The 57,671-nt window shown below is 64.4% G+C and carries 43 protein-coding genes (1 of these 43 cut by a window edge); 14 read left to right on the top strand and 29 right to left on the bottom strand.

The annotated features are described in order from the left end of the window. From siaD to AC1DB0_RS10395, 9 genes are all read right to left on the bottom strand, one after another. On the bottom strand, positions 1-617 hold the 5' portion of the coding sequence (gene siaD, locus AC1DB0_RS10435) for a biofilm regulation diguanylate cyclase SiaD (RefSeq protein WP_054421329.1). It extends 181 nt beyond the left edge of the window; the window shows 617 of its 798 coding nt (coding positions 1-617); the start codon lies at positions 615-617; its stop codon lies beyond the left edge, outside the window. Continuing rightward, positions 614-991, bottom strand: a complete 378-nt coding sequence (gene siaC / locus AC1DB0_RS10430) for a biofilm regulation phosphoprotein SiaC (protein WP_054421328.1) — start codon at positions 989-991, stop codon at positions 614-616. The genes siaD and siaC overlap by 4 nt, the downstream gene beginning before the upstream one ends. Before the next feature lie 41 nt (positions 992-1,032). Next, entirely contained in the window at positions 1,033-1,572 is a 540-nt protein-coding gene (gene siaB / locus AC1DB0_RS10425) for a biofilm regulation protein kinase SiaB (protein WP_054421327.1), read from the bottom strand. Between the two features lie 23 nt (positions 1,573-1,595). Further along, entirely contained in the window at positions 1,596-3,584 is a 1,989-nt protein-coding gene (gene siaA / locus AC1DB0_RS10420) for a biofilm regulation protein phosphatase SiaA (RefSeq protein WP_206543661.1), read from the bottom strand. A gap of 232 nt (positions 3,585-3,816) precedes the next feature. Beyond that, entirely contained in the window at positions 3,817-4,521 is a 705-nt protein-coding gene (locus tag AC1DB0_RS10415; protein WP_054421326.1) for an ABC transporter ATP-binding protein, read from the bottom strand. Next, positions 4,521-5,324 (bottom strand): ABC transporter ATP-binding protein, encoded by an 804-nt coding sequence (locus AC1DB0_RS10410; RefSeq protein WP_420865302.1) that lies wholly within the window; start codon positions 5,322-5,324, stop codon positions 4,521-4,523. The genes AC1DB0_RS10415 and AC1DB0_RS10410 overlap by 1 nt, the downstream gene beginning before the upstream one ends. Next, the gene (locus AC1DB0_RS10405) at positions 5,321-6,280 is read right to left on the bottom strand and encodes a branched-chain amino acid ABC transporter permease (RefSeq protein ID WP_054421324.1); all 960 of its coding nucleotides are present in this window, start codon (positions 6,278-6,280) and stop codon (positions 5,321-5,323) included. The genes AC1DB0_RS10410 and AC1DB0_RS10405 overlap by 4 nt, the downstream gene beginning before the upstream one ends. After that, on the bottom strand, positions 6,280-7,200 hold the full coding sequence (locus AC1DB0_RS10400) for a branched-chain amino acid ABC transporter permease (protein WP_046807392.1): 921 nt from the start codon (positions 7,198-7,200) through the stop codon (positions 6,280-6,282). The genes AC1DB0_RS10405 and AC1DB0_RS10400 overlap by 1 nt, the downstream gene beginning before the upstream one ends. 126 nt (positions 7,201-7,326) lie before the next feature. Beyond that, positions 7,327-8,490, bottom strand: a complete 1,164-nt coding sequence (locus AC1DB0_RS10395; RefSeq protein WP_054421323.1) for an ABC transporter substrate-binding protein — start codon at positions 8,488-8,490, stop codon at positions 7,327-7,329. 328 nt (positions 8,491-8,818) lie between these two features. Here AC1DB0_RS10395 and AC1DB0_RS10390 point away from each other — a divergent pair, with 328 nt between their 5' ends. The 6 genes from AC1DB0_RS10390 (at position 8,819) to AC1DB0_RS10365 (ending at position 14,481) form a co-directional block, all read left to right on the top strand. Continuing rightward, positions 8,819-9,313, top strand: coding sequence for a MarR family winged helix-turn-helix transcriptional regulator (locus AC1DB0_RS10390; RefSeq protein ID WP_054421322.1), 495 nt, complete (start codon positions 8,819-8,821; stop codon positions 9,311-9,313). Positions 9,314-9,375: 62 nt separating this feature from the next. Further along, entirely contained in the window at positions 9,376-10,464 is a 1,089-nt protein-coding gene (locus AC1DB0_RS10385) for a hypothetical protein (RefSeq protein ID WP_476758519.1), read from the top strand. Between the two features lie 155 nt (positions 10,465-10,619). Then, complete coding sequence (gene argJ / locus AC1DB0_RS10380; RefSeq protein ID WP_175172032.1) at positions 10,620-11,846, top strand: bifunctional glutamate N-acetyltransferase/amino-acid acetyltransferase ArgJ; 1,227 nt, start codon at positions 10,620-10,622, stop codon at positions 11,844-11,846. Positions 11,847-11,852: 6 nt separating this feature from the next. Continuing rightward, positions 11,853-12,719, top strand: coding sequence for an ATP-binding protein (locus AC1DB0_RS10375; RefSeq protein WP_054421319.1), 867 nt, complete (start codon positions 11,853-11,855; stop codon positions 12,717-12,719). Continuing rightward, complete coding sequence (locus AC1DB0_RS10370) at positions 12,712-13,674, top strand: Nudix family hydrolase (RefSeq protein ID WP_175172034.1); 963 nt, start codon at positions 12,712-12,714, stop codon at positions 13,672-13,674. Before AC1DB0_RS10375 ends, AC1DB0_RS10370 begins: the two co-directional genes overlap by 8 nt. A gap of 141 nt (positions 13,675-13,815) precedes the next feature. Beyond that, positions 13,816-14,481, top strand: coding sequence for a TetR/AcrR family transcriptional regulator (locus AC1DB0_RS10365; protein ID WP_476758520.1), 666 nt, complete (start codon positions 13,816-13,818; stop codon positions 14,479-14,481). 12 nt (positions 14,482-14,493) lie between these two features. Here AC1DB0_RS10365 and AC1DB0_RS10360 read toward each other — a convergent pair whose 3' ends face one another. The 7 genes from AC1DB0_RS10360 to AC1DB0_RS10330 all read right to left on the bottom strand — a co-directional run bounded on the left by AC1DB0_RS10360 (position 14,494) and on the right by AC1DB0_RS10330 (position 26,106). Beyond that, positions 14,494-16,008, bottom strand: coding sequence for an efflux transporter outer membrane subunit (locus AC1DB0_RS10360; RefSeq protein ID WP_476758521.1), 1,515 nt, complete (start codon positions 16,006-16,008; stop codon positions 14,494-14,496). After that, positions 16,005-19,118 (bottom strand): multidrug efflux RND transporter permease subunit, encoded by a 3,114-nt coding sequence (locus AC1DB0_RS10355; protein ID WP_054421315.1) that lies wholly within the window; start codon positions 19,116-19,118, stop codon positions 16,005-16,007. The genes AC1DB0_RS10360 and AC1DB0_RS10355 overlap by 4 nt, the downstream gene beginning before the upstream one ends. Then, positions 19,115-22,216: an MdtB/MuxB family multidrug efflux RND transporter permease subunit gene (locus tag AC1DB0_RS10350; protein WP_476758654.1), complete on the bottom strand. Its 3,102-nt coding sequence runs from the start codon at positions 22,214-22,216 to the stop codon at positions 19,115-19,117. Before AC1DB0_RS10350 ends, AC1DB0_RS10355 begins: the two co-directional genes overlap by 4 nt. 9 nt (positions 22,217-22,225) lie before the next feature. Beyond that, positions 22,226-23,503 (bottom strand): MdtA/MuxA family multidrug efflux RND transporter periplasmic adaptor subunit, encoded by a 1,278-nt coding sequence (locus AC1DB0_RS10345; RefSeq protein ID WP_054421313.1) that lies wholly within the window; start codon positions 23,501-23,503, stop codon positions 22,226-22,228. Between the two features lie 140 nt (positions 23,504-23,643). Further along, entirely contained in the window at positions 23,644-24,396 is a 753-nt protein-coding gene (zapD, locus tag AC1DB0_RS10340) for a cell division protein ZapD (RefSeq protein WP_054421418.1), read from the bottom strand. 71 nt (positions 24,397-24,467) lie between these two features. Further along, positions 24,468-25,085, bottom strand: coding sequence for a dephospho-CoA kinase (gene coaE / locus AC1DB0_RS10335; RefSeq protein ID WP_476758522.1), 618 nt, complete (start codon positions 25,083-25,085; stop codon positions 24,468-24,470). A gap of 163 nt (positions 25,086-25,248) precedes the next feature. Continuing rightward, positions 25,249-26,106 (bottom strand): prepilin peptidase, encoded by an 858-nt coding sequence (locus tag AC1DB0_RS10330; RefSeq protein WP_476758523.1) that lies wholly within the window; start codon positions 26,104-26,106, stop codon positions 25,249-25,251. A 193-nt stretch (positions 26,107-26,299) separates the two neighbouring features. Between AC1DB0_RS10330 and AC1DB0_RS10325 the strand changes: the two genes are divergently transcribed. Further along, a complete protein-coding gene (locus AC1DB0_RS10325) occupies positions 26,300-27,067 on the top strand; it encodes a copper resistance protein NlpE N-terminal domain-containing protein (RefSeq protein ID WP_427947096.1) in 768 nt (255 codons plus the stop codon). Between the two features lie 124 nt (positions 27,068-27,191). Here the strand turns inward: AC1DB0_RS10325 and AC1DB0_RS10320 are convergent, their stop codons facing one another. The 4 genes from AC1DB0_RS10320 to AC1DB0_RS10305 form a co-directional block, all read right to left on the bottom strand. Beyond that, on the bottom strand, positions 27,192-27,746 hold the full coding sequence (locus AC1DB0_RS10320) for a response regulator transcription factor (protein ID WP_476758524.1): 555 nt from the start codon (positions 27,744-27,746) through the stop codon (positions 27,192-27,194). 136 nt (positions 27,747-27,882) lie between these two features. Next, on the bottom strand, positions 27,883-28,737 hold the full coding sequence (panC, locus tag AC1DB0_RS10315) for a pantoate--beta-alanine ligase (RefSeq protein ID WP_054421309.1): 855 nt from the start codon (positions 28,735-28,737) through the stop codon (positions 27,883-27,885). A gap of 36 nt (positions 28,738-28,773) precedes the next feature. Further along, positions 28,774-29,664 (bottom strand): segregation and condensation protein A, encoded by an 891-nt coding sequence (locus AC1DB0_RS10310; protein ID WP_054421308.1) that lies wholly within the window; start codon positions 29,662-29,664, stop codon positions 28,774-28,776. Positions 29,665-29,680: 16 nt separating this feature from the next. Beyond that, positions 29,681-29,869: a DUF3460 family protein gene (locus AC1DB0_RS10305; RefSeq protein ID WP_050447026.1), complete on the bottom strand. Its 189-nt coding sequence runs from the start codon at positions 29,867-29,869 to the stop codon at positions 29,681-29,683. Positions 29,870-29,968: 99 nt separating this feature from the next. On the opposite strand from AC1DB0_RS10305, the gene AC1DB0_RS10300 reads away from it, so the two are divergent. Both AC1DB0_RS10300 and glpK read left to right on the top strand, forming a co-directional pair. After that, positions 29,969-31,423 carry a DHA2 family efflux MFS transporter permease subunit gene (locus AC1DB0_RS10300; RefSeq protein ID WP_175172045.1) on the top strand — a complete coding sequence of 485 codons (1,455 nt, stop codon included), beginning with the start codon at positions 29,969-29,971 and terminating at the stop codon, positions 31,421-31,423. Next, on the top strand, positions 31,410-32,939 hold the full coding sequence (gene glpK / locus AC1DB0_RS10295) for a glycerol kinase GlpK (protein ID WP_476758652.1): 1,530 nt from the start codon (positions 31,410-31,412) through the stop codon (positions 32,937-32,939). Before AC1DB0_RS10300 ends, glpK begins: the two co-directional genes overlap by 14 nt. 1,096 nt (positions 32,940-34,035) lie before the next feature. On the opposite strand, the gene AC1DB0_RS10290 is transcribed toward glpK, so the two are convergent. Continuing rightward, the gene (locus tag AC1DB0_RS10290; RefSeq protein ID WP_441371442.1) at positions 34,036-37,647 is read right to left on the bottom strand and encodes an indolepyruvate ferredoxin oxidoreductase family protein; all 3,612 of its coding nucleotides are present in this window, start codon (positions 37,645-37,647) and stop codon (positions 34,036-34,038) included. A 158-nt stretch (positions 37,648-37,805) separates the two neighbouring features. Here AC1DB0_RS10290 and mutY point away from each other — a divergent pair, with 158 nt between their 5' ends. Then, positions 37,806-38,894 (top strand): A/G-specific adenine glycosylase, encoded by a 1,089-nt coding sequence (mutY, locus tag AC1DB0_RS10285; protein WP_454668223.1) that lies wholly within the window; start codon positions 37,806-37,808, stop codon positions 38,892-38,894. Between the two features lie 23 nt (positions 38,895-38,917). On the opposite strand, the gene AC1DB0_RS10280 is transcribed toward mutY, so the two are convergent. Further along, positions 38,918-39,748: a helix-turn-helix transcriptional regulator gene (locus tag AC1DB0_RS10280; RefSeq protein ID WP_054421302.1), complete on the bottom strand. Its 831-nt coding sequence runs from the start codon at positions 39,746-39,748 to the stop codon at positions 38,918-38,920. A 93-nt stretch (positions 39,749-39,841) separates the two neighbouring features. On the opposite strand from AC1DB0_RS10280, the gene AC1DB0_RS10275 reads away from it, so the two are divergent. Beyond that, entirely contained in the window at positions 39,842-40,612 is a 771-nt protein-coding gene (locus AC1DB0_RS10275) for a class I SAM-dependent methyltransferase (RefSeq protein WP_054421301.1), read from the top strand. Position 40,613: 1 nt separating this feature from the next. Here AC1DB0_RS10275 and AC1DB0_RS10270 read toward each other — a convergent pair whose 3' ends face one another. Genes AC1DB0_RS10270 through AC1DB0_RS10255 form a run of 4 tightly spaced genes read right to left on the bottom strand, consistent with a single transcriptional unit; the run spans position 40,614 to position 45,356 of the window. Then, a complete protein-coding gene (locus AC1DB0_RS10270; RefSeq protein WP_476757447.1) occupies positions 40,614-42,335 on the bottom strand; it encodes a mannitol dehydrogenase family protein in 1,722 nt (573 codons plus the stop codon). Beyond that, on the bottom strand, positions 42,323-43,534 hold the full coding sequence (gene manD / locus AC1DB0_RS10265; RefSeq protein ID WP_054421299.1) for a D-mannonate dehydratase ManD: 1,212 nt from the start codon (positions 43,532-43,534) through the stop codon (positions 42,323-42,325). The genes AC1DB0_RS10270 and manD overlap by 13 nt, the downstream gene beginning before the upstream one ends. A gap of 16 nt (positions 43,535-43,550) precedes the next feature. Continuing rightward, positions 43,551-44,588, bottom strand: coding sequence for an L-idonate 5-dehydrogenase (locus tag AC1DB0_RS10260; RefSeq protein ID WP_054421298.1), 1,038 nt, complete (start codon positions 44,586-44,588; stop codon positions 43,551-43,553). A gap of 30 nt (positions 44,589-44,618) precedes the next feature. Further along, complete coding sequence (locus tag AC1DB0_RS10255; RefSeq protein ID WP_427947791.1) at positions 44,619-45,356, bottom strand: FadR/GntR family transcriptional regulator; 738 nt, start codon at positions 45,354-45,356, stop codon at positions 44,619-44,621. A 186-nt stretch (positions 45,357-45,542) separates the two neighbouring features. Between AC1DB0_RS10255 and iaaH the strand changes: the two genes are divergently transcribed. Next, a complete protein-coding gene (iaaH, locus tag AC1DB0_RS10250) occupies positions 45,543-46,997 on the top strand; it encodes an indoleacetamide hydrolase (protein WP_476757446.1) in 1,455 nt (484 codons plus the stop codon). A gap of 67 nt (positions 46,998-47,064) precedes the next feature. Here the strand turns inward: iaaH and AC1DB0_RS10245 are convergent, their stop codons facing one another. The 3 genes from AC1DB0_RS10245 to metH all read right to left on the bottom strand — a co-directional run bounded on the left by AC1DB0_RS10245 (position 47,065) and on the right by metH (position 54,124). Next, on the bottom strand, positions 47,065-49,404 hold the full coding sequence (locus tag AC1DB0_RS10245; RefSeq protein WP_476757445.1) for a cyanase: 2,340 nt from the start codon (positions 49,402-49,404) through the stop codon (positions 47,065-47,067). A 119-nt stretch (positions 49,405-49,523) separates the two neighbouring features. Beyond that, on the bottom strand, positions 49,524-49,964 hold the full coding sequence (locus AC1DB0_RS10240; RefSeq protein ID WP_476757444.1) for a cyanase: 441 nt from the start codon (positions 49,962-49,964) through the stop codon (positions 49,524-49,526). A 386-nt stretch (positions 49,965-50,350) separates the two neighbouring features. After that, positions 50,351-54,124 carry a methionine synthase gene (metH, locus tag AC1DB0_RS10235; protein ID WP_175170533.1) on the bottom strand — a complete coding sequence of 1,258 codons (3,774 nt, stop codon included), beginning with the start codon at positions 54,122-54,124 and terminating at the stop codon, positions 50,351-50,353. A 455-nt stretch (positions 54,125-54,579) separates the two neighbouring features. Here metH and AC1DB0_RS10230 point away from each other — a divergent pair, with 455 nt between their 5' ends. Next, on the top strand, positions 54,580-56,625 hold the full coding sequence (locus tag AC1DB0_RS10230) for a TonB-dependent receptor (RefSeq protein ID WP_175170534.1): 2,046 nt from the start codon (positions 54,580-54,582) through the stop codon (positions 56,623-56,625). A gap of 52 nt (positions 56,626-56,677) precedes the next feature. After that, positions 56,678-57,646, top strand: a complete 969-nt coding sequence (locus AC1DB0_RS10225; protein WP_476757442.1) for a cobalamin-binding protein — start codon at positions 56,678-56,680, stop codon at positions 57,644-57,646. The last annotated feature ends 25 nt before the right edge of the window (positions 57,647-57,671 follow it).

The raw sequence follows: 57,671 nt of genomic DNA, 5'->3' as shown, positions 1-57,671 counted from the left end.
GCGCCGACCAGCCGGTCCATGACGCCTTGCGCGGCTTCGGGCCGCGTGTTGGGAAGCAGCACCAGAAATTCCTCCCCGCCCCAACGGCCGCACAAATCATATTCACGCAGGCTCTTGACCAGCACGCCGGCCAGCTCAACCAGCGCGCGGTCGCCCGCTTCATGGCCGAAGCGGTCATTGACCGCTTTGAAGTGGTCCACATCCAGCATCGCCACGACAAAGCTCTCGCCGCTGCGTGCCACCCGCCCGACTTCCTGCTTGATCATTTCCATCAAGGCGCGCCGGTTCAGCAAACTGGTCAGCGGATCGCGGTTGGACGTTTCTTCCAGCGCCACATTCAGGTCGCGCATCATGCTCTGGTAGTGATCGGAAATGCGTGCAATGCGCGTCAAGCGCCGCAACTGGCGGTCAAACTTGTCGTACAGGCCCAGCTCGCGCTCATGCGCCATGGTCTGATAGGCGTCCGACAGCTGGGTCACGCGTTCGATACGCGCCATCTGCTCGGCGGTGTGCTGCCACAGCGACTCCAGGGCTTCCCGCAAGGGATGGCCGGCATAGGCCGGGTCCGCCAGCAGCGCGACGATGCGGCGATCCAGTTCGGCGGCGCCCGGTTTCATTCTCGGCCAACCACCGAGAACGGAAACGTGCAGTCTTCCTTGAATTCTTCGGCCAGTTCGCCGACGCGTTCATTGCGGCTGTCATAGAACCAGGTCACGCTGACCTGGCGGCCCTTGCCGTGGGCGGCTTCGAGCAGATCGAAAATGTCCATGACGGACTTGATGCTGCTGGTGTTCAGGTACAGCAGCTCCAATTCCAGGCTCAGCGGGCCGGCCGAACCCAGCAGGTAGGCCTCGACCCATTCGATCACCGGGCCAAACAATTCAAAGGAATTCTCGGGGTAGGAGTCGCCGCGCATCACCAGCACGCCGGCGTCGGCGTCGGCGGTGATGGCAGGCGTGGACTGCGTCCCGGGAATGTTCAACTCTTTCATCAGATACTCCGAAAATGATTCTGGAATGCGCGCGGGCGCCCTCAGATCACGACGCTCAGGCTGAAGAACGCCCGGCCCTCGCCCGCGGCGGGCGTCAGGCTGGCTTCCAGCGGAGCGCCGGCGCGGCGCGCGATGTCGATCAGCCCAAGGCCCGCGCCCGAAGCCACGCCCTGGGTGCGCGGCTTGTGCAGCTGCATCTTGTATTCGGCCTTCAGCGCCGCCTTGTCCAGCGCGGCCAGCTCGCGAATCCGGGCGACCAGCGCATGGCCGTCCTCGGTCTTCACCAGGTTGCCCGCCGACACCACGTAGCGGCTTTCATCGCGGCGGCCGATCACCACCGTGGCCGAGGCTTCAGCGTCGCCATTGGCGGCGGCGTATTGGCGGATGTTCTGGATCATTTCGATATAGACCGAAAAAACGTCCATGGCCTCCGCCGGCCGTGCGTGTTCCGCGTTCAGGTAATTTTTGAGCGCATTGCCGATTTCCTCGATCAGGCTGCGGGAGATCGGCCCGTTGAAGCACAGCAAGGTGCGGTTCTGGTTGAACCGTTCACCCAGCGCGTAGAGATCGGAGGCATTCATAGGGGTTATCACCCGGAAAACGTTTAATCGAAACGGAAAGACAGCAGGGTGATGTCGTCACGCTGGGGACGGCCACCCTGGTACTCGGCCAGCGCTTGCGTAAATGCGGCGGCCTGTTCAGTTAACGGCTGCCGGGCGTGTCTCTTGAGCATTCCTGCAAAACGCGTGTTGCCGAACCCGAATCCGTGCTCGCCGCCTGCCTGGTCCAGGAAGCCGTCCGTGGCCAGGTAATACGTCCAGCCCGGTTCCATCTGCAAATCAATATTTTCGTAAGCGCCCGTGCGTTTGTCGCCCAATGCCCGCTTACCGCCGGGAATCTCGCGCAGCGTCTCGCCATCGCTGGCGTACAGGCTGATCTTGGCGCCCGCGTAGCGCAGGCGCCCGGACTGCCGGTCAATATATACCAGGCCCGCGTCGGTATTCGTGGCCAGTGCGCGGGGCAGTTGCGCATCCGCAAGCATGGCGCGGATGGCGGTGTCGGTGCGGGTCAGAATGCCGGCCGGATCGGCGGGGCCGGCCTCGGTAATGGCCAGATCGATGGCGGCGCGCGCCAGCATCGTCATCAATGCGCCCGGCACGCCGTGACCCGCGCAGTCCATGATGCCCAACAGGCAATTGGCGCCGTCAGAACGGAACACATAGAAGTCACCCCCCACCACATCACGCGGCTTCCACAGCACGAAGTGATGCGCACCGAGCGACTGCGTCAACTGGCGGTCCGGCAGGATGGCGCGCTGGATCAGGCTGGCGTAGTCGATCGAGTCGCCGATCTTCTTGTGCGCGGCGGCCATGGCGCGGTTGGCGTCTTCCAGTTCCGACGTGCGTTCGCGCACCTTGCTTTCGAGTTCGGCGGTGTGTTGGCGAACCTTGTCGGCCATCACGCCAAAGGCGCGGCTCAGGTCGCCGATTTCGTCCTGCCCGCCCGGCGGCAGGCGCACGTCGTAGCTGCCGTCGGCGATGGCGCGGGCTGACTGCTGCAAGCGGCGCAAGGGGCGCAGCATCAAGCGTTCGATGGCGAAGCCGAAGCACAGCAGCATGGCGGCGAACAACAACACCAGGCCGATCGCGGCAGGCCACAGCCAGCCCGTGTCCAGCACGCGGGCCGCCCCCAGGTCCACCAACGTGAGCACGTGCCAGTGCAGTTCGGGCATGTAGGCGACCGACACCAATTGGCGCGTGCCGTCCATATTGACCCAGGCGGTCTGCACCGATTGCGGGTCGGCCTGGGCCGCGTGCATGGCGGCACGCAGTTCGTCGCGGCTGGGGCCAGCGTCCAACAGGTTGAACACCTGGCCGCGCGTGCCTGCGCCACCGCCCGCGCCCGAGTTGTAGGCGATCAGCGACGCGTCCATATGCGCCTGGATCGCGCCGTCCTCGTCAACGATGATTGGTGTCACGCCCGGCTGGCCGCTGTTGACGAATTCGCGCAGGAAGCCGCCCACGTCCAGACCGGCGCCGGTCAGGCCCACGACCTTGTCGCCGTCGCGCACCTGGGCGTTGATCCACACCTTGGTGGTCTGGAGCTTCAGATCGGGATTGACGTTGATGTTGTATTTGGCCGGCGACTTCAGCGTGGCGTAGAACCAGCCGTCGTCGGCGGCGCTGCGGCTCAGCGTGTAGCGCGGCGTCTCGGACAGCGGCTTGTCGTCGTTGAAGTAGTAGTGGCCGGACTCGGCGCTGGCAATGAAATATGCGCGGCCCAGCAGGTCACGGCGGTAGCCGTCGGCCTCGCGAAAGAACAGTTCACGCGCGGCCGGGTCGTCTTCGTTGCGCAACCAGCGCCGCGTGACTTCGCTGTCGGCCAGCCGCAAGGACAAGGCCAGCTCGCGCGACACCGGCGCCAGAATGCGTTGACGGTTCAACTGCGTGAAGTTGTCGGCGAAGGCGCGCCCGAAGTGGTCGCGGACCCCGTCCAGCACCAGCCAGCCGATCACGGCAGCGGGCGCTAAAGCGACCACGCACGCCAACAACAGCGCCATCAATGATTTTTTGCGCAAACCCCATTTCGCCATGCGAAGTCTTCCCTGACAGCTTGATAAGACGTGACGTGCGTGCCCACCTTGGTAGGCACGCGATGGGCCCGGCGCTGCAAGTGTAGAGAACAGTGGGGGCAATTGAAACAGGTGCAAACGTCTGGATGCGTTCTAGACACCTTAAGTTTCAACGCAGCAATGTAAATGCCGCTTTATTGCGATTTATATCGTGCTTTTTACGTGCTGGCCCACGCTTCTTGCGGCTTTATTACTACACGCCCAGATAGCGTTCCCATAGGGCGCGGTCGGCATCCAGCGACGGGGAGTCGCCCGTCCAGACCACTTTGCCGCGTTCCAGAATGACGTGCTGATCCGCGAGGCTCAGCAACCTTTCGACATATTTGTCGATGACGAGAATGGTCTGCCCCGCTTCGCGCAGCCGCGCCAGGCAGTTCCAGATTTCTTCGCGGATCTTGGGCGCCAGGCCTTCGGTGGCCTCGTCCAGAATCAGCAGGCGCGGGTTGGTGACCAGCGCCCGGCCGATGGCCAGCATCTGCTGCTCGCCGCCGGACAGTTGATTGCCCATGTTGCGAGCGCGCTCGCGCAGCCGGGGGAACAGATCGAACACGCGGTCGGGCGTCCAGGGGTCGCCGATGTCGGGGTTGCGCGCGGCGACGAACGCCGTCAGGTGCTCACGCACCGTCAGGTTGGGAAAGCACTGCCGCCCTTCAGGCACGATGGCCACACCCAGCCGCGCGATGCGGTCAGAGCTCCAGCCGCTGATGTCCTGCCCTGCGAAATGGATCTTGCCGCCGCGCAGCGGCAACTGGCCGAACAGCGTGCGCAGCAGCGTCGTCTTGCCCATGCCATTGCGGCCCAGCAAGGTCACGACCTGGCCAGCGCCAATCTGCAAATCCACGCCGAACAGCACCTGACTGGCGCCGTAGCCGCTTTTGGCCGATTCGATGGTGAGCATCACGCGGTCTCCTCGTCGCCCAGATAGGCTTGCCGCACTTCCGGATTGGCGCGGATTTCGTCGGGCGTGCCGGTCGCGATCACGCGGCCATACACCAGCACCGACAGGCGATCAGCCAAGCGGAACACCGCCTGCATATCGTGTTCAACCAGCAGCATGGCGGCGCGGCCCCGCAGCGTTTCAATCAGTTCGGTCAGGCGGACGGTTTCGTCCGGCCCCATGCCGGCCATGGGTTCGTCCAGCAGCAGCACGCTGGGCCTTGCGGCCAGCGCCAGCGCGAATTCCACCTTGCGCTGCTCGCCATGCGGCAGCGTGCCGGCCGGGCGTTCGAGCAAGCTGGCGTCGATGGCGCATTCACGCGCGAGTTCGCGCGCCTGTTCATACAGCGCGGATTCGGCCGCGCGCGGCTTCCAGAAGCGGAAGCTTGAGCCCGCGTGCGCCTGCACCGCCAGCACCAGGTTGTCCAACACGCTGGACTGCTTGAAGATATTGGTGATCTGATACGAGCGCGACAGCCCTGCCGCCACGCGCTGGTGTGCGTTCATGCTGGTCACGTCGCGCCCGCCCACGGTGAGCGTGCCGGAATCGGCCGCCAGCGTGCCGGACAACAGGTGGATCAGCGTCGACTTGCCTGCGCCGTTGGGGCCGATCAAGGCGTGGATCTCGCCCGGGTTCAAAGACAGCGACACATTGTCGGTGGCGACCAGCGCGCCGAAGCGGCGCACCAGGCCCGTCGCCTGCAAGACCGGGCTAGCCGTGGAATTGCCGTTCATGGTGGAACTGCCATTCATCACTGCGCTCATGATCCCACCTTGCCCGATGCGGCACGGCCGCCAAACCACGGGCCAAACAACCCGACCAAACCGCGCGGTGCGCCAAACACTACGCACAGCAGCAGCACGCCCAGCGGTAGATGCCAGTATTCCGTCCACAGACGCAGCACTTCTTCCAGGGTCAGCATCACAACCGCGCCGGCCACACCGCCCCAGCGCAGGCCGATGCCGCCCACCAGCACCATGATCAGCAGGTTGGCCGACTGCGTCCAATGCATCAGGCTGGGCGAGATGAAGAGGTTATGGTTGGCCAGCAGCGCGCCCGCCAAACCCGCCGCCGCCCCGCTTAGCGTGAAGGCCACGAGCTTGATGCGGTAGACCGGGTAACCCATGGACTCCATGCGCGATTCGTTTTCGCGAATACCCTGCAAAGCCGTGCCAAAGCGCGAAGACACCACGCGGCTGAACACCCACATCAGCAGCGCAAACAGCACCAGCACCAGGTAATAGAAGCTGACGTCATTGGCCAGATCGATGCCCGGCAGCGTGGAATAGCCGGGCAGGTTCAGCCCGTCTTCCCCGCCGTACTGGCGCAACGAAATGAAGATGTAGAACAGCATCTGCGCGAACGCCAGCGTGATCATGATGAAGTACACGCCACGGGTGCGCAGCGAGATCGCCCCGGTGATGGCCGCCAGCACGCCCGCCAGCAGCATCGCCACCGGCCAGACGATCAGCGCCGACGTGATGCCCGACATCGCGAGAATGCCCACGGCGTAGGCGCCCGCGCCGAAGAAGGCCGCGTGCCCCAGCGCCACCATGCCGCCGTAGCCCAGAATCAAATTCAGGCTGGTCGCGGCCAGCGCGTAGATAAGCACGCGGCGCACGAACGAAATGTAGAAGTCCAGGCCCAGTGCAGGCGCCACCAGCGGGAACGCCGCCAAGGCCGCCAGCAGGACCACCGTCCAGAGTGTGGTTCTCATCATCAACCCCGCGCCGGAAACAGGCCAGAGGGCCGGAACACCAGCACAGCCGCCATCAAGACATAAATGGCGATGGCGGCCAGCGTCGGGCCGACGCTGGATGCCACGGCCGGCGAAAAGACCTGGCGCAACAGCATCGGCAGAAACGCGCGCCCGGCCGTGTCCACCATGCCCACCAGCAAGGCGCCAACGAACGCACCGCGGATCGAACCGATGCCGCCGATGACGATGCACACCAGCACCAGAATCAGGATTTCTTCACCCATGCCCACCTGCACCGAGGTGATCGGCCCCAGCAGCGCGCCGGCCACGGCGGCCAGCATGGCGCCCAGCACGAACACACCCAGGAACAGCAGCGGCACGCGCACGCCCATCAGCGTGGCCATCTGGCGGTTGGACGCGCCGGCCCGTACCAGAACGCCCGCGCGGGTGCGCGTCACGAACCAATACAGCCCGGCGGCGGCGGCCACGCCGAAGACGATGATCATCAGGCGGTAAGCGGGGTACAGCAGATCGGGCAACAGACGCACCGGGCCGGACAGCACGGCGGGCATGTTGAGCATGACGGGCGCGGGGCCCCAGATCATCTTGACCAGATCATTGGCGATAAGGATGACGGCATAGGTGCCCAGCACCTGAGCCAGGTGGTCGCGCAGCGCCAGGCGGCGGATGAGCGTCAGTTCCAACACCACGCCAACCAGGCCGGTGGCGACGGCCGCCACCAGAACAGCGGCGGTGAATGAACCTGTGCGCTGCATGGTTTCGGCGGCGACATAGGCGCCGGCCATGTAGAGCGAGCCGTGAGCCAGATTCATGATGTCCATGATGCCGAAGACCAGGGTCAGCCCGGCCGCGATCAGAAACAACATCAACCCAAACTGCAGACCGTTCAGCAATTGCTCGACGATCAGCGTAAACGTCATGAACACTTCCCCCTGCCGCGGACCTTGCGAGCGGTGCGCGTGCGATTCGAACCTGCGATGGCTGGCGGCGCGGGGCGGGTCAGTCCGGCATGGCCGGACGCCCCCACGCACGCGTAGCGTCTTACCTTAGAGCTTGCACTCGCCGACGTAGACGTCCTGGTACTTGTCAAACACCTTGCCCACCAGCTTGTTGGTGATGCGGCCGTTGCCGTCCTTGTCGACCACGCGCAGGTAGTAGGCCTGGATCGGATAGTGGTTCTTGCCGTAGGTGAAGCTGCCGCGCACCGACGGGTAGTCGGCCTTCTCAAGCGCCTTGATGATGGCGTCGCGGTCAGAGGCCTTGCCGCCTGCCTGCTTGACGGCGGCGTCCATGGCCATGATCACGTCGTAGGCCTGGGCGGCGTACACGGACGGGTAGCGGCCGTTGTATTCCTTGCGGAAGGCGTCAACGAAGATCTTGTTCTGCGGCACGTCCAGGTCATGCGCCCATTGCGCCGTGTTGTACATGCCCAGCATGGGGTCGCCCACGGCCTGGATCACGTCTTCGTCAGCCGAGAAGCCCGGGCCGATCAGCTTGACGTTTTGCGACAGGCCGGCGGACACGAACTGCTTGACGAAGTTGATGCCCATGCCGCCCGGCAGGAAGATGTAGACGGCGTCCGGCTTGGCGGCGCGGATCTGGGCGATTTCCGCCGCGTAGTCGATCTGGCCGAGCTTGGTGTAGACCTCGTCGCCCGGGGCGGTCTTGTAGCCGCGCTTGAAGCCCGTCAGCGCATCTTTGCCGGCCGGGTAGTCCGGGGCCATGATGAACATTTTCTTGAAGCCACGGTCAGCTGCGACCTTGCCGGCGGCTTCGTGGAAGGCGTCGTTCTGGTAGGACGTGCCGAACCAGTAGTTATTGCACTGGGCGCCAGCGAACTGGCTGGGGCCGGGGTTGTTCGACAGGTACGGCACCTTGGCGGCGAACAGTGCGGGGCCGACGGCCAGCGCCACGTTGGAACCAATGGGGCCAGTGAAGAAATCAATCTTGTCGCGCTGGATGTAGCGCGTGACCAGTTGGCGGGCCTGGTCGGGGTTGCCGCCCATGTCGGTCTGCACGAATTCGGCGGGCTGTCCGCCGAGCTTGCTGCCCAGTTGCTTGATGGCCAGGTTGAAACCGTCGCGGGCTTCAGCGCCCAAGGCCGAGAACGGGCCGGAAATATCGTTGGCGATGCCGACCTTAACGGCGTCGGCCAGGGCCACGGCCGGAACCAGTGCGGCGGCGGCGATAAGGGAAGTGATCAAACGCATGGTGGTGTGCTCCGTGCGCGAGCCCGCGCAGAGGGTGTTCTTTTTGAGGGTGCGATTCGAAAGACTTCTATGCCCGGCCTGCCGGCGCCATTGCGCCGCCGTCAAACGCGTGCGGCAAGATATTGCTTGCCACACCACAATCCCCTTGTGCAGCATAGGGAAAACTGGCGTGGTTCATAGTTTAGGTTTAAAGTATTCTTCAAAACAAGACTAGGGTTTTTACCGAAGGGTTTTCCCTCCACCTCAACGATGACCGCGTCGGATGGGTCGCCCGGTGCAACGCACGCGACAGTACCCGACATCCCGCCGAACCTCAAGAAAACCGACGATGACTGACGCTCCCGATCTGGAATCCCGCGCCGCGCCCGATGACCACCACGCGTTGCGTCTGTGGCTGCGCATGCTCACCTGCGCCAATCTCGTCGAAAGCGAGATCCGCAGCCGGTTGCGCAATGAGTTCGACACCACGCTGCCGCGCTTTGACCTGATGGCGCAATTGCAGCGCGCGCCCAAGGGCATGAAGATGGGCGAATTGTCGCGCCACATGATGGTCACCAACGGCAATATCACCGGCATCACCGACCAGCTCGAAAAAGAAGGCCTGGTCGTGCGCACCAAAGTGGAGTCCGACCGCCGCAGCTCGCTGATCAAGCTCACGCCCCAGGGCAAGAAGAGCTTTGCCCGCATGGCGCGCGCGCATGAAACCTGGGTCAAGTCCATGTTCGGCGACTTGCCCGAATCCACCCGCAACGCGCTGTTCCAGGCGCTGGGCGAACTCAAGCTCCAGGTGGTCGCCACCCGGTCGGAATCGGCCAAGGGCTGACGCTTGTGAAGAGACGCCCCGGGCGCTGAAATCCGCGCCCGGTTTGGCGCATAATTGCCGCCATGATTCCGGTATCTCTTCCTGGCGGTAATTTCTATGTGCTGATGGCGGCCTCGCTGGCCTGCCTGGCCACGTTGCTGACTTGGCTGGCGGTGTTGGCCACCACCCGCAGCGCCCGGCTCTGGCTGGGCGACCACCGCCGCGTCGGCACCACGCTGATGACCTTCCTGGCGCTTATCGGCGCCATCTTTCCCTATCAGCAGTTCAGCCTGTGGTTTGCCGCCCAGCGCGATGCCCAGGCCGACGCCGACCGCAAGACGACCTTGCCGCACGCGACCCGGCTGGCGGGCGTGGACATGCCGGCTGGCACTGTGCTCAGCCTGACGCGCGCAGGCGAGCTGGCGTCGTTCGATCGCGCCGTCTTCCCCGAGACCCATCCTGCGCCCGTGCTCGGGGTCAACGCCACGCAGCTCTTCCGCTACGCCGCCACGCCCAAGCAGCCCGAAACCCTGTCCGTTGAAATCGCCCGCGACCAGGCGCAGGAAGGCTGGCTGTGCGCCCATGGCCATCGGCTTGAATTCGTGATGCAGGGCGGCCAGCCCCGCTTTTCCAGCTGCCATCTGGCGATTGGCAACACGCTGGACAAGCAGCCCGTACCGGCCGGCGCCTGGCTGAAAGTTGACGAAGCGGCGCGCGGCACGCCGCTGGATACCAACGCCAACACCAATACCAACACCAATACCAACGCCAACACCGACACCACCGCCATGTCGCCGCGCTGGCTGCTGCGCACCGAGGGCAGCGACGCGTTGAGCCTGCACCAGATGCCGCTATTGAAAGTCGACATGCGGCTGGACGCCCAGCGCCGGATGTTGAATTTCGAAGGCCTGCTGGCGCGCGAAGCGATCCTGGGCAGCATGACCTACCCGCCCGGCACCCGCGTGCTGTCCGCGCCCCCTCGCCTGCCCGGCGCGCAGCCAGGCGACCTGCTGTTTTCCCCGTCTCGGGGCCGCACGGCCCGCCGCGAGGGTGGTGAAGAAGTCTCAGCAGGCAATTCGGTGCTGCAAGCGCCGGACGGCACCGTGCGCAGCGTGTTGAGCAACCGCGAAGCGGGCGTCCTGGACGTGGCCGCCATGCGAATGGCCCCCTGATTACCGATGATGGCCGCGGATGCCCCCAGGGCATGCCCCTGGCCGCCCCCCTGACAAACCCCTGCCGCAAAGCGGTGGGATAATACGAAGCTTTCCCCCACCCGCCGCCTATTTTCGGGCGGCGATTCCGTCCTGCCTACTCAAGAGACGAAGTCATGGCCGTTAATTTGCAGATCCCCTCCGAGTCCGAAATTTTTCCTGTTGCCGGCGTTGAAATCGGCGTCACCGAGGCCGGCATCCGCAAAGCCAACCGACGTGACCTGACCGTCTTCCGTCTAGCCGAAGGCACGAGCGTGGCGGGCGTGTTCACGCGCAACCGCTTCTGCGCCGCCCCGGTGCAGGTCTGCCAGGCCCATCTGGCCGCTGGCGGCCCCATCAGCGCGCTGGTCATCAACACCGGCAACGCCAACGCTGGCACCGGCGAAGAAGGCCTGAAGAAAGCCAAAGATACCTGCGACGCGCTGGGCAAATTGCTGGGCGTGCCCGCCAGCCAGATCCTGCCGTTCTCAACCGGCGTCATCCTGGAGCCGCTGCCGCTTGACCGCCTGGTCGCCGGCCTACCGGGCGCCATCGCCAACCTGGCGGCCGACCACTGGTCCAGCGCCGCCCACGGCATCATGACGACCGACACGCTGCCGAAGATCTCGTCGGCCAAGGTGCAGATCGACGGCAAGACCGTCACCTTCACCGGCATCAGCAAGGGCGCGGGCATGATCCGCCCGAACATGGCGACGATGCTCAGCTTCCTGGCCACCGATGCCGGCATCGCCCAGCCGCTGCTGCGCAAGCTGGCCGTCGAAATCGCTGACGCGTCGTTCAACCGCATCACCGTTGACGGCGACACGTCCACGAATGACTCGTTCATCATCGCCGCCACCGGCAAGTCGGGCGTGACCGTCAACAGCGAATCCGACGCCGCCTACGCCGCCGTGCGCGATGCGCTGACCGCCGCCGCGCTGGAACTGGCTACGAAGATCGTGCGCGACGCCGAAGGCGCCACCAAGTTCATGACCATCCGCGTCGAAGAAGCCGGCACCACCGAAGAAGCGCTGAAGGTGGCTTATGCCGTGGCCCACTCGCCGCTGGTCAAGACCGCCTTCTTCGCGTCCGATCCCAACCTGGGCCGCATCCTGGCCGCCGTCGGCTACGCCGGCATCGACGATCTGGACGTGTCCAACATCCGCCTGTGGCTGGACGATGTGCTGGTGGCCAAGAACGGCGGCCGCAACCCCGACTACCAGGAAGCCGATGGCCAACGCGTGATGAAGCAGGCCGAGATTTCGGTGCGCATTGCGCTGGGCCGCGGCCAGGTGTCGGACACGGTCTACACCTGCGACTTCTCGCACGAGTACGTGTCGATCAACGCCGACTACCGTTCTTGATCCGCCATGAGCGCTAGCGAGTTCACCACCCTTATCCAGCGCGCCGAGCGCGTGCTGGCGCAGCTTGAAGCCTTTCTGCCGCCCGCCACGCCCGAGATCGACTGGAGCGCGCATGCGTTCCGCTGGCGCAAGCGGGGCGCGCGCGGCTGGCTGGATGCGGTGCGCCACGTGGCGCGCATCGACATGGAAGACCTTCAGCACATCGAGCGCCAGAAGGCCACCATCGACCGCAACACGGTCCAGTTCCTGGAACACAAACCGGCCAACAACGTGCTGATGACTGGCGCGCGCGGCACCGGCAAGAGTTCGCTGGTGAAGGCCATGCTGGCCGCCTACGGCGAGCGCGGCTTGCGTTTGATCGAAGTCGACAAGTCTGACCTGGGCGACCTGGCCGACATCGTCGAACTCGTCGCCGCGCGCCCCGAACGCTTCATCGTCTTCTGCGACGACCTGTCGTTCGAAGAAGGCGAACCCGGCTACAAGGCGCTGAAGTCGGTGCTGGATGGTTCGGTGTCGGCCTCGGGCGACAACGTGCTGATCTACGCCACGTCCAACCGGCGCCACCTGATGCCGGAATACATGAGCGAGAACTTGCAGGCCAAGCATCAGCCCGATGGCGAAATCCATCCGGGCGAGACGGTCGAAGAGAAGATCTCGCTGTCCGAGCGCTTCGGCCTGTGGCTGTCGTTCTACCCCTTCAAGCAAGACGACTATCTGGACATCGTCTACCACTGGCTGCGCGAGCTGGGTTGCCCGGAGGCGCACATCGCGCCGTCGCGCACCGAAGCGCTGCAATGGACGATCGAACGCGGTTCGCGTTCCGGCCGCGTGGCGTATCAGTTCGCACGCGATTGGGCGGCCCGCCATGTCTGAAAAAATCGTCGACGTTGCCGCCGGCTTGATCCTGCGCCCCGATGGCATGCTGCTGCTGGGCCAACGCCCCGAAGGCAAGCCGTGGTCGGGCTGGTGGGAATTGCCGGGCGGCAAGCTGGAGCCGGGCGAGACCGTGCTGGAAGCGCTGGCGCGCGAGTTGCAGGAAGAACTGGGCATCCGCGTCACGCAATCGCGTCCGTGGGTGACCTATGTGCACGTCTATCCGCACACCACCGTGCGCCTGGCGTTCTGCCATGTCACGGCGTGGGAAGGCGAACCGCAAGGGCTGGAAAACCAGCGCCTGGAATGGGTCAACCCCGCCAACGCGGCATCGGTCGGCGACCTGCTTCCCGCCACCCTGCCCCCGCTGCGCTGGCTGCAACTGCCCACCACTTATGGCATCAGCTCGATCGGCTCGCGTGCCGGCGTGGCCGCGTTCCTGGGCCGGCTGGACGCGGCGCTTGCGCGTGGCGTGAAGCTCGTGCAACTGCGTGAACCGCAATGGCCCGATGGCGCCGGCGCAGCATCGCTGCATGAAGTTTTTCAGCAAGTGATCAAGCGCTGCCACGCTGCCGGCGCGCGTGTGCTGGTCAACAGCGCGCACCCCGCGGCATGGTGGAAAGAAGCCGACGGCGTGCACCTGCGCACGGCCGACGCCGCCCGCTTGCACGCACGGCCCGAATTGCCGGCCGGCGCGCTGGTTGGCGTGTCCGCGCACGACAACGCGCAAGTCGTCCACGCCCGTGAAATCGGCGCAGACTTTGCCGTGCTTGGCCCCGTGCTGGACACGCCCAGCCACCCTGGCGCCGCAACGCTCGGCTGGGAAGGCTTTGTCGCGGGCAATCGCGATGCGGGCATTCCCGTCTTCGCGTTGGGCGGCCAGTCCACCACCACCGTGTCGCACGCACTACGTCATGGTGCGCACGGCATCGCGGGTATACGTGGCGTGATCTAACTACCCTGCGGGGCCGGAAGTCTGGCAAGATGTAAGTCTTATCGGCCCCGCCGCCGGCTCCTCCGGCGCCGCTCCGGTCCTGATAGCCGGGTGTCCCGCGTGACGGGCCACGACAGCTCTCTCGTCATGAAGGAACCTGTCATGTCCCGCCGTGCGAATACCGAGCGCCAAATACTCCAAGCCCTTGAAGCCCAGATCCTGGAAACAGGCATGGGCGGAGTCGGCATCAACGCCATCGCCAAACGCGCAGGCGTCAGCAAAGAACTCATCTACCGCTATTTCGACGGCATGCCGGGCCTGCTGCTGGCGTGGATGAAAGAACAAGATTTCTGGACACGCAACCCCGGCTTGTTGGCCGCAGAGGAATCCAGCCAGCGCACGCCGGCCGATCTGATTCTGACGATGCTGCGCGCGCAGATCGAAACGCTATTAGGCAATGAAACCCTGCGCGAAGTGCGGCGCTGGGAACTGATCGAACAGAACGACGTCACCGCAACGCTTGCCGAACGCCGCGAAAATGCCGCGCGCGGATTCATCGAGCGCGTTGACGAACTTGCGCCTGACGTAGACGTGCCTGCTGTGGCGGGCGTGATACTGGCCGGGGCGGTGTACCTGACATTGCGCGCCAAAACCGCCACGCATTTTTTAGGCTTGCCGCTGCATGAGCCGGAAGGCTGGGCGCGCATCGACAAAGCGCTGGAATACCTGGTTGCGCAAAGCTTTCCGGATGAGCTCAATGCCGAAGCGTTATCGGCATTAGAAGCGCGCCGCCAAAGCAGCGCGGCGTCCGGCGAACCCGTCGTGTGACCGGATGCGCGTTCAGTTCACAGGGGCTGTCGTCGAGGCAGGCGCAGGCGCTGAATCGGCCTGCTGCACCGCCGGCAGGCCATCCCAACCCCCGCCCAACGCCACAATCAAATTCACGCTGGCCACCAGACGCGTACCCAACAGGCTCAGCGCGTTGCGCTCGCTGTTGAGCGCGGTGGCGTCCACCACCGCCACACTCAGGTAATCCACCAGCCCGGCCTGGTACTGGTTCTGGATCAAGCGCAGCGATTCGCGTGCAGATTCCAGCGCGCGGCGTTGCACGACCTGTTCGTTTTCCATGACCCGCAGCTGGATCAGATAGTCCTCAACTTCACGCAAGCCCACCAATGCGGCTTGGCGGTAAGCGGCGGCCTGCGAGTCATAGGACGCGCGTGCCTGTTCGACTTGCGCCGCGCGCGCGCCGCCGTCGAAGATCGTCATGGCCAGCGCTGGCCCCAAGGACCAGAAGCGCGCGGGCGCGGTCAGCAGCTCGGCAAACTGCCCGTTGCGAAAACCGCCATCGGCCGACAAAGTCAGCGACGGGAACCACGCGGCCTCGGCCACGCCGATCTGCGCATTGGCGGCCGCCGCACGGCGTTCGGCTGCCGCCACATCAGGACGGCGCTCCAGCAGTTCAGACGGCAGGCCCACCGGAATCTGCGGCAGTTGCAGCGCGAAGACGGCGGGCGGCAGGCTGAAGTGCGAAGGCGCCTGGCCCATCAGAACCGCAATCGCGTGCTCGTACTGGCCGCGTTGCCAATCCAGGTCGATCGATTGGGCGCGCGTGCTTTCCACCTGCGTGCGCGCCACGGCCACATCGGCCTGCCCTGCCACACCGACGGCATAGCGGTTCTGCGTCAGCTGCAATGACTTCTCGTACGCCGCCACCGTGGCGTCCAGCAAGCGTTTCTGTTCATCCAGCACGCGCAGTTGCAGATAGGTCTGCACCAGCGCCGCCTGCGCGCTCAAGCGCGTGGCGGCCAGGTCGGCCAGGCTTGCGGCCGCGCTGGCTTCAGACGATTCGGTGCTGCGCCGCACGCGGCCCCACACGTCCAATTCCCAACTGACGCTGCCGGTCACCGTGTACTGGTTCGACACGTTGCTGCCGTTGGACACCGACGATGAGCCGTTGCCACTGCCGGCGCCCGCGCGCGACATGCCGGCGCTTGCGCCCACCGTGGGGTAGAAGCCAGCGCGCGCGGCGCGCACCAAACCCAGCGCCTGACGGTAATTCGCTTCGGCTTGGGCGATGGTCTGGTTCGACGTATTCAAGCGGTCGACCAGCCCATTCAACGTGGCGTCGTCATAGACGAGCCACCAGGCGCCACGGTCTGCGTCATCGCGCGGTTGCGCGCGCTTCCAGCCTTCCACCTGATCCTGGCCTTGCGCTTCTTTATAGGACGCGCCCACATCAAGCTCGGGGCGTTGGTAGTCGGGGCCAACCGCGCAGGCGCCCAACAGCGCGCACAGCGCGATCGTGGCGGCGCTGCGAGGAAAGAAGGCGTGCAAAGGCGTGATGCGGATCATGTGTGTTCTATGGAATCAGGGGCGGCGTTCCGCGTGCCGCGCCCGCGCGCGGCCCAGAGACGGAAACGGTCCAGGTAAAGATAGACCACAGGTGTGGTGTACAGCGTGAGGATCTGGCTCAGCACCAGGCCGCCCACGATGGTAATGCCCAGGGGCTGGCGCATTTCAACGCCTGCGCCGGTGGCAAGCACCAGCGGCAGCGCGCCGAAAATAGCGGCCATGGTCGTCATCATGATGGGGCGAAAGCGTGTCAGGCACGCCTGAAAGATGGCGTCGCGCGGCGCCATGCCCTGGTTGCGCTCGGCATCCAGCGCAAAGTCCACCATCATGATGGCGTTCTTCTTCACGATGCCGATCAGCAGGAACACCCCGATCAGCGCGATCAGTGTGAAGTCATATCGCACCAGCAGCAGCGCCAGCAACGCGCCCAACCCCGCGGACGGCAGAGTCGACAGAATCGTCAGCGGATGCACGAAGCTTTCATAGAGGATGCCCAGCACGATATACATCGTGACCAGCGCGGCCAGAATCAGCCAGGGCTGCTGCGCCAAGGTCTGCTGCAAGGCGGCGGCGGTGCCTTGGAAGCCCGCCTGGATCTGATCCGACGGCAAGCCGATGCGCGCCACCGCGGCATCAATGGCGGCGGTGGCCTGGCCCAGCGAGACGCCGGGCGCCAGGCTGAAAGACACGGTGTCGGCCACGAACAAGCCCTGGTGTTGCACGCTGAGCGGCGCGTTACCGTTTTCAAGCGTGGCGAATGACAGCAAGGGCACGCGCGCGCCCGTCGACGTAATCACCTCGACCTGCTTCAGCGATTCAATGTCTTCCGCAAACTTCGGCGCCAGCCCCAGCACCACGTGGTACTGGTTCAGCGGGCCGTACATCACCGACACCTGACGCTGACTGAACGAGTTGTTCAACACCGTCGAAATCGTGGACATGCTGACGCCCAGGCGTGTCGCGGCCTCGCGGTCGATCACCAGATTGATCTGGCGGCCCTTGTCCTCGACGTCGGTATCCACGTCGGTGATTTCGGGAATCTTGGCCATGGCCTGCTGCACCTTCGGCATCCACGTGCGCAGCAATTGCAGGTCGCCCGACATCAGCGTGTAGTCATACGAGCCCTGGCTTTGCCGCCCGCCGATGCGAATATCTTGCTGCGACACCAGGAACATGCGCGCGCCCGGCATGTTTTGCAGCTTGCCGCGCAGGCGGTTGATGACGACATCGGCCGACACCTTGCGTTCTTCCAAGGGCTTCAACTGAATCTGCATGAAGCTGCTGTTGCTGCCGCCCCGCCCGCCCGCGTACCCCGTCATGCTCTGCACCGCCGGGTCCGCCAGCACGATCTTGCGCAAGGCGTTCAGTTTCGGCACCGTGGCCTGGAACGACGTGCCCTGATCCACGCGGAAAAAGCCCAGCAACTGGCCCGTGTCCTGCTGCGGGAAAAAGCCCTTGGGCACCACCATGTACAGGTAAACGTTCAAGCCCACGGCCACGGCCAGAATCACCATCATCAGCCGGCCGTGCGCCAGCGCCCAGCGCAGGCTGCGGCGGTAGCCATCCAGCATGGCGTCGAAGCCGCGTTCGGACCAGCGCGACAGCCGTCCGGGCGGCTTCTGCTCCTTGGGTTCGGGCCGCAGCAGACGCGCGCACATCATCGGCGTCAAGGTCAGCGACACAACCAAAGACACCATGATGGCGGCCGACAAGGTCACGGCAAATTCGCGGAACAAGCGGCCGACGACGCCGCCCATCAACAGGATGGGAATGAACACCGCCACCAGCGACAAGCTCATCGACAGCACCGTGAAGCCGACTTCGCGCGAGCCGCGCAAGGCCGCGCGCATCGGCGACATGCCGTTCTCAACGTGCCGCATGATGTTCTCAAGCACCACGATGGCGTCGTCCACGACAAAGCCCGTGGCCACGATCAGGGCCATCAGCGAGATCGTATTCAGCGTGAAACCGCACAGGTACATGATGCAGAACGTGCCGATCAGCGACACAGGCACAGCCACGCTGGGAATGATGGCCGCGCGCCACCGCCGCAAGAACAGCAGCACCACCAGCACCACCAGCCCCACAGCGATGATCAGCGTGAGTTCGGCCTCGTGCAGCGACGCCCGGATGCTGGGCGTGCGGTCTTGCGCCACGGTCATGTTCACATCCGCCGGCATCAGCGCTTGCAACACGGGCAGCTGCGCGCGCACGGCGTCCACGGCTTCGATGATGTTGGCGTCGGCCTGCCGGCGCACGATCATCAGGATGGCGTTGCGGTCGTTGTAGAAGCCGGTCTGGTACAGGTCTTCGACGGAATCTTCCACGGTAGCCACGTCCGACACGCGCACCGGCGCGCCGTCGTTCCACGCCACAATCAGCGGCCGGTATTGCTCGGCGCGGCTCAACTGATCACTGACCATGATCTGCCAGTGGTAGCGGTCGTTCTCCAGCACGCCCTTGGGCCGGTTCGCGTTGGCGTTGGCAAGCGTGGCGCGCAGCTGGTCCAGCGATACGCCGCGGTTGGCCAGCGCCCCTGGCAGCACGGTCACGCGCACGGCTGGCAGCGAGCTGCCGCCCACGGTGACTTCGCCCACGCCATCCACTTGCGCCAGTTTCTGCGCCACGATGGTGGACGCGATGTCGTACAGCTGGCCCTGGCTGAGCGTGTCAGACGTCAGCGCCAGCGTCATGATGGGCGCGTCGGACGGGTTGGACTTGTGATACGTGGGGTTGCTGCGCAAGCCGCTGGGCAACAGCGAACGCGCGGCATTGATGGCGGCCTGCACGTCGCGCGCCGCACCGTTGATGTCGCGCGACAAATCGAATTGCAGCGTGACTCGGGTGGACCCCTGCGAGCTGCTGGACGTCATTTCCGTCACGCCCGCAATGCTGCCCAACGACCGCTCCAGCGGCGTGGCCACGCTGGAGGCCATGGTTTCAGGGCTGGCGCCCGGCAGGCTGGCCGACACCGAGATCGTGGGGATGTCCACCTGCGGCAACGGCGCCACCGGCAACAGGAAAAACGCCAGCATTCCCGCCATCACAACCGCCACGCTCAGCAGCGTGGTCGCCACTGGCCGGACGATGAAGGGCGCCGACAGGATCATGACGCGTCCCCGGCGGCCGGTTCGCGCACGCCACGCCAGCGGCGCGACATGCGGTCGAACATCAGATAGATGACCGGCGTGGTGAACAGCGTGAGCACCTGGCTGAGCAGCAAGCCGCCCACCATCACCAGGCCCAGCGGCTGGCGCAGCTCAGCGCCCGTGCCGGTGGACAGCATCAGCGGCAAGGCGCCGAACAGCGCAGCCAGCGTCGTCATCAGAATCGGGCGAAAGCGCAGCAACGCCGCTTCGTGGATGGCCGCGCGCGGGCTCAAGCCCCGCTTGCGCTCGGCGTCCAGCGCGAAGTCGATCATCATGATGGCGTTTTTCTTCACGATGCCGATCAGCAGAATGATCCCGATGATGCCGATCATGTCGAGCTCGGTACCGCTGATCAACAGCGCCAGCAACGCGCCCACGCCGGCCGACGGCAAGGTGGACAGGATCGTGATCGGGTGGATATAGCTTTCGTACAGCACGCCCAGCACGATGTACATGGTGACGACAGCCGCCAGGATCAGCCACAACGTGCTGGTCAGCGAATTCTGGAACGCCAGCGCCGCGCCCTGGAAGCGCGTTTCCACACCGGCCGGCATGCCGATTTCGGCTTCCGCCGCGGTGATGGCTTCAACCGCATTCGACAAGGACGCACCCGGCGCCAGGTTGAACGACACCGTCACCATGGGGAATTGATCCAGCCGGTTCACGGCCAGTACGGTGCGGCCTTCGCTGATGTGCGCCACCGACGACAACGGCACTTGCCCGCCAGACGACGTCGGCACATGAATCTGGCCGAGTGACGACGGGTTCATCTGAAACTGCGGCTGCACTTCCAGCACCACGCGGTACTGGTTGGACTGCGTGAAGATGGTGGAGATCAGCCGCTGGCCGAAGGCGTCGTACAGCGCCTCGTCGATCACCGCAGCCGTAATGCCCAGGCGGGACGCCGCATCGCGGTCGATTTCAACCCAGGTCTGCAAGCCGTCGTCTTGCAAATCGTCGGTCACGTCTTTCAAGCCCGGCACCTGGCGCAACCGGTCCACCAGCTTGGGCGTCCATTCGCTCAGCACTTTCAGGTCGGGGTTGGACAGCGTCATCTGGTATTGCGTGCGGCTGACGCGGTCTTCGATCGTCAAATCCTGCACGGGCTGCATGTAGACGGTCAGCCCGTCTTGCTTAGCCAGCGATTCCTGCAAGCGCGCCATCACCGCGCGCAAGTTGCCGCTGCGTTCGGCTTGGGGTTTCAGCGAAATCTGCATGCGGCCGGCGCTGAGCGTGGCGTTGCTGCCATCCACCCCGATAAACGAGGACACGGCCTGCACGTCTGGGTCTTCCAGCACCAATCGCGCTGCAGCCTGCTGGCGTTCGGCCATGGCGGGGAACGAGATGGACTGCGGCGCCTGGGTAATGGCCTGGATCAAGCCGGTATCCTGCTGCGGGAAGAAGCCCTTGGGCACGACCATATACAGCACCACCGTCAACGCGAACGTGCCCAACGCCACCAGCAGCGTCAGCGGCTGATGGCGCAGCACCACTTGCAGCATGCGGTCATAGCCGGCGATGACGCGGTCGATGAAATTGCCCGTGGCCGTATGAAAGCGGCCGTGCTTCTGTTCCGATTCGGCGCGCAGCAAACGGGCGCACATCATTGGCGTGAGCGTCAGTGATACGACCAGCGAAATCAGAATCGACACCGCCAGCGTAATGGCGAACTCGCGGAACAATCGGCCTACCACTTCCGTCATGAAGAGCAGCGGAATCAGCACGGCAATCAGCGAGAACGTCAGCGAGATCAGCGTGAAGCCGATCTGGGAGGCGCCTTTCAGCGCGGCCTGCAACGGCTTTTCGCCCTCTTCGATGTGGCGGGCGATGTTCTCGATCATGACGATGGCGTCGTCCACGACGAAGCCGGTGGCGATCGTCAGCGCCATCAGCGTCAGGTTGTTGATCGAGAAACCCGCCAAATACATGATGCCGAACGTGCCCACCAGCGACAGCGGCACCACCACACTGGGGATCAGCGTGGCGGTCAGGCTGCGCAGGAACACAAACGTCACCATGACCACCAGCGCCACGGCCAGCAGCATTTCGAACTTCACGTCTTCGACCGAATCGCGGATGGTTTGCGTGCGGTCAGACACCACGGTCACGTCCAGCGTGGCCGGCAGGGCTGCGCGCAGCTGGGGCAGCAGCGTCTGGATGCGGTTGACCACGTCAATGACGTTGGCGCCCGGCTGGCGCTGGATGTTCAGCAGAATGGCGGGCTTGTCGCCGGCCCACGCCGCCTGGCGCGTGTCTTCGGCGCCTTCGACCGCGCGCGCCACGTCAGACAAGCGCAGCGGCGCGTTGTTCTTGTAAGCGATGATCAGGTCGTTGTAGTCGGTGGGCGACTTCAGCTGATCATTGGCGTTGATGGTGGTGGAGCGCTGCGGGCCGTCAAGATTGCCCTTGGGCTGGTTGACGTTGGCGCCCACGATGGCGGTGCGCAGGTCAGACAAGGCCAGCCCGTTGGCCGCCAACGCTTGCGGATTCACCTGCACCCGCACTGCCGGCCGCTGCCCGCCCGCCACACTGACCAGGCCCACGCCCGGAATCTGCGACAACTTCTGCGCCACCCGCGTATCGACCAGATCGCGCACCTGCGGCAAGGGCATGGTGGGCGAGGTGATGGCCAGCGTCAGGACAGCCGCATCAGCCGGGTTCACCTTGTTGTAGGTGGGCGGCACGGGCAGGTCGCTGGGCAGCAGGTTCGATGCCGCGTTGATGGCGGCCTGCACCTGCTGCTCGGCCACATCCAGTGGCAGCGTCAGGTTGAACTGCATCGTGATGACCGACGCGCCGCCCGAACTGGTGGACGACATCTGGTTCAAGCCCGGCATCTGCCCGAACTGGCGTTCAAGCGGTGAGGTGACCAGCGAGGTCATGACGTCGGGGCTCGCCCCCGGGTACAGCGTCACGACCTGAATCGTCGGGTAGTCCACCTCGGGCAGCGCCGACACGGGCAGCATCCGGTACGCGATGAAGCCAGCGATCAGGATGGCCACCATCGCAAGGGTGGTGGCCACGGGGCGGAGGATGAACAGACGCGACGGGCTMACGATGGTCTCGGCTTACTTGGTGGCGGGCGTGGTGCCGGCCGGCGCACCCGCGCCCAGCGTCTTGTCACGCGTGGCGGGAATGACTTCGGCGCCGCCCACGATTTCCACCTTGGCGCCTGCGCGCAGGCGGTCGGTGCCTTCGGTGACAACCCGGTCGCCCGGCTGCAAACCTTCGTTGACCGCCACCATGCCGTTGTTGATGGCGCCCAGCTTCACCTGCCGCACCACGATCGTGTTGTCAGGCTGCACCAGGAATACGAACGCGCCGGCCGAGCCCTGCTGAATGGCGGCGGTGGGAATGGCGGTGACGTCTTTGCGCGTCAGCACATGCAGGCGCACGTTGACGAACTGGTTCGGAAAGAGCGCGTCGTCGGCGTTGTCGAACTTGGCTTTGAGCTTCAACGTGCCAGTCGTGACGTCGATCTGGTTGTCCAGCGTTTCCAGCACGCCGGTCGCGATGCGGCGGGTGTCGGCACGGTCATAGGCGTCAACCTTCAGGGTCTGGCCGGCCGCGATTTCGCCGCGCACTTCAGGCAACTGGGTTTCGGGCAGCGTGAACACCACGGAAATGGGTTGCGTCTGCGTAATCACGACCAGGCCATTGGTGTCGGCGCTGGACACGAGGTTGCCACGGTCAACTTGACGCAGGCCCAGCCGGCCGCTGATCGGCGCGGTGATGCGCGCGTAGTCCAGTTGCAGCTTGGCGTTGTCCACGTTGGCCTGATCGCTCTTGACGGTGCCTTCGTACTGGCGCACCAGCGCGGCTTGCGTATCGACCTGCTGCTTGGCGATGGAGTCCTGCTTGAACAGGGCCTGATAGCGTTGCAAATCGCGGCGCGCGTTTTCCAGCTGCGCCAAATTCTGCATCTGCGTGCCGCGCGCCTGATCCAGCGCCACCTGGAACGCGCGCGGGTCGACTTGGGCGAGCAGGTCGCCTGCTTTGACTTGCTGGCCTTCCTGGAACGCCACGTCGACCAATTCGCCGCTGACGCGGCTGCGCACGGTAACGGTGTTGTAGGCAGTGACGGTGCCCAGGGACTTCAGGTAGATGTCGATGTCCTGCGTGGACGCGGTCGCAATCCGAACCGGCACCGGCAGATTGGCCATGGCAGCCATCGGGGGCCGCCCGCCCGCAGCGCGCCCGCCTGGGCCGGCCGGGCCGCCTTGCTTGGCTGAGGGCCGCAGCACCAGCCAGGCAATGCCCGCCACGACAAGCAGCAACACCACACACACCACGATGCGGCGGCGGGTCCAGCGGGAGGGCGGGGAAACAGGACGACTTTCGGACATGGAACGGTTCCGGGCACTGACGGAGGAAAGCCGTATTGTCTACTAGTCGGTCGGGATTTCTACCATTGCGAGGCCGAGTTGAAACTGGCCGCAACAGGAATCGGTCTCAAGAACTGGGGGGATAAGCGCTGGGACCCACCCTACGAACTACACAGCGTCATTTGAAACGCCACATCACGGGCGACTTGCTGGGGTTTGAATTCGCCGTCTTGCGTGGAAAAACGTATCCAGATCATGTACTTATTGGCGCTGATCTCGGGAAATACGCCTTCGGTGGGGTCAACCCACACCCGCAACAGGTGGAACTGCTTGCCACCCATCATCTGCTGGTAGGCCCCCTGCTCGGCGACGATATCGGTTTTGCGGCCGGACTCGCGCAACAGACGCAAGGCCAGGGTCAGGCCGTCGTAGAGGGCGGTGAAGGGCGAGAGCCAGGCCTGCAAGTCCGCGCAGCGGGCGGCTTCGGATTTGTTCTGCCAGGCGAAATAGGACGGCATGTCCACTTGGGTGGCGCTGCCTGGCACCGACAGGCGGCCGCGCAAGCTGGTCAACCATTCGTTTTCGCGCAAAGACTGGCCGGTCTTGCCGGGTGCGGCCAACGCGCTGGCCACTCTCTCCAGTTCGCGCAACATGCCTTCCAATGCGTCTTGCGCCACGCCGGGGTGGTCGCGCAACCCAACAAGCGCCATGCGCTGGCGCTCAAGGTCTTGCAGCACGGCGCCTTTGACGTCGGTGCGTTCACACGCGTCGAGCAGATCGAACAGGGATGTGACGGCAACCTGATGTTGGCGTGAGTCTCCCTCGCGAGCAAAGAAGAACAACCTGTCGAACAGGTATTCCAATCGCAGATAAGCGCGGATGCGCTCATTGAAGGGATATTCGTAAACGATCACGCTTTTTGACAGGCCCATCAGTGGTCGGCCAAGCGGCCGAGAGATTCAGGGGTGCCGGCCAAGCTTGTCGCTTACCGGCCCGTTGTGGTCGCCAGCAACAGCCAGCGGTCATGCAAGGTCTTCGCCTGCGCGCGCAATTGCTCTGGAGTCGTTGCGCCGTCGTTCGTGATGACGTCGTCTGCAGCCTCCAGGCGGCTTGCCCGCGCAGCCTGTGCCGCCATAATACGCCTGATGGCTGGCTCCGTCAGCCCGCTACGCGACTGCACGCGCGCGACCTGTGTGTCGGGGTCGCAGTCCACCACGCAGATGCGATCCACACGCTCTCGCCAACGCGGCAAGGACTCCACCAAAAGCGGCACAACAAACACCAGATACGATCCGGTTGCAGCCGCTGCCTGACGCTTGGTTTCTTCAGTAATGGCAGGATGCAAAACCGCTTCCAAACGCAACCGGACTTGCGGGTCAGCGAACGCGCGCTCGCGCATCCATTCGCGGTTCAAGGCGCCATCGGGCGTCAAGGCATCGGGGCCGAATTCACGTTCAATCGCGGGCATGGCCGCGCCGCGCGCAGCGGTCAACGTCCGCGCGATTTCGTCGGTGTCGACCAGCGTCGCGCCCCATTCGCCCAGCATGTCCGCCACGCGGGACTTGCCCGAGCCGATGCCCCCCGTCAGACCAATCTTGAACATGCCATTCATCCCTTTCTTGGTATCCGTCTTGCTATCAGTCTTGCTATCCGTTGTCGCCAGCCGTTACTGCCGGCCGTTCTTGCCAGCCGTTCTTGCCAGCCGTTCTTGCCAGCCGTTATTGCTGCCCGTTATTGCTGCCCGTTCTTGGCGATGCCGCGTTTGCCTAGCGCAGGAATTGCCATATGCCTTGATCGCCGCCCAGCAGCAGCATCACGATACCGGCCAACGCCAGATAAGGCCCGAACGGTAAAGGCTGCCCCCGGCTGGCGCGGCCGCTTAACGTCAAGGCGCCCCCGATCACCACGCCCACCAGCGATGCGGCCAACAACAACATGGGCAAGGACTCAACGCCAAACCATGCGCCCAGCGCCGCCAACAGTTTGAAGTCGCCATAGCCCATGCCCTCGCGCCCCGTCAGCAGGCGGAACACATGGAAGATAACCCACAAGAAAACATAGCCCGCGACCGCACCGATGACGGCTAGCGGCAGCGTGGTGAACGTGTCGAACAGATTGATCAGCAGGCCCGCCCACACCAGCGGCTGCGTCAGCACGTCGGGCAACAGCGTGGTTTCGAAATCGATCCATGCCAGCGCCACCAGCATCGCCGTCAAGCCCATGGCGAAGAGCGCGATGGGCGTTGCGCCGTAGCGCCATGCACAGGCGGCGAACAAGATGCAGGTAAGCAGTTCGATGGCGGGATACCGCAAGCTGATGGCAACCCCGCAAGCCGCGCATCGGCCGCGCAGCATCAACCAGCCCACTAGCGGCAGCCGGCGCCAACCGGTAATGGGTGCGTGGCAAGCAGGGCAATGCGACGCCGGCCGAAACAAACCATCGGGGCTGTCGGGACGCGCCTTGCCCACCGCGTCCAGGCATTGCGCTTGCCATTCGCGTTCCATCATGCGCGGCAAGCGATACGTCAGCACAGTCAGCCAATTGCCCACGGCCAGCCCTGCCAGCGCCGCGATACCAATGAAGAGCCCCAAGGGCATATCAAAGACCTGATGCACGATGCTCATGCTCCGGCCGAACGCGCGCGCGCGCTCGGCTCAACCCTTGGGCTGATAACCAAAAGGCAGGCGGCCTGACCACGGCCTTGTCGTAAATTGTGCATAAAGTGCTGACAACACCCAAGAGTGGCTAAGGGAACGTATCGAATCTTCGCATAAGTGCGTAAAATCGGAGACAGACTCAATTCACGGATAAGCTGCCATGACCGCCCGCGTCGACATCGTTACCCGATCCCGCAAACTTAGCGTCATGGGGCTGCTGCTGGCAGGTACCGTACTAGGCGCCGCAGGTTGCGCCCAGCAGAAAAGCGAAGGGTATTACGACCCGCCCGTTGAAAGCACAGTGACCGATGCCCAATACCAGGGTTCGGGCGCTGGCTACCGCAGCGTCATCCGCGCGCCGTCGCAAGTGCAAATCGCCCTGAAGCCTGATGCGCGCAAGCCGCAAAACCAGTCTGGCCAACCCGCCGCTGGCGCTCAGACCACCGAAGACGGCCAGGCCGTTCCGGAAGGCGCGGAGAACACCAGCTCGAATACTGCCCCCGCCCCGGCTCCGGCCGCCGCACCCAATGCCGCCGCGCACAGCCTGGTGCCGCAACCGCAAACCTACATGGGCACGCTGCCGTGTTTCTCGCCGGCCATGCAATGCACGGCGCAGCGCGTCACGCTGACCTTGGCGCCCAATGGCCGGTGGCGCGGCCGCACGGCCTATCTGGAAAATGACCCTAACAAGGGCCCCGCCGTTACCGAGCAAGGCTGCTGGGACGCCACCGACGAGCGCCCGCCGCGCGTCATCCTGATGGACAGCAAGGGCAACGCCCGCGCGGAATTCCTGGTGGCCGCCAACAACGTGCTGCGCGTGCGTTCCATCGCGGGCCAGACGCCGAACCTGAACTACAACCTGACCCGCCAGCCGGACCTTGACCCGATTGACGAGTTGGCCAAGGCCCAAGCGCCGCAGTGCCCTTGATGGCTTGACGGCCAGCCGCCAGCGATCTGGCAGCTTGGCTGAATCAGCACCTGCCTGAGCCAGTATCCGCCGGGCCCGCCGAACTCCCTGTTCGGCGGGCCCGATTCTTTTGGCGCGAACACATTCAGGGATCATGGTTCTGGGCTCCTGATTCAGCGGGGCACGCGCCATATTCCGCCGGCGGTTCGTGCAGCACATGGCGGGCCATTGCGGCGGACTGGACCGGGATCGCAGCGGGAGCAGGAACCGCAGCTTGAACAGCAGCAGCAGCAGCAGCAGCAGCAGCAGCAGCAGCAGCAGCAGCAGCAGCAGCAGTGGCAGCAGCATTGGCAGTGGCACCAGCATTGGCAGTGGCAGCAGCAGTGGCAGTGGCAGTAGCAGTAGCCCCCGCCCCATCCGCCACATCGTCACCCGCGGCGTCCAATTCCACTGCATTCAGAATCGGCGACGACCCTGAACGCCCGTGGGCGCACAGCCGGCACGCCAACTGCATGGCATTGCGGGCGTCGAGCTTGGCGAAGATGCGGGCGCGATGGGCTTCGGCGGTGCGCAGCGAAATGCCCAGGTCGATGGCGATGACCTTGTTGGGCCGACCCGCCGCCACCAGGCCGACGATTTCTCTTTCGCGAGGCGTCAGTGCGGACAAGACCGATTCAAGATCGTGACGGGGAACTTGCATGGGCGACTCATTTTTGCAATGTAGGATTACAAGAAGTCTGCCCGGCCCCCTAAAACGGCGGAAGCTAGCAATTCTGTCAGGGTCGGGCCGCCGCAATGGCCAAAAGACCCTCGCGCGCCCCGCCCTGAACCGGATATCAGGCCTTGTAGACCAGTTCCAGATTGTCGATCAACCGCGTGGCGCCCAGCTTCGCAGCCGCCAGCACCACCACGGGTTCGCCGGCTTGCAAGTCGGCGGCTTCGGGGCGTTTCAGATCACGTTGACGGCGCAGCGCCACGTAGTCCACCTTCCAGCCGCGCTGGGTCAGATGCGCAGCGGCGTCGCGTTCCAGGGCCAGCGCGTCGCGCTCGCCTTGCGCCAACCGATGGCCGATGTTTTGCAGCGCGGCATACAGCGCCGGCGCCTCGGCGCGTTCGCCTTCGGTCAGATAGCGGTTGCGCGACGACAGCGCCAGGCCATCATCAGCGCGCACGGTCTCATGCGCCAGCACTTCCACGGGCAGCTGGAACTGGCGGCACATGTTGCGCACCACCATCAGCTGTTGATAGTCCTTCTTGCCGAACACGGCCACACGCGGCTGCACGCAAGAGAACAGCTTCAACACCACCGTGCTGACGCCTTCGAAGAAGCCCGGGCGGAACTCGCCTTCCAGGATGTCGCCCAGATCGTCAGGCGGCTGGACGCGGTAGTTCTGCGGCTCGGGATACATCTCGCGCTCGTTCGGCGCGAACAATACGTAAACGTCGCGCGCCTGCTCCAGCTTTTCGATGTCGGCCGCCAGCGTGCGCGGGTACTGGTCGAAGTCTTCGTTGGGCCCGAATTGCAGGCGGTTCACGAAGATGCTGGCCACGACAGGGTCGCCGTGCTGGCGCGCCAGCTTCATCAGTGACAGGTGGCCTTCGTGCAGGTTGCCCATCGTAGGCACGAACGACACGCGGTTCTGTCCGCGCAGGTGATCGCGCAATTCCTGGATGGTGTGTACGACTTTCAAGGGGACTCTCCGGGGTTGGGGGCAGCCCGGTCAGGATCAGGCCGCGACCGCCGCCACGCTGGTATAGGCCAGGCGCACGTAGATGGGCGCATAGGGCTCGGCCTGCGTGATCTCAAGCAGGGATTCGCGGGCCAACTCCAGCATGGCGATGAAATGCACAACGACGACCGCCGCGGGCGCGCCTTCGCGGACGCGCTCCATGAACAGGTCGCCGAATTCCATGAAGCGCACATCGTTCAGGCGCCGCAGGATATGCGTCATGTGATCGCGCACGGACAGCTGTTCGCGCGTGATGTGGTGATGCTGGTTCAGCTTGGCGCGCTTCATGATGTCGGCCCACGCCTGGCGCAGGTCGTCCACGCTGACTTCGGGCATCATGCGCTCGACGCTCAGGTCGGCCACGGCCTGGCTGCTGACGAAGTCGCGGCCCAACTGCGGCAGCTTGTCCAGCTTTTGGGCGGCCAGCTTCATCTGTTCATATTCGAGCAGGCGGCGAACCAGTTCAGCGCGGGGATCTTCGGGCTCTTCGCCGGTGTCGGTCTTTTTCACCGGCAGCAGCATGCGCGACTTGATCTCGATCAGCATGGCGGCCATCAGCAGATATTCGGCCGCCAGCTCCAGGTTGGTGATGCGGATCTGGTCCACATATGACAGGTACTGCCGCGTGACATCCGCCATGGGGATGTCCAGAACGTTGAAGTTCTGCTTGCGGATCAGGTACAGCAGCAGGTCCAGCGGCCCTTCAAACGCTTCCAGGAAGATTTCCAGCGCGTCCGGCGGAATGTAAAGATCCGTCGGCATCTGGAACAGCGGTTCACCGTACAGGCGCGCGAAGGCCACGCTATCGACGGTGTCAGGCGTGCTGTCCACAGGCGGCGCCACCAGCTTGGCTAACGCCTCGCCAGGAACTGAAGGGTTTTGGGACATGTCTGCCGCAATGCGATCAGTCTGCCGAATACACGTAGGGTTTTTGCGGCACGCGGGCGGCGCGGAAGCCTTCCAGCAGCTCCGAATCTTGCGGTTTATCCCAAAGACGGGCGCGGCCTTCGCGCTGGCGTTCTTCCGTGCCAGGGTGCGACTGCTTGAAGTCTTTCAGGAAAAGGGTGATCTCGGATTCGTAGTTGGTCGCCATGGCACCAATTTCAGTAGGTTGCAGATCTGGGGAGTTTACTTCACGCGGGGCCAATCCCCCGGCGTTACAATCGTCAGGCATCCAACGCCCCCTCCCGCCATGTCAGCCGAATCCGCAGCAGCCGCCAATCCCGCTCCGCCCTCAACCCCGGACGCGGTGCGTGCGGCTCGCATGATCCCCTTTATTGTGGGCTGTGCGCTGTTCATGCAGATGCTGGACGCCACCGTCGTAGCCACCGCCCTGCCGGCCATGGCCCGCGCGCTGGGGTCCACACCCGTACGGCTGAATGTGGCCATTACGTCCTACCTGTTGTCGGTGGCCGTGTTCGTGCCGGTGAGCGGCTGGGCGGCCGACCGCTACGGCGCCCGCCGGGTGTTCGTGGCCGCGATCGGCCTGTTCACGCTCAGCTCGGTCGCCTGCGCAATCTCGCAAGACCTGCCCCAGTTGGTCGCCGCCCGGGTCATCCAGGGGATGGCGGGCGCGATGATGGTGCCGGTGGGCCGCATCATCCTGCTGCGCACGGTGCCCAAGCAGGACTTGCTCAAAGCCATGTCGTTTTTGTCCATCCCGGCCCTGCTTGGCCCGGTGATCGGGCCGCCGCTGGGCGGCTTCATGGTGACGTATATGTCGTGGCACTGGATTTTCCTGATCAACATCCCCATCGGCGTGCTGGGCATTGCGCTGGTACTGCGCTACGTGGCCGAAATCAAGGAAGAGACCGCCCCGCGCCTGGACTGGCTGGGCTTTCTGCTTAGCGCCGTTTGCCTGGCGGCGCTTGTCAGCGGTTTCGAGGCGATTGGCCGAGACATCATGCCGCTGCCGATGCTGCTGGGCCTGATCGCCGTGGGCGCGGCTTGCGGCTTTTTGTATGCATGGCACGCCCGCCGTATTGAACATCCCATCATCGACCTGTCGTTGATGCGTATCCCCACCTTCGCCATTTCCACGCTGGGCGGCAATCTGTGCCGCTTCGCCGTGGGCGCCACCCCGTTTTTGCTGGCCATGCTGCTCCAAGTGGGCTTTGGTCTGAGCCCGTTTTCGGCAGGGCTGATCACGTTCGCCAGCGCCGCGGGCGCGCTGCTGATGAAGTTCGTGGCCACCCCCATCGTGCGCCACTTCGGATTTCGCCGCGTGCTGACCGTGAACGCGCTGCTGACGGGCGTGTTCATCATGGTGTGCGCCACGTTCACGCCCGCCACGCCAGTGTGGCTGATGATCGCGATTTTGCTCGTGGGCGGCTTCTTCAGGTCGTTGCAGTTCACGGGGGTAAATACGCTAACCTATGCCGATATTCCCCCGGCCAAAATGAGCCGCGCCAGCAGCTTCGCCGCCATGGCGCAGCAACTGGGCATCAGTCTGGGCGTGGGGGTGGCCGCGGTTACGCTGAATGTCAGCATGACCCTGCGCGGCGCCGAGACGCTTGCGGTCAGCGACGTCGTCGCCGGCTTCATCGTCATCGGCCTCATGTGCATGGCCTCGACCTTCTCCTTTAGACGCCTTGAGCCGCTGGCCGGGGCACACCTGAACGGCGCCAAACAAAGTGACGACGAATGAATTTGTCCTAGCCCTGGACCAGGGCACGACCAGCTCCCGAGCCATCGTATTCGACCGCGAAGGCGTGGTGCGCGGCGTCGGCCAGCGTGAATTCCGCCAACACTACCCGCGTCCGGGCTGGGTGGAACATGACGCGAGCGAGATCTGGCACAGCCAGCTGGACGTGGCGCGCGAAGCCCTGCGCAACGCCGCGGCAACCGCCGCCGACATCGCCGCCATCGGCATCACCAACCAACGCGAAACCACGTTGATCTGGGAGCGCTCGACGGGCCGCCCGCTGGCGCGTGCCATCGTCTGGCAAGACCGCCGCACCGCGCCGATGTGCGATCAGCTGCGGCAGGACGGCCATGCCGATTTCCTGCAATCGCGCACGGGGCTGGTGCTGGATGCCTATTTCTCAGGCACGAAGCTCGCCTGGCTGCTGGACCACGTGCCCGGCGCGCGCCAGATGGCCGAGCGCGGCGAACTGGCCTTCGGCACCGTCGACACCTGGCTGATCTGGCAACTAACCGGCGGCGCGGTGCACAGTACCGACCCGAGCAACGCCTCGCGCACGATGCTGTTCGACCTGCACACGCAAGACTGGAACGACGAGATCCTGGCCCTGCTGAAAATTCCCCGCAGCGTGCTGCCGCAGATCGCGCCCAGCAGCGCGGTGGTGGGCAACGCGCTGCCGGAATGGCTGGGCGGTTCGATCCCGATCGCAGGCGTGGCCGGCGACCAGCAGGCCGCCACCTTCGGCCAGGCCTGCTTCACGCCAGGCATGGCAAAGAACACCTACGGCACCGGCTGCTTCATGCTGATGAACGTGGGCGACAAGCCGGTGCAATCGAAAAACCATCTGTTGTCGACGGTGGGCTGGGGTTTGCCTTTGTCTGGCGCTGACAGCTGGAAGCCGACGTACATGCTGGAAGGCGGCGTGTTCGTGGCGGGCGCGGCGGTGCAATGGCTGCGCGACGGCTTGGGAATCATCCAACGTTCTGAAGAGATTGAGTCCCTGGCCGCAAGCGTGTCAGATACTGACGACGTGTTCATGGTGCCGGCCTTCGCGGGCTTGGGCGCGCCGCACTGGGACCCGTACGCGCGCGGCACGCTGGTCGGCCTGACGCGCGGCACCACCCGCGCCCACATCGCACGCGCAACGCTGGAATCCATCGCACTGCAAAGCGCCGAACTGCTGACCTGCATGAACGGCGACAGCGGCATCGCGCTGACCGAACTACGCGTAGACGGCGGCGCCGCCCGCAACKACCTGCTGATGCAAATGCAGGCAGATCTACTAGGAGTGCCGGTGGTGCGTCCACGCGTGTCGGAGTCGACGGCGTTGGGGGCCGCTGGGTTGGCGGGGCTGGCGGTGGGGTTCTGGTCTGGACTGGATGAATTCGCGTCGAAGTGGCAGGCGGAACGGACGTTTGAGCCGACGTGGCCGGAGTCGGTTCGAGCGGCGCGAATGAAGCGGTGGAGACAGGCGGTGGAGTTGTCTAAGGGGTGGGCTGCGGGGAGTGGGAAGGCGTAGTTTTGTTTGGGGCGATTGGTGTTTTGTAGGTCCGTGTTTTTTTGTAGGTCCGTGTTTTTGTAGGTCCGTGTTTTTGGGGCGGTCGAAGATCTTCGTAGGTCGCCCATCGTCGCAGTGGCCCTGACTGCGCGCGCCCACGATTGCGGTCCGGAGCCTTCGCTCCGGACTTCCCCCTCGTCATCTTCGTCCAGGCCTACGGCCTTCCCTTCAGATTCCCTCGGGCGCATCGAGGTTGCACGCAGTCAGGGCCACCGCGCCGACGGGCTGCCATTGTCTTGGGTCGGGGCGCTGTTAGGGGGTGCCTTAGTGACGAGTGCGTCGGGGCCCGCCGAATCGCGGCCGCGCGGGCGGCCACGATCGGCATACGCGTTAGCGGTCGTTTGAGCGATGTTCGCTTTCGCGCATATTGAGAACGGTTTGCTAAAGGGCCCCCACGTTTTTTGGGGGGGTAAAGGGGTGGCGCGCGTCCGGCACTACTTTGCGCGTGCCGACCCGTCGCGCGCCACCGCACCGGGGTTCAACGGGTGACCGTGCCTCGCGGGATGATTGAAGCGCGGCAAGCTTTCAAGAAGGGCATGGAGCGAGTCAGACTGCATTTTCGGAGTCAGACTGCATTTTCCGAATGCCGTCCTCCGCCCGCGATGCCAATAAATGCAGTCTGACTGCAAAATCAATTCAGCCAAACGCGAAGCGAACACCGCGACGACGCACCACCACGCGTAAGCTCCACGAGGCCGCCCGCGCGGCCGGCATGGAGCGGGCCCCGCAAGATCTTCCACCACCAAAAACCGGTGGAGAGAACGTTAAAAACCCCGATCGCCCCCGCTGACGTCAGATTGCAACTTCCAGAGCCCGTGGGGTCGGGGGCCAGGGGTGCGCGGGGCGTCGATAAGCCCGAGGGAATCTGAAGGGAAGGCCGAAGGCCTGGACGAAGATGACGACGGGGCAGTCCGGAGCGAAGGCTCCGGACCGCAATCGTTGCCCCGCGCACCCCAGGCCCCCGACACCACGGGCGCCTAAAGAACCCAAACCGCGCCCCATCCCCCCCCACGGCCGCCCCAAACTCCCCCACACAACAAAAATCAAAAACCACAAATCAAGCCGCCCTAACCCCAATCGCCACAACCCTCGCACTAAATTCCTTCAGCAACTCCTCCCGCACCCTCCCCGCCCGAGCCATCGCCTCTTCCTTCACGTGTCCGTACCCTCGAATCTCCTCCGGCACGCTCGCTAACGCCACTGCGCGGTCCAGATTTCCGCGATTCAACTTCGACAAGATCGCCGTCATCGTCTCCCGGTATTCTCGAATCAGCTCGCGCTCCGCGCGTCGTTCCGCCGTATACCCGAACACGTCAAGCTTCGTCCCCCGCAAGCGCCGCCACTTCGCAAGCATTCCAAACACCCGCAACATCCCCGGCCCATAGCTGCGTTTGATCAGATGCCCCTGCTTGTCGCGCCGCGCGAACAGCGGCGGGGCCAGGTGGAAGTGCAGCTTCCAGTCGCCTTCGAATTGCGCGCTCACCTTCTTCACGAACTCGCCGTCTGAATACAGGCGCGCCACCTCGTACTCGTCCTTGTAGGCCATCAGCTTGAAGTAGTAACGCGCAACCGCAATCGCCAGCCGGTTTGTACCGGTGGCCTCGTGCTCGGCGTGCGTCACCTTGTCGACCAGATCCGTGTACTGCTTTGCATACGCCTCATTCTGGTACTGCGTCAGAAACGCCTTGCGTACCGCCACGATCTGCGCCAGTTCTCCGGCGGGTTTCTTGAGCTCGGTCACCGGGCTAGCGGTGCGCGGGCGCTTGATTTCGATGATGTCTTCGGGCGGCGCAATCGGCATGCCGCCGTTGGCCAACACGCGTGCCACATCGGCCATGTCGTGCGCGGCGCGGCGGCCCCAGGCGAAGGCGGCGATGTTGCTGGCGACTTGCTGCCCGTTCAACTCAATCGCGCGCAACAGCGCAGCTTGCGACAGCGGAATCCAGCCCTTTTGATAGGCGTATCCCATCATCAACGGGTTCGCGTAGATGGCGTCGCCCAGCAACACCACCGCCATCGCCGCGGCGTCCACCGTGTGCAAGTTTTCCTTGCCACAGGCCGCTTGCAGATCCGCCGTCAGGTTGGCGCCCGGCAAGGTCCAGTTCGGGTTGGACACGAACGCGGCGGTGGGTGCGTTGTCGCGGTTCAAGAGCGCGTGGGTGCGCCCCGGACGCAGCCGCGCCATGCTTTCCGCGCTGGTGGCCACCACCAGGTCGCCCGCCAGCAGCAAGTCGGCCTCGCCCATCGCCACGCGCGTATTCATCAGGTCGTCGGGTGACTTCGCCAGCACCACATGCGAATAAACAGCGCCACCCTTCTGCGCCAGGCCAGCCATGTCCAGCACCGAACAGCCCTTGCCTTCCAGGTGCGCCGCCATGCCCAGCAACTGGCCGATGGTGACGACACCCGTGCCGCCCACGCCCGCGATGAAGACGCCGTACGGTTCATCCAACGCACGCTCGCGCGGCGGCGGCACGCCTTCGTCGATCACGCCTTCCTGCGACAAAGCCTTGGGCTTTTTAAGCTTGCCGCCTTCCACCGTAACGAAGCTGGGGCAAAAGCCCTTCAGACAGGAAAAGTCCTTGTTGCAGCTGGATTGGTTGATCGTGCGCTTGCGGCCGAACTCGGTTTCCAAAGGCTCGACCGACAAGCAATGCGACTTCTGCGAACAATCGCCACAGCCTTCGCACACGCGTTCGTTGATGACGACGCGGCGCGCGGGGTCTGGGTAGGCGGCACGCTTGCGGCGGCGGCGCTTCTCGGTGGCGCAGGTCTGGTCATAGATCAGCACCGACACGCCGGGGTGTTCGCGCAGGTCGCGCATGACGGCGTCAAGCTCGTCTCGGTGCATCACCGGCACGCCTGGCGCCAGGCCGGACATGCTCTTGTACTTGTCGGGCTCGTCTGTCACCACGATGATTTTCTCGATGCCCTCGGCCGCCATCTGCCGGCTGATCATTGGCACGCTGATGGGGCCGTCCACGGGCTGTCCACCCGTCATGGCCACGGCATCGTTGAACAGGATCTTGTAGGTGATCGGCACCTTGGCCGCGACCGCCGCGCGGATGGCCAGCAGGCCGGAATGGAAATACGTGCCATCCCCCAGGTTGGCGAAGACGTGCTTTTCTTCGGTGAACGGCGCTTGGCCTACCCACGGCACGCCCTCGCCGCCCATCTGGGTATAGACCTCGGTGTTGCGATCCATCCAGCGCACCATGTAGTGGCAGCCGATGCCCGCCATGCCGCGCGAACCCTCTGGCAGACGCGTCGACGTATTGTGCGGACAGCCCGAACAGAACCACGGCTTGCGCTCTTCCACCACGCGCGGCCGCGCCAGCAACTGTTCGCGCCCGCGGATGAACTCCAGCCGCGCCTCGATGCCCGCACGCACTTCGGCGGGCAGTTCAAAGCGCAGCAAACGCGACGCGATGGCTTTCGCCACCATCGCGGGCGAAAACTCGTAATGCGCGGGCAGCAGCCAGTTGCCCTGCGGCACCGACCATTCGCCACCATCCTTGTCATCGAACTTGCCCGCCACGCGCGGAATCTTCTTGCCGCTGCCGATCCAGCTGAACAGCTCTTCCTTCAGCTGGTACTCCAGCACCTGGCGCTTTTCTTCGACCACCAGAATCTCGTCCAGCCCCTCGGCAAATTGCTGCATGCCGGTGGACTCCAGCGGCCAGACCATGCCCACCTTGAAGAGACGCAGCCCGATGCGCCGGCATACGTCTTCCGACAAGCCCAGGTCGGACAGCGCCTGGCGCGTGTCCAGATAGGCCTTGCCGGACGTCATGATGCCAAAGCGCGCATCGCGCTCGGGCACGTGCCAGAGTTCACGGTTGAGCTTGTTGGCGCGGGCGTAAGCCAGCGCGGCGTAAAGCTTGTAGTCGAGCAGGCGCGCTTCTTGTTGCAGCGGCGTGTCGGGAATCCGGATGTTCAAGCCGTCGGGCGGCATCAGAAAATCTTCGGGCAGCTGGATGCGCACGCGATGCGGGTCCACGTCCACCGAGGCCGACACTTCCACAATGTCGGTGATGCATTTCATGCCTACCCACACGCCCGCGTACCGGCTCATGGCCCAGCCGTGCAATCCGTAATCCAGCACCTCTTGGACGCTGGCCGGAAACAGCGCCGGGATCATACAGGCCTTCAGGATGTGGTCGCTTTGATGCGGCAAGGTCGACGACTTGGCTGGATGGTCGTCGCCCGCCACCACCAGCACGCCACCGTGGCGCGACGTGCCTGCCGCGTTGGCGTGCTTGAAGACGTCGCCGCAACGGTCCACGCCTGGACCCTTGCCGTACCACATGCCAAAGACGCCGTCGTACTTCGCGCCCGGAAACAGGTTGACCTGCTGCGAGCCCCAGACGGCGGTGGCCGCCAGGTCTTCGTTGATGCCGGGCTGAAACTCTACGTGATGGGCCTTCAAGTACTTGGCCGCCTTCCACATGTTCTGGTCGACGCCGCCCAAGGGCGACCCCCGATACCCCGACACAAAGCCCGCCGTGTTCAAGCCCGCGCGTGCGTCGCGCACCCGCTGCATCATGGGCAGGCGGACCAGGGCGTGGATGCCGCTCATCCAGGCGCGGCCGGATTCCAGTGTGTACTTGTCGTCAAGTTGGACGGATTCAAGCGCCGCGCGCAATGCGGGCGTAAGGGGGGCATTCATGTCTACTCCAAGATCCTGGATGCCCCCACCAGCTTCGCGTCGCGCGCTTGGGCGCACGCGGGCCAACAAGGGCCGTGAAAGTGAAGTGATGCGCTCGCGCGCTTAGCTCTGCCAGTTGTAACCGCTTGCCCCCACCCCGGCAATAGGGCGATGCGATAATGTGCGCCATGGAATTCGCCCCTCGAATCGTCGCCTGGCAACGCCAGCATGGCCGCCACGATCTGCCCTGGCAAAACACACGTGACCCGTATCGGATCTGGCTGTCCGAGATCATGTTGCAGCAGACGCAAGTGGCCACCGTCATCCCGTATTACGACCGCTTCCTGCAACGCTTCCCGGACGTTGCCGCGCTGGCCGCCGCCGCCCAGGAAGACGTGATGCCGTACTGGGCCGGCCTGGGTTACTACGCGCGCGCCCGCAACCTGCATCGCTGCGCGCAGGAAATCGCGCGCGACTGGAACGGCCGCTTCCCGCCCACCGCCGAAGACATCGCCACCCTGCCCGGCATTGGCCGGTCCACGGCGGCGGCCATTGCGGCGTTCGCGTATGGCGAGCGGTCTCCCATCCTGGATGGCAACGTCAAACGTGTCTTCACCCGCCACTTCGGCATTGCCGGCGACCCGTCCAAGCGCGACGTCGAAACGCGGCTATGGGCGCTGGCCGACGCGCAAGTCGACGCCGCGCCGGGCCTGGACATGGCGGCCTACACGCAAGGGTTGATGGACTTGGGCGCCACGCTCTGCACGCGCGGCAAACCCGCTTGCGACAAATGCCCGGTGGCCGGCAGCTGCGTAGCCCGCCGCGAAGGCCGCCAGGCTGAACTGCCCACGCCGAAAGTGCGCAAGGCCATTCCGGAACGCGAGACCTGTATGCTCGTGCTCCAACACCAGGGCGCTTTCCTGTTGCAGCAACGGCCCGAGCCCGGCATCTGGGGCGGGCTGTGGAGCCTTCCGGAATTCGACATCGCGGGCGACCCCGACGCCGCCTCGCGCGCGCTGGGCCTGGAGCCCGAACAACGCTTCGAACTCGCGGCGTTCGCCCACACCTTCACGCACTACCGCTTGCACATCCGGCCTTGGCTGGTGCCCGTGCGCGCAGCCGGTTTGCGCGAATCCGCACTGCCTGAACGATGGGTGCATGCAGACAAGCTGGCGACGATGGCGCTGCCCGCACCGGTGAAGAAATTGCTGCAAGGCCTGGTGGATGCCGGCATGCAGGACAGCCTGTTTTCTTCAGCCAAGCCCTGAGGCGCAGGCTGGCCGGGGCGTGATCACGCCTCGGCTTGCACCGCACCGCTCAACAACATCACCAGCTTCAGATCCGGATGCGTCGCCAGCCGGAACGTGATCTGCTGAAACGCCAGCTTGCCGTCACGCGGATGCTGGAATTCCCGCAAGCCGCCTTCGCGCTCCACCACGGCATGCCGCGTCCACCAGTGGGCGAAAACGGGGCTTTGGCGGCTAAGCGTATCCAGCAAACCCAGCACGGCGGCCTCGTCCAGATGCGCGCCCGCGTCGGCGCGGAATTCCGCCACCACACGGCGCGCACGCTGGTCCCAGTCCACGACGAGATCGCGCGCGGCGGGGTCCATGAAGATGTAGCGCAGCAGGTTCGGTTCGGGGTCGCGCGTGGGCCAATCGTCGAACAGGTCGCGCAGCGGCTCGTTGTAGGCCAGCACGTTCCAGGCGCGGTCCAGCACATAGGCCGGCGCGTTGATCGCGTTCACGCATTCTTGCAAGGGGCCGGGCGCGCCGCCCGCGTCGTCGCGTGCATGTTGAGGATCGGCGCAGTCGGCCAGATCAAAAAGATAGGCGCGTTCGGCGCGCGCCAGTTGCAGCACGCCCGCAATGCGCGACCACACGGACGGCGACACGGAGACTTCCCGCCCCTGCTCGATCCACGTGTACCAGGTGACGCTGATGCCGCACAGTTGCGCGACCTCTTCGCGGCGCAGGCCCGGCGTGCGGCGGCGCATGCCTTCGGGCAGTCCGGCCATCTGCGGCGTGATGCGGGAACGGGCGCTGCGCACAAATTCGCCCAATGCCTGACGGCGCAAGGGCGAACCGTCTTGGCTGGCGGCGCCATGGGGGGAAGTAGTCATACCAGGATAAGCAATGGGCTTGTACGTGTATAAGGGTCGGCCTATCTTAGCGCCTGCACCTGACTTTTCGCACAACGCCCCTAAAGGACATTCATGACCGCCAGCACCCACGACGCCGCCGTCGACCGCCAGTTCAGCCCGCGCGCCACGGCCTACCTGACCAGCGCCGTCCACGCCCAAGGCGAAGACCTGCTGCAAATGGCAGACGTCGCCCGCCAGCACCCCGATGCGCGCGTGCTGGACTTGGGCTGTGGTGGCGGCCACGTGAGCTTTCACGTGGCGCCCGAAGTGAAGCACGTCACCGCGTATGACCTGTCGCAGCAGATGCTGGACGTGGTCGCGGGCGAAGCGGCCAAGCGCGGCCTGAACAATCTGGTCACCCGTCAGGGCAAGGCCGAGTACCTGCCGTTTGCCGACGGCGAGTTCGACCTGGTGATGTCGCGCTATTCCACGCATCACTGGCAAGACGCCGGCCGCGGCCTGCGCGAAGCGTTTCGCGTGCTGAAGCCGGGCGGCATCGCTGTGTTTGCCGATGTGGTGTCGCCGGGCGAACCGTTGTTGGACACGTGGTTGCAGACCATCGAAGTGTTGCGCGACACCTCGCACGTGCGCGACTACTCGGTGGCCGAATGGACCCGCATGCTGACCGAGGCCGGCTTCACGCTGCAAGGCTTGTCGCCGCGCCGCCTGCCGCTGGAATTCCAGACCTGGGTCACGCGCATGCGCACGCCCGACACGCTGGTGGCCGCGCTGCGCCATATGTTCGGCATTGCGCCTGACGTGGTGCGTGCGCACTTCGACGTGAAGGAAGACAGCTCTTTCACCAGCGACACGGCGACCATCGTGGTGAAGAAGCCGGGCTGATTCAGCTTGTGGGGCTGGCGGTAAACGCTGCCAGCGCCCCCGCCACGCCCCGCGCACGTAGGGAGTGCACCGCTAGCACCACGGCGCGCACAAAGCGCGGGTCCTGGCCCAGATCATCTCCGAAGACGGGCGCGAGGCCGGTCAACGTTTGCACCCAGACCCGCGTTGCATCCGCTTCGGCGCTATCGTCGGGGCTGCTATGGCAACCTTGATTGGCATGGTCCTGGCCGCATTGCCTATCGCTTTGCCTATCGCTTTGCCTATCGCTTTGCCTATCGCATTGCCTATCGCTTTGCCTATCGCTTTTCCTATCGACTTTCCTATTGGCCACCGCCTGCTCGGCCTGCGCGTAGCACTTCGCAAGCGCATCGGCCATCGGGTCCTGGATATCGTAGCGTCGCCCCGCCTCATCCACGCCGCGCAAAAAATGCAGCCACGCCGCCACAGCCAGCGCCAGTCCATTGATCGGCAAATCTTGCGCCAAGCGCGCACGCACCGTGTCCAGCAAGCGCTGCGGTAATTTCTGCGAGCCGTCCATCGCGATCTGCCGGGTCTGATGTTTCAACGCGGGATTGGCGAAGCGTTGCAACAGGCGTGCTTGGTATTGCGTCAGGTCCAGACCAGGCAATTCCGGCAAGGTCGGCACGATGTCTTCGCGCAGCAACGCGGCCAGATAGGCCTTCAATGCGGGCTGCGCCATCGCCTGGTCGACCGTGTCCCAACCCGCCATCACTGACAAATACGCCAGCGCCGAATGCGCGCCATTAACGGTGCGCAGCTTCAGCGTTTCAAAGGGCGCGGCGTGTGCCACAAAGCGCGCGCCGCCGGCCGTCCAGTCTGGCCGGCCCGCGGCAAAGTGGTCTTCCACCACCCATTCCAGATAGGGCTCGGCCACCACCGGCCACGCGTCATGCACGCCCAGCACCTGCGCCACATCGCGCCGATCGTCGTCCGTTGTGCGCGGCACGATGCGGTCCACCATCGAACAGGGAAAGGTGCAATGCGATGCGATCCATTGCGCCAATGCAGAATCGATTTTCTGCGCGAAGGCGACCACCATGCCGCGCAACAAATGGCCATTGCTGGGCAGGTTATCCAGCGACATCAACGTGATGCCATTGCGCCCTGCCGCGTAGCGTTGTTGCAGCCCCCGCACGATGAACCCGATAGTGCTGCGCGGCGCACGCGGGTGCGACAGATCATGCTGGATATCGGGGTGGTTCAGGTTCAACAGGCCACTGGCCGGATCATGGCAATAGCCTTTCTCGGTGACGGTGACGCTGACAATCCGCGTGTCCGCGTGCGCAATGCGCGCCAGCACGGCCTGCGGGTCTTCAGGCGCGACCAGCATTTCACGCAAGCATCCAATCACTGCCAAATGCTGTTGCGGCCGCCCGTCTGCGCTAGCGCTGCGCAGGGCCAACGTGTACAGACCGTCTTGCGGCGCCAGGGCATCGCGCGTATCGGCATGGCGCAACGATACGCCGCAGATGCCCCAACAACGCGCCGCCCCGGCAAGCGGCGCGGCGGGGTGAATGACGGATTCATTAATGGCCGCCTCATTGACCGCAGCCAGATGCGCGCGCACAAACGCGCCCAGCCCCAGATGCACGATGCCGACACGCAGCGCGCTTCGGTCGTACGCAGGGCGCGCCACGCCGGGCGGTAGCAGACCCAGACGCGCGGGCGTCAAACGCGCCGCGCCGTCCGCTACCAATTCCATAGCGTCCCGTCCTGCTGCAAGCGGTTCACCGGCAGATACGCGCGCTTATACGGATACTTGGCGGCCAACGCTTCGTCGATATCCACGCCGTGCCCCGGCACGTCGCCCGGATACAGCATGCCCTGATCAAACGTGTACGCGTGCGGGAAGACGGCGTCGGTTTCTTCGGTGTGGCGCATGTATTCCTGGATGCCGAAGTTCGGCACCCACAAGTCAAAATGCAGCGCCGCGCCCATGCACACGGGCGACAGATCGGTCGCGCCGTGGCAACCCGTGCGTACCTGATACAGCGACGCCAGATCCGCAATGCGGCGCAGATGCGTGATGCCGCCTGCGTGCACGACGGTGGTCCGGATGTAGTCGATCAACTGGTTCTGCACCAGGTCCTTGCAGTCCCAGATGGAATTGAAAATCTCGCCCACCGCCAGCGGCGTGGTGGTGTGCTGCCGGATCAGCCGGAAGGCGTCCTGGTTTTCAGCGGGCGTGGCGTCTTCCATCCAGAACAGGTTGTAGGGTTCCAGCGACTTGCCCAGCCGCCCGGCTTCGATGGGTGTCAGGCGGTGATGCACGTCGTGCAGCAGATGATGGTCGAAGCCCAGCTTTTCGCGAATGCGTTCAAACAGTTGCGGCGTGTGCCGCAGGTATTTTTCGGTGGACCAGTCGTGTTCGCTGGGCAAGTCGGCATCGGCCGGTTCGTAGAACAGATTGCCGCGCCCCACGCCATACACCTTGTCCAGACCCGGCACGCCGCTTTGCGCGCGGATGGCGCGGTAGCCCATGTCGGCGTAGCGCAGCACTTCGTCAACGGTATGCTCAATGTCAGACCCGTTGGCGTGTCCGTAGACCATGACGCCGCTGCGGCTCTTGCCGCCCAGCAGCTGATACAGCGGCAGGCCGGCCGCCTTGGCTTTCAAGTCCCACAGCGCGGTGTCCACCGCGGCAATCGCCGTCATGGTGACGGGCCCGCGCCGCCAGTACGCGCCCTTGTACAGGTACTGCCAGATGTCTTCGATCTGATGCGCATCGCGCCCGATCAGGCAGGGGATGACGTGTTCGGTCAGGTATGCCGACACGGCCAGCTCGCGCCCGTTCAGCGTGGCGTCGCCAATGCCGGTCAGGCCCTGATCGGTTTCAATTTTCAGGGTCACGAAATTGCGGCCCGGCGAACAGACAATCACGCGTGCATTCGTAATTTTCATCGTGGGTTTCCGTGGTTCAGAACGTCACCATCACTTTCATGGCCTGATGGCGGTCGGCCGCAAGCGCAAACGCGTCATGCACGTTCGCCACCGGCACGGCGGCCGTCAACAAGGGCGATACGTCCAGCAGACCGCGGCTTAGATAATCCACAGCCCACGCGTATTCATCGACAAAACGGAAGCTGCCGATGACGGACAAACTCTTCACCATGATCTGGTTGAACGGACACCCGTCGCTGCTGCCGCTCAAGGTGCCCACGGTGACGATGACGCCGCGCGGACGCGTCACGCGGATGGCGTTGGCCAGCCCGGCGTAATGGCCCGACGCTTCGAAGCACACGTCAATTGAGCCCTTGCCCGCCGCCAGCGCTTCGATGGCGGCGGGGTCTGCCGCTACGTTGATCGTGCGCGTGGCGCCCACGCGCGTGCAGGTGGCGAGCGTTTCGTCCACGATGTCCACTACCGTCACCTGGCTTGCGCCGGCCAGGCGCGCCGCCATCAGGATCAATGCGCCGATTGGCCCCGCGCCCACCACCATGACCGACTTGCCGAGCAAGCTTCCCGCGCTGCGCACTGCGTGCAGCGCCACGGCCAGCGGTTCGCCGAATGCGGCCAGCTCGAAAGACAAACTGTCCGGCACGGGAAGGCACTGCTTTTCCTGCACCACCACCTGTTCGCGCATCGCGCCCTGCATGTGGGGATAGCGGCTGGCGCTGCCGAAGAAATGCACGGCCTCGCAGTGATTGGAATCGCCCTGGCGGCAATAGCGGCACACGCCACAGGTGCGCGCGGGGTCCAGCGCCACGCGGTCGCCGGGTTTGACGGCCGTCACTTCCGAACCCACTTCCAGCACTCGCCCGGACGCTTCGTGGCCGGGTGTCAGCGGTTCACGGATGACGAAGTCGCCCACGCGGCCGTGGCGGTAGTAATGCAGGTCAGACCCGCAGATGCCCACCGCCTTGATGCCCACCCGCACCTGTGCCGGCCCCAAGGGCTCGGGCGTCTGTTCGTCCAGGCGCAGATCGTCCGCGCCATGAATTGCGCAATTCAACATGCTTGCCAGCCCCCGTTAGGTGTTGCCGCGCTATCGCCACCCCTGCGCGAATTCGCCGATCACGCGCTCAAGGTGAGCGCGCATCGCCTGCCTGGCGGCGTGGGCGTCGCCCGCCACCAGCGCGCTGAAAATGCGCTGATGGTCTTCCTGCGACGCCTGCCGCAATGCCTGTGTATGGAAATGCTGTTCGATCTTGTCCCAGATGGGTCCACGCGCCTGATCCCACATCGACGTCACCGTGGCCAGCAGCACGCTGTTGCCGGTGGACTGCGCGATATACAGATGAAACCGGCGGTCGGCCGCTTCGTTGGCGGATTTGTCGGTGACCTGGTCGCGCATCGTCGTCAGCGCTTCGAATATGCGGTCAAGATCGGCATCGGTGCGGGTGGTGGCGGCGAGCGCCGCGATCTCGGATTCAATCAGCGAACGCGCCCGCAGCAGTTCGAACGGGCCAGCCCCCGCTTCCTGCGCCGCGGGCAACCGGGCCACGCCGGGCTTGGGTTCGCAGACATAGATGCCGGACCCGCCGCGCACTTCCACCACCCCTTGCAGCTCCAGCGCAATGATGGCTTCGCGCAGCGCGGTGCGGCTGACGTCGAAGCGTTCGGCCAACGCCCGCTCGGCCGGCAAGCGCCCGCCAACGGCGAATTCGCCTTGCGTCACCAGGGCCTGAATCTGCGCGGCCAGCCTGACATAGGCGCGGTCGGGCGCGGTCTTCACGGCGGGTTCGTCGGCAGGTTCGACAGGTTGGGGAAGCAGTTGCAGCATCGTCACGGCCTAAATTGGTTAGACCAAATCGTATTTGGTTCACCAATTTTCACCATCATGGTTTACCACTATCAGGGGCGACGGACCTGTCCCGTGTCACTTGCGGTCACCACGCTCGACAGCCCCAACAAAAACCCTGTATAGATGGCTGTCCCCCTTTGCCAGAGCACACGAAAAGGAAGTGTCATGCCCGAAGCGTCTGAACAGACATTGCCCACGGATCTCACCGTCACCGAAGCGGCGGCCCTGATTGTCGATGGCCGGCTGACCAGCGTGGCGCTCACCGAAGCCTGCCTGAACCGCATCGACGCCCAACAAGTCCTCAACGCGTTCATCACCGTGGACCGCGCGGGCGCGCTGGCCCAGGCCCGCGCTTACGATGCGGCGCGCGCCCAAGGCGGCGATGGGTACGCCCCGCTTGGCGGCGTGCCCATCGCCATCAAAGACAACATCCACGTGGCTGGCCTGCCCAATACGGCCGGCACACCCGCGTTGAAGCATTTCCGTCCCGCCCAGGATGCGCCCGTCGTGCAGCGCCTGCGTGCCGCCGGCGCCATCATCATCGGCAAGACCAACATGCACGAATTGGCGTTTGGCGTGTCGGGCTACAACACCGCGTTTCCCGGCCCGCAGGGCGACGGCACGCGCAACGCTTACGACAGCAACCGCATTGCAGGCGGCTCGTCATCGGGCAGCGGCGCGGCGGTTGGCGCCCGCCTGACGCCCGCCGCGCTGGGCACGGACACGGGCGCGTCGGTGCGCCTGCCCGCCGCCGTCAATGGCGCGGCCGGCTTCCGCCCGTCGGTGGGCCGTTACGACGGCTCGGGCATCACGCCTATCTCGCACACGCGCGACACCCCGGGCCCCATCGCCAACAGCATGCAAGACATCGTGCTGTTGGACGGCATCCTTGCCGGCGACGCGCAACCGTTGCGGGCCTTGCCAGCCGCGCACGTGCGCCTGGGGCTGGCCCGCTATTTCTGGACGGATCTGGAACCGCAGGTGCGCGACGTCATGGACGCCGCGCTGGCCAAGCTGCGCGAAGCGGGGGTCCAGCTGATTGATATCGACATGCCTGACCTGCCCGCCGCCAACGCCGCCGTTGGCATGCCGCTGTGCCTGTACGAGCAAAAGCCCGATCTGACCGCCTATCTGCAACGCTACAACGTGGGCGTGAGCTTTGACGAGGTGGTGGCGCAAATCTCCAGCCCCGACGTCAAAGCCATCTTCGATGGCCTGATCGTGCCGGGCGTGCTGCCGACCCCTGACGGTCAAGTCTTGGCGCTGCAACCGCTCTACGAACGCGTCATCGCGGAACAGCGTGACGAACTGATCAACGTCTATCAGCGAGCGTTTCAGGCGCACAACCTGGACGGCCTGTTGTTTCCCACGCTGCCGATCCTGCCGATGGCCGCCACCCCCGAGGCCAGCAGCTTCGAGAGCTTCAGCCGTCTGGCCCGCAACGTGGACCCCGGCAGCAACGCCGGCCTGCCCGGCTTGAGCGTGCCGGCGGGGTTGTCCGCGGAAGGCTTGCCGGTGGGATTGGAAATCGATGGTCTGCCGGGCGCCGACCGCAAGGTGCTGGAAATTGGCGTGATGATCGAAGGCGTGCTGGGACGCATTGCACCGCCGCGCGTTTGAAGCGACGGCCGGACCGGCCAAAAAAAGCCGAGGCCCCGCGCATGCGCGTATTGGCCTCGGCCTGCTTTCACCCCCGCTTGCGGGGGCTTGCGGCCACAGCCTTCCCGAATGGCTCGTAACGGCCGCTCAGTCCGATCGCGATGCGGTCCCCATCTGGAGCGGGCTGCCTGTCGAACGTGAATTCGAGGTCGGTGCTGGACATCACACCATCGCCGAATTGCTCGTTGACCAAGATTTTCATGGTTGGACCGTAGACGGCGAAAACCTCTTTGAAGGCGTGAATGAGCGGGTCGTTGGCATACACCACACCACCCGCTGCACGCGTTGCCGGCGGTGGCGTCGGCGGCGTATAGACCACTGAATTCAAGGTGGTGAACACCTTGCCCGCTTCATTGTTCAAACTGGCGGCATTGCCGTTGTTCACGGCAAGCACCAGTCCTGCCACCGCGTTGACCGAGCTCATGAACGCGCCTTCCAGCCAGCCGCCAAGATGGCTGAAGCTGTCGGACGCAATGAAGAACCGGCTGTCCAGCTCGGGGTGCTGGGCGTGCGTGTGATAGCGGAAGCAAAAATTGCTTTGGTAATGGTCGCCGCTCAAATCCAGCTTGAAGCCGCCAGCAGAGCCGTTGGTGGTCCAGTCGAACACGAAGCGGTTGTCGACCTGGATCTTCTTCAGGACATCCACAAACCACCAGCGCTTGTAGACGCCTTCGCCGGGGAACTTGATGTCTTTGTCAGCCCGGTTGATCATCCGGGTGAACATGCCATTCGCGTCTTGCACCCCGGCACCCGTCGGCGGATTTTGCGGATAAGCGCCGAAGTCGCGTTGCAAGCGCGTGGAGTCGTCGTCCCACGTGTAGCTGGCCAGTACGCTTGAGAAGTCCGGGCTTAATGAGCTGGGCACGATGTAGCTGGTGGCCAGCCCGCTGTCCGACACGACGGCCTTGATGGGTTCCGACGTACCGTCAGGCAATGACAGCTTGGGCAGGTTAGCCAGTTCGGCATTGCTGATCGTGCCGAAGATCTTCGACGACCGCACCATGCGCAACATGCTGACCGCGCTGGCGGCGCGCGCGTTCGGAATGTCGCTTGTCGTGCTGAGCAGCAAGGGCGGCAACACATTGGTGAAAGCGCGCGCCTCCAGCCCCAAGGCCTGATCGCCGAAAGTGACAGTGGCGCTGGGCTTGGACGCATAGCCGGCGCGCGTCACCAGGCCAGTCAGCTGTTCGTGCGGCAGCGACAGAATCACATAGTCGTAAGACTGATCCTGCAGTTTGTCGCTGCCCGGCGCGTAGTACGTGACGACGGCAGAGTTTGCGCCCGCATCATTGCGGTGAAAGACATCAGACACGCGGCCCTGGATGGGCGTGACGCTGAACTTTCCAGACGGCGCCGCGGCCAGCGTGGTCGTGTACAGCTGCCGGATGAAGTCGACGTTTTCTTTTACGGGCAGGGTGTATTCGTTGGAATAGTCCCAAAGAATCAGCCGCATCATTTCAACAATGGATATGCCGAACAGCGACTTGAATCCGCCGGTGCCGAATCCGAATCGGGCGAAGAGCTCCACGTAATAGTTTTCCGTATCGCTCGGGCTCAATCCAGGCAATGCGGGCAGGGACGCCCCATCTGCCCGGATGATGGCGCGCACCGCGCCTTCCAGCGTGGTGCCGTCGTGATCGGCGATGAACTGCTTCCAATCGCGGTCGATCTCCTGCAACAGGGCATCGGAGCTCGTTTCGCTGGTCAGCACGCCGATGACTTCCGCAGGCGTGCGCGATCCAATCGGCATCAGCGCAGGCGCACCGACGCCCACCAGCCGCGACAACACCAGATCCCGGACGGCGCGCGTGGGCGAGGCAGGGTCCTGCCAGTAGTCGCCCTTGTAGCGGTCCGCCTGATGGCCAAAGACAAACTCGGTGGCGATCTTCCCCGGGTTCGGAAACACCTGCACCTGGGCGGTGGGGCCAAAGACACGCTGGGCGTACTGCCAGGTCAAGCCGGCGCTTTCCGGAAAGCGCATGGCGCCGACTTCATACACCGTCTTGTCATCGGATTGCACCGCCAGCACCCGCCCCGCCTTCTTGCCGCGAACGGTGAGGCCGCGCGCCAGATCAAACAGGAAGCTGTCGGGGTCCGACTCATACAAGGTGACGTTGACCGTGCCGGTTTTGTCGTTCACCAGACGAGACAACTCGTTCAACGCGGCAATGCCCGCCGCGCCTGCGCCGACGATGCCGATGCGCAGATTGCGCCCAGCGGGCAAGGTGCCGATTGGCTGCTGCACGATGGTGGGATAAACGATCCGCGCCGAATCGGGATGGCGAAAATACCGGCCGACTTTGGCAACATCAGCGATGGTTTTCGCATCGGCGGCTTTCGCGAGATTACGAATTACAGTGACGCTCATCTCGTCCTCCTTGGTGAGTGACGGAAGGTGCTTGTGGCAAGGGAGTGCGATGGCTGCCGGTGTCATGGCAAGCCACGATGCGGGGGCCAGGATGCGCCATGGCCCCCGCAGCTTCCTGCTTACTTCATCGTGAACGGCATGAACTTGCCGCTCATTTCGACGTGTACCCGGTCGCCCTTGGCGTCCACCACCAGATCAAAATCGGTGGTGGACATCACGCCGTCTCCGAACTGATCCGAGATCAGCTGTTTCAGCGTGCTCCCGTAGATCAGAAGAAATTCGTAAAAGCGATAGACGGTGGGGTCGGCGGGGATCAGGGCTTCCAGCGAACCGCGATCAGGCGCTTCTTGCAGTGTGGCCTTTTCGATTGCGCTCAGGTTCAGGCCGAGAAACTCGTCCAACTTGTTCACGTTGACTTCCGTCAACGGCATCTGGCCCAGGCAAGCGGCCGTTCCCTTGGTCAGGGGCAGGCCCAATGCTGTCGTGATGGCCTGCCACTTCAGCCCCTGTTCCAGCTTTGCGGTCAGAATCTTTTCGACAATCGCAGCGCGAGCTTTCATATCTATCTCCTAGCCTTGAAAGACACTTTGAAAGACATGACGACCGATAACGGCACAGCATCCGATTACTGCCTAGGACTAATTTGAAGCTTTACTGACTCGGACACACAGGCGCTTGGATTATTGATGTCGAAATGGAAAATGGGCGCCAGCGACGTACTTCCATCGGTCGAACATGCAACGTAAAGCTTTGAATTTAAACAAATATTCAAGCTTGAAACCGATGTTACGCGTCACTTCTGCTTATTAACCGGAATACATAATTTGCGATATTTATTCTGATTATTCCTATATCACTTCTCACGAAATGATTGGGGGCCAGCCCAATTAGCTTGGACTGGCCCCCAAACGATATGTAAAAAAACGATGGCTATGCACCGCCCGCGTCACCCCAAATTGGGCGCCAACGTCCGTTTCAGGTCTTCAATGCTGCGGCCGCTGCGCTTGGCGTAGTCTTCAAGCTGGTCTTCGCCGATCACGCCTACGTTGAAGTATTGCGAGTCCGGGTGGCTGAAATAGAAGCCGGACACGCTGGACGCCGGGTACATGGCGTAGCTGTCGGTCAGCATCATGCCGATGTCGCTGCCGTCCAGCACGCGGAACATGTCGGTCTTGACCACGTGTTCGGGGCAGGCCGGGTAGCCGGGCGCAGGGCGGATGCCCACGTACTTTTCGGCAATCATGTCTTCGTTCGTCAGCGCCTCGTTGGGCACATAGCCCCACAAGTCCTGGCGCACGCGGGCGTGCAGGCATTCGGCGAAACCTTCGGCCAGGCGGTCAGCCAGCGACTTCAACATGATGCTGGAATAGTCATCCAGCGCCTTCTCGAATTCCGCTTCCTTTTTCTCGATGCCGATGCCCGCCGTGACGGCGAACATGCCGATGTAGTCGAGCTTGCCAGACGACTTGGGCGCAATGAAGTCCGCCAAGGACTTGTTGCTGACGCCTTCGCGCTTGGCGCCCTGCTGGCGCAGGTTGCGATACGTGAACAGCACTTCGCTGCGCGTTTCGTCCTTGTAGATTTCGATGTCTTCGTCGTTGACGCTGTTGGCCGGGTAGAAGCCCACGACCCCGTTGGCGGTAAGCCAGCGGCCTTCGACGATGCGCTTCATCATGGCCAGACCGTCGGCGTAGACCTTGCGCGCCTGTTCGCCCACGACCTTGTCATCAAGAATGGCGGGGAACGGGCCGAACAGGCTCCACGTCTGGAAGAACGGGCCCCAGTCCACGTACTTGACGATCTCGGCCAAGTCATAGCTTTTGAACGTACGGCGGCCGATGAACTTCGGGCGCGGCGGCGTGTAGTTGTCCCAGTCGATGACGGGGCGCGAGGCGCGCGCGTCCGCCAGCGGCAAGATGGGCGTGGCCTTGCGGTTGGCGTGGCGGCGGCGCACGTCTTCGTATTCCTGCGCCAGTTCGGCCAGGTACGTCTCGGATTGGTCCGACATCAGATTCGTGGCGACGCCCACCGAGCGGCTCGCGTCCGGCACGTAAATGACCGGGCCGTCGTAATTCGGCGCGATCTTCACGGCGGTGTGCACGCGGCTGGTGGTGGCCCCGCCAATCATCAGCGGCAGCTTGCGGCTGCGGAAGTAGTCGTCGCGCTGCATTTCGCTGGCCACATACGCCATCTCTTCCAGGCTGGGCGTGATCAGGCCGGACAAGCCGACGATGTCGGCGTTTTCTTCCTTGGCCTTTTCCAGGATCTGCGCGCAGGGCACCATCACGCCCATGTTCACGACTTCGAAGTTATTGCACTGCAAGACCACCGACACGATGTTCTTGCCGATGTCGTGCACGTCGCCCTTGACGGTGGCGATGACGATCTTGCCCTTGGCGCGCACGTCGCCGCCGGCCGCCGCGATCTGGCGTTTTTCTTCTTCGATGAAGGGAATCAGGTGGGCCACGGCCTGCTTCATGACGCGCGCCGACTTCACCACCTGCGGCAGGAACATCTTGCCTTCGCCGAACAGGTCGCCCACGACGTTCATGCCGTCCATCAGCGGGCCTTCGATGACCTCAATGGGGCGTCCGCCGCGGTTGAAGATTTTCTGGCGGACTTCTTCGGTGTCTTCGACGATGAACGTCGTGATGCCGTGGACCAGCGCGTGCGACAGGCGCTGCTCGACTTCCGCCTTGCGCCACGTCAGGTCTTCTTCGCGCTTGGCGCCGGAGCCCTTCACGCTGTCGGCAAACTGCACCAGGCGTTCGGTAGGCGTGCGTTCGTCGTCGGCTTCCGTCTTGCCCACGGGGTTGGGGCGGTCCAGCACCACGTCTTCGACCAGATCGCGCAGCTTGGGGTCCAGGTCGGCGTACACGCCCAGCTGGCCGGCGTTGACGATGCCCATCGTCATGCCTTCCTTGACCGCGTAATACAGGAACACGGTGTGGATGGCTTCGCGCATGGGCTCGTTGCCGCGGAACGAGAAGCTGACGTTCGACACGCCGCCCGAAATGCGGGCGTGGGGCAGGTTGTCGCGAATCCAGCGGGTGCCTTCGATGAAGTCCACCGCGTAGTGGTTGTGTTCGTCGATGCCGGTGGCGACCGCGAAGACGTTCGGGTCAAAGATGATGTCTTCCGGCGGGAAGCCCTCTTCTTCGACCAGAATCTTGTAGGCGCGGCCGCAGATTTCCTTGCGGCGTTCCAGCGTATCGGCCTGACCCAGTTCATCAAACGCCATGACGACCACCGCCGCGCCGTAGCGGCGGCACAGGCGGGCGTGATGGCGGAACGGCTCGATCCCTTCCTTCATGGAAATGGAGTTCACCACCGGCTTGCCCTGCACGCACTTCAGGCCGGTTTCGATGACTTCCCACTTCGAGCTGTCGATCATGACCGGCACGCGGGCGATGTCGGGCTCGGACGCAATCAGGTTCAGGAAGCGGTGCATGCAGGCCACCGAATCCAGCATGGCTTCATCCATGTTGATGTCGATGATCTGCGCGCCGTTCTCGACCTGCTGGCGGGCCACGGCCAGCGCTTCGTCGTACTTTTCTTCGCGGATCAGGCGGGCGAACATCTTGCTGCCCGTCACGTTGGTGCGTTCGCCCACGTTGACGTACAGCGTGTCTTCGTCGATGTTCAGCGGTTCCAGGCCCGACAGACGGGTCTTGACCGGGATGTCAGGCACGACGCGCGGCGTCAGCGACGTGACCTTGTCCGCAATAGCGCGGATGTGGTCGGGCGTGGTGCCGCAACAGCCGCCCGACATGTTCACCAGCCCGGCGCGCGCGAATTCCTCAAGCAGCGCCGACGTGTCGGCCGGCGTTTCGTCAAAGCCGGTTTCGGCCATCGGGTTGGGCAGGCCGGCGTTGGGGTAGACGCAGACGTAGGTGTCACAGATTTTGGACAGTTCGGCCACGTAGGGGCGCATCAGCGCCGCGCCCAGCGCGCAGTTCAGGCCGATGGTGACCGGGCGCGCGTGGCGCACCGAGTTCCAGAAGGCTTCCACGGTCTGGCCCGACAGGATGCGGCCCGACGCGTCGGTGACGGTGCCCGAGATCATGACGGGCAGGCGGATGCCGCGTGTCTCGAACACTTCTTCGGTGGCGAAGATGGCGGCCTTGGCGTTCAGCGTGTCGAAGATGGTTTCGATCAGGACGATGTCGATGCCGCCGTCCAGAAGGCCGTTCAACTGCTCGATATAAGCCACGCGCAATTCGTCGAACGTGACGTTGCGCGCACCCGGGTCGTTCACGTCGGGCGAGATCGATGCCGTTTTGGGCTGCGGGCCCAGGGCGCCAGCCACGAAGCGCGGCTTGTCCGGCGTGCTGTAGGCGTCACAGGCTTCGCGCGCCAATTGCGCCGACACCAGGTTCAGTTCGTAGGCCAGTTCCGGCAGGTCGTAGTCGCCCTGCGCGATGGTGGTGGCGCCAAAGGTGTTCGTCTCGATGACGTCGGCACCGGCTTCCAGATACTGGCGGTGGATTTCCGAGATGACGTCGGGGCGCACCAGCGACAACAGTTCGTTGTTGCCCTTGACGTCTTTGCCGTGGCCGGCGAAACGCTCGCCGCGGAAGTCCGCCTCGCCCAGCTTGTAGCGCTGGATCATGGTGCCCATGGCGCCGTCCAGAATCAGGATGCGCTTGCCCAGCAGGCGGGCGAATTCACCGCCTTGGGTATAGGCTTCGGGCGGGTACGGCAAACGGGGATACGACACGGGCAGGTCCAGATAAAGGTGGCCAACGGCGGCGTAGATGTGGCTAAAAAGCGAAAAACGCCGAAAAAACAAGCCCTGATCGTAACAAAACGGGCTGTCTCGCGCCCTCGGGTGATACAGTTTCGGCCCCGAACCGGTGCTTTCGGCGCATCTTGCTGGCAAGAACACAACACTTGCCTGTCCGCGTGCGAAAGGTAAACGGGAAACAGGAAGACGCCCGCCAGGGCTGCCGCGCCGCCCACAAGGCGGCCGCACACGTCCCGGCGTCCAGCCTGTGCTGCCCCCGCAACGGTCCCCATGCGCGCTTTGCGCCCATGGCAGCCCGATACCGGCCAGTTCGATCGCCAGGAAGTCCATGCAATGCCGCCAGGCCTGAACCGGCCCGCCGCGGCGCGTGGGCGCCCTCCCCATCGTGAATGACCTGCGGGGTCGCGGGTCGCATCGAGGTTACGTAGATGAAAGCCCGCTCCATCCGGCGTTACGCCGGCGCCCTGCTCTGTTCCGCCCCGGCCATCGCCGCCGCCCAGCAAGCTGCCTCCCCCGCCCCCGAACTCGACACGGTCACCGTCACCGCCCAGCGCGTGCCGACCGACGGCCGCACGCTGCCGGTGTCCATTTCGGTGATCACGGCCGAAGACATCGCCGCCAGCAGCGCCCGCACCATGCAGGACCTGCTGTCGACCCAGTCCGGCATCAACCTGATCAACACCAGCAGTTCGAGCGACAACGCGATCGTCGACCTGCGCGGCTTCGGCATCACCGGCGCCAGCAACACGCTGATCTTGATCGATGGCGTGAAGCAGAACACGAATGACCTGTCGGCCCCCAGCCTGGGCGTGGTGCCGCTGGACCAGGTGGAACGCATTGAAATCGTGCGCGGCAGCGGCTCCGTTCAATACGGCGGCGGCACGACCGGCGGCGTGATCAACATCATCACCAAGTCCGATTTCTCGAAGGAGCCGGTCACGGCCCGCGCCACCGCCACGTTCGGCAGCTACGGCCTGCGCCAGTACGACGCCGCCGTGGCGATGAACAACGAGAAGGTTGGCGTTGACGCTTACATGCAGTCGCTGCACTCCGACGGCTACCGCGACCACAGCGGCGAGCGCCGCGAAGGTGGCGGCGGCGGCATCACCCTGCGCCACAGCGATGGCTCGATCCGCCTGTACGGCCGTACCACGACGCAAAAGCTGGAGCTGCCCGGCCCGCGCCTGATCAGCCCGTCGACCGGCGTGAACGAATTCCAGGACGACCCACGCGGTTCGAAGAACGACGTCGACTTCGTCAAGACCACGACCACCACCTTCGGCCTGCAAGTCGAGCAGGCGATTGGCGTTGGCACCTTGTACGCCGACCTGTCGACCCGCGAAAAGAAGCTGAACGGCCTGTCGTATGACGGTTTTGGCGACACCCTGCGCGACCAGAAGCTGGAAGAGAACATCGCCAGCGTGCGCTATCGCCTGCCGATCAACGGCGGCCACAGCATCGTCTTCGGCGCCGACGCGCAAGAATCCAAGACCACCGCTGACCAGAACGCCTACTACGACTTCGAACCGTCGAAGTGGCAGTCGCGCCAGCACCAGTACGGCCTGTTTGCCGAAGGCCAGATCCGCGCCACCGACAGCACCTACGTGACCGCCGGCGTGCGCCGCCAGTACGCGTCGGACGACCTGGACGTGCTGAGCGGTTCGGGCACCGCCTCCGACCGCAGCAACCATCTGACCGCCTGGCAGTTGGGCGTGCGCCAGGACCTGTCCGCCGGCTTTGGCCTGTACGGCAAGGTTGGCCGCAGCTTCCGTCTGCCCAATGCCGACGAACTGCTGTCGGTGCAACAGCCGCTGGCCCCGCAAACGTCCACCGACAAAGAAATCGGCGTGACGTGGCAAGGCGCCGCCAGCAGCGCCCGCCTGTCGTACTTCCGCTATGACCTGACCAACGAAATCCAGTACAACCCGCTGGCCGACGGCATGTGGGGCCCGGGCACCGGCGCCAACACCAACCTGGACCCGACCCGCCGCCAAGGCATCGAACTGGAAGGCCGCACCGCCCTTTCCAGCAGCATCACGCTGGATGCGAACCTGACCTGGATGGAAGCGCAATTCCGCTCGGGCAACTACGCAGGCGTGGACCTGGCCGGCAAGACCGTGCCGCTGGCGCCCAAGTGGCTGGCCAACGCCGGCGTGACCTGGCGCCCCACCGATGCGTTCCTGTGGAACGTGTCGGCGCAATATGTGGGCAAGTCGCGCATGGACAACGACCAGGCCAACCAGTTCGACAAGGAGCTGGACGCCTACGTGCTGTTCAACACGAAGGTTGCGTACAAGTTCACGCGCAACATCGAAGGCGCTATCGGCGTGAACAACATCTTTGATCGCCAGTACGCCACCTACGGCATCCGTGGCGGCAACGCGTCGTTCGAAATGCTGGGCCCCGTCGCCAACTACAACCTGTACCCCGCGCCGGGCCGCAATTTCTACGCGTCGCTCACGCTGCGCTATTGATCGCGGACATCCGATATAGTCGGCGTTCTTCGCTGACGGTATCGGCCCCTGCATGACTGACTCACGCGCCTTTCCACGCATCGCCCCGGGGCTGTTGATTGCCCTGGGTGCGCTGCTGGCAGGCCCGGTGCTGGCGGCTTCTGCTGTGGACGGCAACCGTGCGGCGCTGGAAGTTCAGCCAAGTCAGAGCCAGAACCCGAACCCGAACCCGAACATTCAAGTCCGGGATGACCAGGGCCACACGGTCTTGTTGGCCGCACCCGCGCGCCGCGCCGTCACCCTGGCCCCCCACGCGACCGAACTCGTCTACGCCGCCGGCGCAGGCCGCTTTCTCATCGCCACCATACGCGGCAGCGACTACCCCGCCGCCGCCCGCCAATTGCCCGTTATCGGCGACGGCATGCAGCCCGACGCCGAGCGCGTGGCCGGCGTGCGCCCCGACTTGCTGATCGCCTGGCAGCCCACCGCCGCCGAGCCGTTGGTGCGCGTCATGGACAAGCTGGGCGTGCCCGTCTTCTACAGCGACCCGCTGACGCTCGCCGCCATTCCTGACGCCGTCGAACGCATGGGTGTGCTGTTCGGCACTGAGGAACACGCGCGGCCGGCGGCGCAATCCTTGCGCGACCGGCTGGCTGCCTTGAGCGCGCGCTACACCGGCCGCCGTCCCGTGCGCGTCTTCGTGCAGGCCGGGCTGGACCCCATCTACACCCTGAACAACAGCAGCATCGTCAGCGACGCGTTGCGCCTGTGCGGCGGCATCAACGTCTTTGGCCTGGCGCCTGTCGTCGCCCCGCAGGTCACGCTGGAAAATGTGCTGGCCGCCAGGCCGGAAGCGGTGCTGGCGGGCGTCAGCCGGCCCGAAGACACCGCGAAGAACCTGGCCGCCTGGCAGGCGCTGGGGCTGCCCGCCGCCCGCGCTGGCCATGTGTACGGCGTGGACGCCGACGCGCTGTACCGCCCCGGTCCGCGCCTGATCGACGCCGCAGAAGCAATCTGCGCCGACCTGGACCGGTTGCGCTGATCGAACCATGCTCGGCTGACTCTGA

Source organism: Achromobacter sp. 10T422, from assembly GCF_056394065.1.
Note: the sequence above shows the minus strand (reverse complement) of the source record. Positions and strands in the feature narration are given on the sequence as shown.

Coding starts and splice junctions, on each gene's coding strand:
- AC1DB0_RS10365 (WP_476758520.1), top strand. CDS start 13,816: ATGTCCCGCCGTGCGAATACCGAGCGCCAAATACTCCAAGCCCTTGAA.
- AC1DB0_RS10375 (WP_054421319.1), top strand. CDS start 11,853: ATGAGCGCTAGCGAGTTCACCACCCTTATCCAGCGCGCCGAGCGCGTG.
- AC1DB0_RS10255 (WP_427947791.1), bottom strand. CDS start 45,356: ATGCTGCAACTGCTTCCCCAACCTGTCGAACCTGCCGACGAACCCGCC.
- siaB (WP_054421327.1), bottom strand. CDS start 1,572: ATGAATGCCTCCGATCTCTACGCGCTGGGTGAACGGTTCAACCAGAAC.
- AC1DB0_RS10395 (WP_054421323.1), bottom strand. CDS start 8,490: ATGCGTTTGATCACTTCCCTTATCGCCGCCGCCGCACTGGTTCCGGCC.
- AC1DB0_RS10370 (WP_175172034.1), top strand. CDS start 12,712: ATGTCTGAAAAAATCGTCGACGTTGCCGCCGGCTTGATCCTGCGCCCC.
- coaE (WP_476758522.1), bottom strand. CDS start 25,085: ATGTTCAAGATTGGTCTGACGGGGGGCATCGGCTCGGGCAAGTCCCGC.
- AC1DB0_RS10345 (WP_054421313.1), bottom strand. CDS start 23,503: ATGTCCGAAAGTCGTCCTGTTTCCCCGCCCTCCCGCTGGACCCGCCGC.
- iaaH (WP_476757446.1), top strand. CDS start 45,543: ATGCCCGAAGCGTCTGAACAGACATTGCCCACGGATCTCACCGTCACC.
- AC1DB0_RS10360 (WP_476758521.1), bottom strand. CDS start 16,008: ATGATCCGCATCACGCCTTTGCACGCCTTCTTTCCTCGCAGCGCCGCC.
- AC1DB0_RS10260 (WP_054421298.1), bottom strand. CDS start 44,588: ATGTTGAATTGCGCAATTCATGGCGCGGACGATCTGCGCCTGGACGAA.
- AC1DB0_RS10390 (WP_054421322.1), top strand. CDS start 8,819: ATGACTGACGCTCCCGATCTGGAATCCCGCGCCGCGCCCGATGACCAC.
- AC1DB0_RS10310 (WP_054421308.1), bottom strand. CDS start 29,664: ATGTCCCAAAACCCTTCAGTTCCTGGCGAGGCGTTAGCCAAGCTGGTG.
- AC1DB0_RS10305 (WP_050447026.1), bottom strand. CDS start 29,869: ATGGCGACCAACTACGAATCCGAGATCACCCTTTTCCTGAAAGACTTC.
- AC1DB0_RS10280 (WP_054421302.1), bottom strand. CDS start 39,748: ATGACTACTTCCCCCCATGGCGCCGCCAGCCAAGACGGTTCGCCCTTG.
- AC1DB0_RS10300 (WP_175172045.1), top strand. CDS start 29,969: ATGTCAGCCGAATCCGCAGCAGCCGCCAATCCCGCTCCGCCCTCAACC.
- AC1DB0_RS10225 (WP_476757442.1), top strand. CDS start 56,678: ATGACTGACTCACGCGCCTTTCCACGCATCGCCCCGGGGCTGTTGATT.
- AC1DB0_RS10415 (WP_054421326.1), bottom strand. CDS start 4,521: ATGCTCACCATCGAATCGGCCAAAAGCGGCTACGGCGCCAGTCAGGTG.
- AC1DB0_RS10275 (WP_054421301.1), top strand. CDS start 39,842: ATGACCGCCAGCACCCACGACGCCGCCGTCGACCGCCAGTTCAGCCCG.
- siaC (WP_054421328.1), bottom strand. CDS start 991: ATGAAAGAGTTGAACATTCCCGGGACGCAGTCCACGCCTGCCATCACC.
- mutY (WP_454668223.1), top strand. CDS start 37,806: ATGTGCGCCATGGAATTCGCCCCTCGAATCGTCGCCTGGCAACGCCAG.
- argJ (WP_175172032.1), top strand. CDS start 10,620: ATGGCCGTTAATTTGCAGATCCCCTCCGAGTCCGAAATTTTTCCTGTT.
- AC1DB0_RS10320 (WP_476758524.1), bottom strand. CDS start 27,746: ATGCAAGTTCCCCGTCACGATCTTGAATCGGTCTTGTCCGCACTGACG.
- siaA (WP_206543661.1), bottom strand. CDS start 3,584: ATGGCGAAATGGGGTTTGCGCAAAAAATCATTGATGGCGCTGTTGTTG.
- AC1DB0_RS10405 (WP_054421324.1), bottom strand. CDS start 6,280: ATGATGAGAACCACACTCTGGACGGTGGTCCTGCTGGCGGCCTTGGCG.
- AC1DB0_RS10355 (WP_054421315.1), bottom strand. CDS start 19,118: ATGATCCTGTCGGCGCCCTTCATCGTCCGGCCAGTGGCGACCACGCTG.
- AC1DB0_RS10325 (WP_427947096.1), top strand. CDS start 26,300: ATGACCGCCCGCGTCGACATCGTTACCCGATCCCGCAAACTTAGCGTC.
- AC1DB0_RS10385 (WP_476758519.1), top strand. CDS start 9,376: ATGATTCCGGTATCTCTTCCTGGCGGTAATTTCTATGTGCTGATGGCG.
- AC1DB0_RS10245 (WP_476757445.1), bottom strand. CDS start 49,404: ATGAGCGTCACTGTAATTCGTAATCTCGCGAAAGCCGCCGATGCGAAA.
- AC1DB0_RS10230 (WP_175170534.1), top strand. CDS start 54,580: ATGAAAGCCCGCTCCATCCGGCGTTACGCCGGCGCCCTGCTCTGTTCC.
- manD (WP_054421299.1), bottom strand. CDS start 43,534: ATGAAAATTACGAATGCACGCGTGATTGTCTGTTCGCCGGGCCGCAAT.
- AC1DB0_RS10290 (WP_441371442.1), bottom strand. CDS start 37,647: ATGAATGCCCCCCTTACGCCCGCATTGCGCGCGGCGCTTGAATCCGTC.
- AC1DB0_RS10400 (WP_046807392.1), bottom strand. CDS start 7,200: ATGACGTTTACGCTGATCGTCGAGCAATTGCTGAACGGTCTGCAGTTT.
- AC1DB0_RS10410 (WP_420865302.1), bottom strand. CDS start 5,324: ATGAGCGCAGTGATGAATGGCAGTTCCACCATGAACGGCAATTCCACG.
- AC1DB0_RS10330 (WP_476758523.1), bottom strand. CDS start 26,106: ATGAGCATCGTGCATCAGGTCTTTGATATGCCCTTGGGGCTCTTCATT.
- AC1DB0_RS10240 (WP_476757444.1), bottom strand. CDS start 49,964: ATGAAAGCTCGCGCTGCGATTGTCGAAAAGATTCTGACCGCAAAGCTG.
- AC1DB0_RS10270 (WP_476757447.1), bottom strand. CDS start 42,335: ATGGAATTGGTAGCGGACGGCGCGGCGCGTTTGACGCCCGCGCGTCTG.